Source organism: Streptomyces sp. NPDC048483 (assembly GCF_040651455.1).
Classification (GTDB): domain Bacteria; phylum Actinomycetota; class Actinomycetes; order Streptomycetales; family Streptomycetaceae; genus Streptomyces.
On sequence record NZ_JBEZJZ010000075.1, the window covers coordinates 1 to 40,902 of the forward strand.

A 40,902-nucleotide genomic window follows, 5' to 3' on the forward strand; every position below is an offset into this window, starting at 1 on the left:
GGAACAGGGTGCCGGAGCGCGCCGCGGCCAGGGGCCGGCGCCGGGGGGGTGCGCCGGCCGGAGCCTGGACGGCAGTACGGCCCAAGGGATGGCCGTCGCTGTCCACCGGTCCAGGCCGGTCAGGTGTCCGGTGCCCGCCGGGTCCTGTAACGGGGGTCACAGGACCCGGTGCGGGGCCGGATTACCGGGATCCGATGCGGAGCCGGGTTACAGGGCCAGGCCGGTCAGGACCAGCACGCGCTCGTAGGTGTAGTCGTCCATCGCGTAGCGCACGCCCTCGCGGCCCACACCGGACTGCTTGGCGCCGCCGTAGGGCATCTGGTCGGCGCGGTAGGACGGCACATCGCCGATGATCACGCCGCCGACCTCCAGGGCGCGGTGGGCGCGGAAGGCGGTGCGGGTGTCGTGCGTGAAGACGCCCGCCTGCAGGCCGTACTTGGAGTCGTTGACGGCGGCGAACGCCTCGTCCTCGCCGTCGACCTTCTTGATGGTCAGCACCGGGCCGAAGGCCTCTTCGCAGGCCAGCGTGGCGTCGGCGGGCACGTCCGCCAGGACGGTCGGGGCGTAGGAGGCGCCGTCGCGCTTGCCGCCCGCGAGCAGCTTCGCGCCGCGCTGCACGGCCTCGTCCACCCAGTCCTCGACGCGCTTGGCGGCGGCCTCGTTGACCAGCGGGCCGACCTCGGTGGCGTCGTCGGAGGGATCGCCGGTGACCTGCGCGTTCACGGCGGCGACGATCTTGGGCACCAGGCGGTCGTAGACGGTGGCGTCGGCGATGACCCGCTGCACCGAGATGCAGGACTGGCCGCCCTGGTAGTTGGAGAAGGTGGCGATCCGCTGCGCCGCCCAGTCCAGGTCCGCCTCGGAGGACCAGTCGGGCAGCACGACGGCCGCGCCGTTGCCGCCGAGCTCCAGGGTGCAGTGCTTGCGGGGCACCGAGTCGAGGATGTCGTAGCCGACCTTTTCGGAGCCGGTGAAGGAGATGACGGGCAGGCGCTCGTCCTTGACCAGGCCCGGCATCGCCTCGTTGCCCACCGGGAGGATCGACCAGGAGCCGGCCGGCAGGTCGGTGCCGTCGAGCAGCTCGCCGATGATCAGGCCGGAGAGCGGGGTGGCCGGGGCGGGCTTGAGGATGATCGGGACGCCGGCCGCGATGGCCGGGGCGATCTTGTGGGCGCACAGGTTCAGCGGGAAGTTGAACGGGGCGATGCCCAGGACCGTGCCGCGCGGGAAGCGGCGGGTCAGGGCCAGGCGGCCGGCGCCGCCCGCGTCGGTGTCCAGGCGCTGCGCCTCGCCGCCGTTGAAGCGGCGGGCCTCCTCGGCCGCGAAGCGGAAGACCGAGATCGCCCGGCCGACCTCGCCGCGCGCCCACTTCATGGGCTTGCCGTTCTCGGCGGAGATCAGCTGGGCGATCTCCTCCGTACGCTCCACCAGCCGGCGGCCGACCTGGTCGAGGGCGGCGGCCCGCACATGGGCGGGGGTCGCGGCGAGCTCTTCCTGGACGGCGACGGAGGCGGCGATGGCCTCCTCGACCTGGGCCTCGGTGGGGACGCTCACCGTGCCGACGTGACGTCCGTCCCAGGGGGAAGTGACATCGAAGGTGGCGTCGCCGGTGGTCTTGCGGCCGGCGAGCCAAAAGGCGGTGGGGGCTGCAGCAGTGTTCGGCACAGTGGATCCCGGCCCTTCCGAAGTGGTGGAGTGGTGCGTGTGGCTCCGGGAGCGACTCGGTGAGCGGCTCCGCTCCACCCACGGTAGGGGCGCGGCGCCCGCGTGGCGTTTGTCCGAACCGTAGCAATCGGTGGGCGTGTCTCTCCGCGGTGGAGGGGGCGCCGGGGGCCGGTCACTCCCCCGGAGGCGTCGCGGTCGCCTTGAGCGCCAGCCACAGCTCCATCCGGACGTCCGCGTCGTCCAGCGAGCGGCCCAGGATCTCCTCCACCCGCCGCATCCGGTAGCGCAGCGTATGGCGGTGTACGCCCAGGTCGGCGGCGGCGGCGTCCCACTGGCCGTGCCGGGCGAGCCAGGCGCGCAGCGAGGCCACGAGGTCCCCGCGCCCGGTCGCGTCGTGCTCGCGCAGCGCCCGCAGCAGCCCGTCCGCGAACGCGCGCACCGCATCATCGGCGAGCAGCGGCAGTACGGATCCCGCCGCCACGTCCTCGTGCTCGACCAGCGCGCGGCCCCGCCGGCGGGCGACGTACAGCGCCTGTTCGGCCTGACGGTAGGCGTTTGCGGCGGACATCGGGCCGGTCGGCGCGGACAGCCCGACGGCCAGCCCCGCGCCGCCGTCCGCCTCGCCGCGCGCCGCGCGGCCGCGCGGGCGGGACTGCGCCCCGGCGCGGGCCTCGGCCACGGCAGCGAACTCGGCGCAGGCCTCGGCGGCCGCCCCGCCGTCCGCAACCAGCACGATCAGCCGGTTGCCGTCCGGGACGGCGAGCACCGCCTCGCCGGTCCTGGCGGCGGCCGAGTCCATCGCGTCGGCGAGCGCCTCGAGGACGGCCGGTGCCGCGTTGGCCGCCGGCGGGGCGGACGGTGCATCGTCGACGGCCACCGGCTCGGCCACCACCATCCGGAACGGCGCGTCCAGCAGCCCGCCGTAGAGCCGCCCCGCCACCGCCCGCGCATGGTCCGGCTCCCCCGCGAGCAGCATCTTCAGCACCGCGGCGCCCAGGCGCTGCTCGGCGTCCTGCAGGGCGCGGGAGCGCTCGGTGGTGAGGGTGAGCAGGGCCACGGCGGAGTGCACGGCGTACCGCTCGGCGGTGCCCAGCGGCGCCCCGGTCCCCACGGCCAGCACCCCGCGCGCCCGCCGCCCCGTGCCCAGCGACTGCAGCTCCACCCGGTCGTCACCGTCCGTATCGCTGACCACGGAACTGGCGGGCGCGGGCCGCTCCCGCAGCCGCCCCACGTCGTCGGCCAGCCGCGCCGCCCGCCGGGCCGCCCAGTCCGGGGCGGCGGCCACCACGGACCCCGACGCGTCGTACAGTGCCGCCCATCCGTCCAGATGGGCGGCGAGCCGGGCCAGCAGTTCGGCCGGCCCCTCGGCGCTCAGCGCGGCCCGGGTCAGCTCCCGCTGCGCCTCGAAACCGGCCGTCACCGCGCGGTACTGGTCGGCGGCCACGGCGGCGGAGACGGCCTTGCTGATGGCGATGAAGGGCGTCCTGCGGGGCACCCCGAGCAGCGGCAGCCCCTCCTGCCGGGCGGCCTCCACCAGCGCCTCGGGCACGTCCTCGTAGTTGACGCCGACCGCGAAGCCCAGCCCGACCACGCCCGCCTGCGCCACCCTGTGCACATACCGGCGGCTGGCCTCCGCATCCTCCGCGTCCAGCTTCAGCGCGGTGATCAGCAGCAGCTCACCGCCCTCCATGTACGGCACCGGGTCGATCAGCTCACTGGCATGCGCCCAGCGCACCGGGACGTTCAGCCGGTCCTCACCCGCGAGCACGGTCAGCTTGAGCGCGGTGTGATTGACCAGGGAAGCGAGGGTGTGGGGCATAGGACCTTCGATGACGACGGGGAGCCGGTGGCCGCCCTGCGGACGTTTGCGCCGTCCCGTATGAACGGCCAGTCCCGATTCTGCCTCAACGGTGGAATACAGGGGACCTCTCGTGCGGACGAATCCGGGCAGATCTCGTCCGGGACCGCACCCCACCCGAAATTGGCTGGACGGGCCCGCACCGCCCACGGTCTGATCGGCGACGCCCTGCACCACACCCCGACCCAGGTGAGGACCCCCGCGATGGCCCGCCGTTCGACCACACCCGGCCTCTTCCCGCCGCCCGGCTACTCCCACACCGCCGTCGTCGAGGCGGGCGACCGCCTGGTGTTCACGGCCGGCGCGGTCCCCCTGGACGCCGACGGCAACCTCGTCGGCCCCGGCGACCTCGCCGCCCAGACCCGCCAGGTCCTCACCAATCTCACCGCCCAGCTGACCGCCGCCGGCAGCACCCTCGAGGACGTGATCGCCAGCACCGTCCACGTCGTCGCCGACACCCCCGAGGCCCTCGACCCCGCCTGGGACGAGATCCGCGCCTCGGGCCTGTCGGCCGGCCCGCACACCTCGACGCTGCTCGGCGTCACCGTGCTCGGGTATCCGGGGCAGCTGGTGGAGGTCACGGCGGTGGCGGTGATTCCGGCGGACCGCCAGGGGCCGTCCTAGCCCCGCAGATCCACCAGCACCGGCGGCGCATGCTCGCCCTTCACCGACGTCACCGACAGCACGGCATGCCCCGCCGGTACGGAGTTGGCCAGGTCCGAGGCGGACCAGCGCTCGCGCTCGACGGTGCGGACGGTGACGGCCTTGGCGGTGGCCGCCTTGCCGGTGACCAGGTGGCGGAAGAGGTGGAACGCCTTCATCCCGGCGCCCTCCGCGATGATCTGCCGGTCCGTCACATCGCGGGTCTCCACCCACTCCTTGCCCCACACCTCGGCGAACCGCGCCCCGTCCCACGTCGTCACGCCCGCGAACGCCATCCGGCAGCCGACCGCACCCAGCAGCGCACCGCGCAGCGCGTCGGGGACGTCGTCCAGCGAGCGCAGCGTGAGCACCACACCGGCGTTCGCCGAGCGCAGCCGCTGGAGGCCGCGCAGCGCCTCGGCGGTGATGGTGTGCGCGGCCTCGTCGAGCACCAGACAGGCGAAGAGCGAGCGGTCGCTGCGGGCCACCGCGCACTCGGTGAACTGCGCGAGGACCAGTCGGGCCAGGATCCGCGAGGCCTCGGCGTGACCGCGTTCGGGCAGCTCGACACGGACCCGCAGGGGGTGGTCGAGGGCGCGCAGGGAGACCTGGCGGGTACGTCCGGTGGGGTCGAAGAAGTCGGCGAAGGCGGGCCGGTCGAGCAGCGCGATGCGGTCGGCGAGCAGGAGCCCCACATCGCCGGCGCGCTCCGACTGCCGGGCGCGGGCGTCCAGTTCACGCAGCAGGGTCTGCTCGCGGGCCTCCTCCAGCGCCGTGCGCAGCGCCCCCATCGCCTCCGGCGCACCGTCCAGCAGCTCGCGCAGCTCGGGGACCGTGGGAAAGCGGTCATGGGCGGCCCGGAAAGGCCCGAGCAGCTGCGCGAGCGCGGTCGCGGCCCGCCGGCTGTCGCCACCGGGAAGCTGCTCGGCAAGGTCCCCGACCAGCGCCTCGGCGAGGATCCCGGCCGCCTCGTCGGGGTCGGTGGTGCCGCCGTAGAGGTCCAGGTCGCACTCCGGGTCGGGGCGGCCGATCTTGACCACCACGTCGAACGCGTCGTCCGGGCCGAGGTCGGCACCGGCCGGCCCGACGGCGATGACCGCGCACTGCCCGGCCAGCGCCTGCAGGCACATGGACTCCACGACCGGCGTGACGACCCGGGTGGTCTTGCCGCTGCCCGCCGGGCCGACGGCCAGGAGGGACGTGCCGAGCACGCCCGGTTCCAGGGCGTAGCCGACGCCGCGGCGCTGGTACGGGTTGCGCTCGTGGTCGGCGGCGGTGCCGATCCGTACCTGGTGGGCGAGCAGGTCGTGCTCGGCGGTCCGACGGGGCAGATCGCGCAGGCCGGAGGGGTGTGCACAGGCCGCCGCGCCCTGCCGCAGCACGGTGTCGGTGAAGGAGGCGAGGGCGTTGTTGCCGGACCGTACCGACCGCCAGGCGCGGTCGATGCGCGCCACGTCCACATCGTTCATCCGCCCGGCGCGGGCCTCCTCGGCGAGCTTGTCCGCGGCGTCTGGGGCGCCATGGGCGCGCAGTTCGGGCCATTGGGCGGGGTCGGCGACGGGCTTGGGAGCGGGGACCGGTGCGCGGTCGCGGAGGCGCCGGACGAGCGGCCGGACGAGCGGCATCAGGAAGCGGCGGCCGACTTCCGGCCAGCGGCCGAGGCGGCCGAAGGCGACGGCCATGAGGAGCAGGAACAGTCCGTAATAGATGTAGCTGGCCCAGACGAAGGCCATCGGGTTGCTGCCGTCCTGCCAGGAGTCGGGCGTGAGGAGCACCAGCGGCCACATCCAGTAGCTGCCGAGGTAGTTGTTCCACAGCAGCGACCACAGCAGCCAGCCGCACAGGAACGAGATCAGCGCACCGCTGAGCAGCTGCCGGGCGGGGATCCGGTCGGGTTCCTTCGCCGGCCGCGGCCGGTGCCCGTACGTCCATACCCCGGGCCCCGCCGCCGGCCGCGGCGTCCGCAGCCAGCCGAGCAGCGGCGGCTCCGGGGCTTCGCCCGCACCGTCGGGCGGTGTCGCCGGCACGACGGGCGGCGAGCCGGCCGGCGCGGGCGGTGCGCTCGGCCGGGGCGGTGCATCCGGCGGCGCGGCCGGCCGTGGGACCAGTTCGGAGCGGGTGCTTCCTGCGTCCTGCGTGCCCTCGGTGTCCATCCGCTGCCCTTGCCCCCCTCGAGCCATGACCTGCTGCCGCCGTTCAATCTACTGGCCCTCCGCCGTCGCTATGTCCGGTGCGGACAACGCAACACGCGCACTTCTCCCGAACGGAACATGCCAGGGCCGGTCCACCGGCCCTAACCTGCGAGAACAAGACCTCTGTACGTCCCCGTTCGACCCCAGGAGACTGCCATGACCGAACTGTCCGGTGGCCCGGCCCTCCCCCAGGAACGTCGCATTGTCACCGCGATCCCCGGCCCCAAGTCGCAGGAGCTGTGGGCGCGTAAGCAGGAGACCGTGGCCGGCGGTGTCGGTGCGGTGCTGCCCGTCTTCATCAAGCGCGCCGGCGGCGGTGTCCTCGAGGACGTGGACGGCAACTCCCTGATCGACTTCGGTTCCGGTATCGCCGTGACCTCGGTCGGCAACAGCGCCGAGGCCGTGGTGCGCAGGGCCACCGCGCAGCTGGCCGACTTCACCCACACCTGTGCGATGGTCACGCCGTACGAGCCGTACATCGAGGTGTGTGAGCAGCTCGCCGAGCTGACCCCGGGCGACCACGCGAAGAAGTCGGCGCTGTTCAACTCCGGCGCGGAGGCCGTGGAGAACGCCGTCAAGGTGGCCCGCGCCTACACCAAGCGTCAGGCGGTCGTCGTCTTCGACCACGGCTACCACGGCCGTACGAACCTGACGATGGCGCTGACCTCGAAGAACATGCCGTACAAGAACGGTTTCGGCCCGTTCGCGCCCGAGGTCTACCGCGTCCCGGTCGCCTACCCCTACCGCTGGCTGACCGGCCCGGAGAACTGCGCCCAGGAGGCCGCGGCCCAGGCCATCGAGCAGATCAACAAGCAGATCGGCGCGGACAACGTCGCGGCGATCATCATCGAGCCGGTGCTCGGTGAGGGCGGCTTCATCGAGCCGGCCAAGGGCTTCCTCCCGGCGATCGCGAACTTCGCGAAGGAAAACGGGATCGTCTTCGTCGCGGACGAGATCCAGTCCGGCTTCTGCCGTACGGGCCAGTGGTTCGCGTGTGACGACGAGGGCATCGTGCCCGACCTGATCACGACGGCGAAGGGTATTGCCGGCGGTCTGCCGCTGGCCGCCGTCACCGGCCGCGCCGAGATCATGGACGCCGCGCACGCGGGCGGCCTGGGCGGCACCTACGGCGGTAACCCGGTGGCCTGCGCCGCCGCGCTCGGCTCCATCGAGACGATGCGCGCGCAGGACCTCAACGGCAGGGCGAAGCACATCGAGGCGGTCATGAAGGCCCGCCTGAACGCCATGCAGGAGAAGTACGACATCGTCGGCGAGGTCCGCGGCCGTGGCGCGATGATCGCGATCGAGCTGGTCAAGTCCGGTTCCAAGGACCCGAACCCGGAGGCCACCGGCGCGCTCGCCAAGGCCTGCCACCAGGAGGGCCTGCTGGTCCTGACGACCGGCACGTACGGCAACGTGCTGCGCTTCCTGCCGCCGCTGGTGATCGGCGAGAACCTGCTCAACGAGGGGCTGGACATCCTCGAGGCGGCGTTCGCCAAGCTCTGAGCGGCGACGGCAGAATGATCCCGGCGTGGCCCGGGGCGCGGCATCGGCCGTGACCCCGGGCCACGCCCGTTTTTGCGGATGCGAGCGGTCCGTATTCGGGTATTCGGCGGTGCTTGCGCGGGGACCGCAGACAGGGCGTGAAGAAGATGTGCGGGGGCAATGGCGGCGGGGTGATGCGTCTGTCGGGTGCGCTTCCGTTGCCGTACGGTTTTCGGCAGATGAGAGAAACACCCCGCCCGCAGGGGACTGCGGGCGACGCCCGGTCGGCGCTTCCCCGGCTCCGATCAGGCCGTGCCCTCGCGCACACCACCGGAACCTCCGCTCTGCGGGGCTCCGGGAATCCTCACCGATCGGATGCCCGCCCGCCCCATACCCCCCGGGGCGCGCGGGACACCGGTCATCGCGGCCGCCCCGGAACCACCCCCCCTGTTCCGAGGCGGCCGCCCCTTTTCTCCCTCCGTACGGCCGCTGCCCTGCTGCTCTTTGCCGTGATCAGTTGGCAGGTGGCCGGTCATGGGCCGCTGCGTACGGTGGACGAGCGGGTGGGGCGGGCCGTTGTCGGCGGTGCGATTCCCGCGGGGCTTGCGGAGTTCTTCGCCGATCTCGGCAATACGGTCGTCGCGCTGCCGGTGCTGATGGCCGTGGTGGGGTGGGCCCTGTGGGTCGTGTGGGCCGCCCGGCGCGGGCGGTGCGGGCGGCGGGATCCGGAATTCACCGGTCCGGCGCGCTGGTGGCTGCCGCCGCTCGCCGCCGCGCTCACCCTGGCCGCGGTGCCCGCACTGGTCGTCCCGCTCAAGCTGTGGTTCGCGCGGCCGGGGCCGCCGCAGATGGCGGGCGGTGCGCACGACGGCTTCTATCCGTCGGGGCACGGAGCCACGGCGGCGGTCGCGTACGGCGTGGCCGCGCTGCTGCTGATCCGGGTACGGAGGCGGACGGGCCGCCGGACCGCCGTCGTCCTGGTGGCCGGCGTCGCGCTGCTCAATGCCGGCGTCGGCATCGGGCTGGTGCGCCGGGGGTACCACTGGCCGCTGGATGTGATCGGCGGCTGGTGTCTGGCCGGGGTGCTGCTGGGGGTGTGGTGGGCCGTGTGCAGCCGGTGGGCGGATGGCGGTGTGCGCCGGGAGGATCGGTAACGCCGTACACCCCCTCACACGGAGGGGACGTACGGCCGGGGGCAGTTGACGATCACTGCGTCCCGCGTCCCAGGGGCGGTCGGCTGCGCGTTCGCAGCGCAAGGGGGGTGCGCAACTTCTTGTCGCCCGCCCCCCGTTGCACGTCAGCTGTCGAAGCCGAGGCCCACCTTGTCCATGGCCTTCAGCCACAGATTGCGCCGCCCGCCGTGCGTATCGGCGCGGGTCATCGACCACTGGGTGAGGCCGATACCGGCCCAGCGCAGCGGCTCCGGCGGGAAGGGCAGGGGCTTGCTGCGGACCATCTCCAGTTCGGTGCGCTCGGTGCGCTCGCCCGCGAGCAGGTCGAGCATCACCTCGGCGCCGAAGCGGGTGGCGCCCACGCCCAGGCCGGTGTAGCCCGCGGCGTAGGCGACCCGGCCCGCGTGCGCGGTGCCGAAGAAGGCCGAGAAACGGGAGCAGGTGTCGATGGCACCGCCCCAGGTGTGCGTGAAGCGCAGGCCCTCCAGCTGCGGGAAGCAGCGGAAGAAGTGCCGGGCGAGCTTCTCGTAGGTGGCCGGGTGGTGGTCGAACTCGGCCCGTACGCCGCCTCCGTAGCGGTAGACGATGTCGTAGCCGCCCCACAGGATGCGGTTGTCGGCGGTGATGCGGAAGTAGTGGAAGTGGTTGTTGGAGTCGGAGAGGCCCTGGCGGTTCTTCCAGCCGATGGCGGCGAGCTGCTCGTCGGAGAGCGGCTCGGTCATCAGCGCGTGGTCGTAGACCGGGACGATGTACGGGCGGACGCGCTTGACCAGCGACGGGAAGGCGTTGGTGCCGAGCGCGACATGGCGGGCGAAGATCCGGCCGTAGGGGGTACGGACGGCCATGCCCATGCCTTCGGAGGCCAGGCCGGTGGCGCGGGTGCGCTCGTAGATGCGGACGCCGAAGCCGAGGCAGGCCTGCTTCAGGCCCCAGGCGAGCTTGGCCGGGTTGAGCATGGCGACGCCGTCGCGGTCCCACAGGCCGGCCCGGAAGGTCGGCGAGTCGACCTCGGCGCGCAGTGCGTCCTGGTCGAGGAAGCGGTGGCGGGTAAGGCCCAGCTCGGCTGCGTCCTCGGCGGCCTCCTTGAGCTCGGCGACCTGGTACGGCTCGGTGGCGATGTCGATCTCGCCGGTCCGTTCGAAGTCGCAGTCGATGTTGTAGCGGGCGACGGCGTGCTCGATGGCGTCGAGGTTCTGGATGCCGAGCTCCTCGAGCTTGGCGAGCTCGCCGGGCCAGCGGGCCAGGCCGTTGCCGAGGCCGTGGGTGAGGGAGGCCGCGCAGAAGCCGCCGTTGCGCCCGGAGGCGGCCCAGCCGATCTCGGCGCCCTCGATCAGGACGACATCGCGCTGGGGGTCGCGCTCTTTGGCGATCAGCGCGGTCCACAGGCCCGAGTAGCCGCCGCCGACGACCAGCAGATCGCAGGTCTCGTCGCCGACGAGGGCGGGCTCGGCCGCCGGGCGGGCGGGGTCGGCCAGCCAGAACGGGGTGGGCTCGGCGTCGGCGAGCGCATGGACGGGGGACGGGGTCATGGCAGCTCGTGCCATGGTTCTCAGCTCCTCTTACTGCGTTTACGGCGGTTCCCGGCCAGCTGGCCGACCAGGACGCACAGCACGGCGACCAGGAACATCGCCGTACCGATGACATTGATCTGAACGGGCGTGCCCCGCTGCGCCGATCCCCAGACGAACATGGGAAAGGTCACGGTGGAGCCGGCATTGAAGTTGGTGATGATGAAGTCGTCGAAGGAGAGGGCGAAGGAGAGCAGGGCGCCGGCGGCGATACCGGGGGCGGCGATCGGGAGCGTGACGCGCAGGAACGTCTGCAGCGGTGAGGCGTAGAGGTCCTGGGCGGCCTGTTCCAGGCGCGGGTCCATGCTCATCACACGGGCCTTGACGGCGGTGACCACGAAACTCAGGCAGAACATGATGTGCGCGATCAGGATCGTCCAGAAGCCGAAGTCGATGCCCATGTTGAGGAACAGGGTGGCCAGCGAGGCGGCCATGACGACCTCGGGCATGGCCATCGGCAGGAAGATCAGGGTGTTGACGCCGGCGCGGGCCCGGAAGCGGTAGCGCGCCAGCGCGAACGAGATCATCGTGCCCAGGACGGTCGCGCCGACGGTGGCCCAGATCGCTATCTGCAGGCTCAGCCCGAGCGAGCCGCACAGGTCGGCGACGCCGCACGGATCGGTCCAGCCATCCGTGGAGAAGCGCTGCCACTGGTAGTTGAAGCGGCCGTTGGGCTTGTTGAAGGAGAAGACCATCACCACGATGTTGGGCAGGATCAGGTAGGCCAGCGTGCCCAGGCCCACGATCGTGATGATGTTGCGGCGCAGCCAGCGCAGGCCCTTGCGGGGGGTGCGGGCGGCGGTGCTTTCCGGTACGGCCATCAGACCAGGTCCTCCGTCCCCGACTTGCGGATGTAGATGGTGACCATGGCGAGGATGGCCGCCATGAGGATGAAGGAGAGGGCGGCGGCGGTCGGATAGTCCAGGACCCGCAGGAACTGCGACTGGATGACGTTGCCGATCATCTTCTGGTCGGTGGAGCCCAGCAGTTCGGCGTTGATGTAGTCACCGGCGGCCGGGATGAAGGTGAGCAGGGTGCCCGCGACGACGCCGGGCATCGACAGCGGGAAGGTCACCCGGCGGAAGGTGGTGGCCGGGCGGGCGTAGAGGTCGCCGGCCGCCTCGTGGAGCCGGGGGTCGATGCGCTCCAGCGAGGTGTAGAGCGGCAGGATCATGAACGGCAGGAAGTTGTACGTCAGACCGCAGACCACCGCGAGCGGGGTGGCCAGCACCCGGTGTCCTTCGGTGATGCCCAGGGCGCTGGTGAGGTCCAGGAGGTGCAGCGAGTTGAGGGCGCCGACGACCGGTCCGCCGTCCGCCAGGATCGTCTTCCAGGCCAGGGTGCGGATCAGGAAGCTGGTGAAGAACGGCGCGATGACCAGGATCATCACGAGATTGCGCCAGCGTCCGGCCTTGAAGGCGATGAGGTAGGCGAGCGGGTAGCCGAGCACCAGGCAGAGCAGGGTGGCGACGGCGGCGAAGCCCACGGAGCGGACGAACTGCGGCCAGTACTCGCCGAGCGCGTCCCAGTAGGTGGCGAAGTGCCAGGTGACCTTGAAGCCCTCTTCGAGGGAGCCGGTCTGGATTGACGTCGACGCCTGGTAGACGAGCGGCGCGGCGAAGAAGACGATCAGCCACAGCATGCCGGGCAGCAGCAGCCAGTAGGGGACCAGCCGCTTGCGGGTGGGCGTCTTGCGGAGCCGCAGCGGCTCGGTGGCGCTCTCTTCGGGGGGCGCGGCGGGGGCCTCGGTCGTGCTCATGCCGACACCTCGCTTCGCTCGGCCTCGCACGCGCTCGGCGCGCACCTTTTCATGATTCGCTCACTGCGCTCGCTCATGCGGCCTCCTCGTCGAGGTCCGCTCCGGCGGCGATGTCCTGGGTGGCGTCCAGCCCGAAGGTGTGCGCCGGGTTCCAGTGCACGACGACCTCGGCGCCCGGTACGAGGCGGCCGTCGCGCGCGATGTTCTGCTCGTAGACGGCGAGTTCGCCCAGGCCGGGCGCCTCGATGACGTACTGGGTGGAGACGCCGATGAAGCCGGCGTCCTTGATGCGGCCGGACAGGCGGTTGTGGCCGTCGGCGACGGACCCGGCGTCGTCGGCGTGCGCCAGGGCCATCTTCTCGGGCCGTACGCCGGCCAGCACCTTCTCGCCCGTACCGGCCGAGGCGCTGCACCGGGCGGCGGGCAGCCGCAGCTTGGCGTCGGCGGCCTTGAGGAGGAGGTCCTCCCCGCCGGCCTCGACGACCTCGGCCTCGATGAGGTTGGAGGTGCCCAGGAAGTTGGCGACGAAGGTGGTGGCAGGGTTCTCGTAGAGGTCGGCGGGGTCACCGAGCTGTTCGACCCGGCCGCCGTTCATCACGGCCACGGTGTCGGCCATCGTCATGGCCTCCTCCTGGTCGTGGGTGACGTGCACGAAGGTGATGCCGACCTCGGTCTGGATGCGCTTGAGCTCCAGCTGCATCTGGCGGCGCAGCTTGAGGTCGAGGGCGCCCAGCGGCTCGTCGAGGAGCAGTACCTGGGGGTGGTTGATCAGCGCGCGGGCGAGGGCGACGCGCTGCTGCTGGCCGCCGGAGAGCTGCTGCGGCTTGCGGCGCGCCATCGGGCCGAGCTGGACGAGGTCGAGCATCTCCTCGACCTGCTTCTTGACGGACTTGATGCCGCGGCGGCGCAGCCCGAAGGCGACGTTCTCGTAGATGTCCAGGTGCGGGAAGAGCGCGTAATTCTGGAAGACGGTGTTGACCTGCCGCTTGTAGGGCGGCAGGACGGTGACGTCCTGGCCGGAGAGCTCGACCGTCCCGGTGGTGGGGTCCTCCAGCCCGGCGATCATCCGCAGCGTGGTGGTCTTGCCGCAGCCCGAGGCGCCGAGCAGCGCGAAGAAGGAGCCGGCGGGGACGGTCAGGTCGAGCGGATGGACGGCGGTGAAGGAGCCGTAGGTTTTGCTGATGCCGGTGAGGCGGACGTCACCGCCGCTGCTCTGGGGGGTCTCGGTCTTGGTCATGTGGGTCGTCCCGTGGGTCGGAGGGCGAAACGGCTCGTGAGGAGGGTGGCTGCGGCCCGGTCAGGCGCCGGTGAGCTGGGAGAACTTCTCGCTGAACGCCTTGTTCTCCTTGGCGTTCAGGGCGCGGAAGGAGTGGGACCTCTCGGCCATCTCCTCGTCCGGAATGATCAGCGGGTTGCGCGCCGCGTCCTTGTCGATCTTGGCGAGTTCCTCGCGTACGCCCTCCACGGGGCAGACGTAGTTGATGTACGCCGCGAGCTTCGCCGCCACTTTCGGCTCGTAGAAGTAGTCGATGAGCCGTTCGGCATTGGCCTTGTGACGTGCCTTGTTCGGCACCATCAGGTTGTCCGTGGACGTCATGCAGCCGGCCTTGGGGACGGCGAACTCGATGTCCGGGTTGTCGCTCTGCAGCTGGACGACGTCGCCCGCCCAGGCCACACACGCCGCGAGGTCGCCCTTGTCCAGGTCGGTGGTGTAGTCGTTGCCGGTGAAGCGGCGGATCTGCTTGCTGTCGACGCCCTTCTGGAGCCGGGCGATGGCCGCGTCGAAGTCGTCCGCGGTGACGTCCTCGGGCTTCTTGCCCATGTCCAGCAGGGTCAGCCCGACGCTGTCCCGCATCTCGGTGAGGAAGCCGACCCGGCCCTTGAGCTTGGGGTCCTCCAGCAGCTGGCCGATCGAGTCGACCTTGCGTCCGCCGGTGGCCTTCTTGTTGTACGCGATGAGCGCGGGGATGCCCTGCCAGGTGTAGGAGTGCGCGCGGCCCGGGTCCCAGGCGGGGTTGCGGAACTGGGGCGAGAGGTTGGCGTAGGCGTGCGGCAGGTTGGCGGGGTCCAGCTTCTCGATCCAGCCGAGGGAGATCATCCGCGCGCACATCCAGTCGGTGAGCACGATCAGATCCCGGCCGGTGTCCTGCCCGTTGGCCAGCTGCGCCTGGACCTTGCCGAAGAACTCGTCGTTGTCGTTGATGTCCTCGGTGTACTTGACGGCTATGCCGGTGCGCTTGGTGAAGGCGTCCAGCGTCGGCCGGTGCTTGCCGTCGTCGGTGACGTCGATGTACTCGGTCCAGTTGGAGAAGGTGAGGCGCTTCTCCTTCGCCGAGTGGTCCGTGCTCGAGCCGGCGTCCGTACGGCTCGCGGGCGGGATGCCGCAGCCGGCCAGCGCCCCCAGACCCCCCGTCGCGGCCGCCATGGCGCCGGTCGCGCGCAGCAGCGAGCGGCGGGTCATGGCGAGACGGCCGTTGGTCATACTGCGGCGCACGGCGGCCAGTTCGACCGCGGAGAAGGGTTCGGGCTGCTCGTGATGCTCCATGCGCGGTGCCCTTTCAGGGTTGTGCCCGGCGCTCGGCCGGTGGTGACGGTGTCGCGGGGGGGCGATGCTCATGGGGCCTGTTGGGGGCAGACCCGGTGGGTGTCCCGTACGGGGCCGGCGGGGCGTCCGTACGGGGCGCGGCGGGGGCATCCGTTACGGGCGGTCCCCGAAGACCGTGCGGTGCCAGTCCTTCCTGGCGACCGCGGTGTTGTCGTACATGACGTGCTTGACCTGGGTGTACTCCTCGAAGGAGTAGGCCGACATGTCCTTGCCGAAGCCGGACGCCTTGGCGCCGCCGTGCGGCATCTCGCTGATGATCGGGATGTGGTCGTTGACCCAGACACAGCCGGCGTTGATCTCGCGGGTGGCGCGGCCGGTGCGGTAGACGTCCCGGCTCCAGGCGGACGCCGCCAGCCCGTAGGGGGTGTCGTTGGCCAGCGCGATGCCCTCGTCGTCGCTGTCGAAGGGCAGTACGACCAGCACCGGGCCGAAGATCTCGGACTGCACGATCTCGCTGTCCTGCGTGGCACCGACGATCAGGGTGGGCCGGTAGTACGCGCCCCTGGCCAGCTCACCGCCGGGGACCTCGCCGCCGGTGACCACGGTGGCGTAACCGCGCGCCCGGTCGACGAAGCCGGCCACCCGGTCGCGCTGGGTGTGCGAGATCAGCGGGCCGAGGTCGGTGGACGGGTCGAAGGGGTCGCCCAGCCGTACGGTCGCCATCAGGTCGGCGACGCCGCTGACGAACGCGTCGTAGAGGGGACGCTGGACGTAGGCGCGGGTGGCGGCGGTGCAGTCCTGGCCGGTGTTGATCAGCGATCCGGCCACGGCCCCGTGGACGGCGGCCTCCAGATCCGCGTCGTCGAAGACCACGAACGGGGCCTTGCCGCCCAGCTCGAGGTGGAGGCGCTTGACCGTCCCGGTGGCGATCTCGGCGACGCGCTTGCCGACGCCGGTCGAGCCGGTGAAGGAGGTCATGGCGACGGCCGGGTGGCCCACCAGGTGCTCGCCGGCGTCCCGGCCCGCGCCGGAGACGATGTTGATCACGCCGTCGGGCAGCCCCGCCCGCTGCGCGGCCTGCGCGAACAGCAGCGAGGTGAGCGGGGTGATCTCGGCGGGCTTCAGGACGATCGTGTTGCCCGCGGCGACGGCCGGCAGCACCTTCCAGGCGGCCATCTGGAGCGGATAGTTCCAGGGTGCGATGGAACCGACGACCCCGATGGGTTCCCGGCGGATGACGGAGGTGTGGTCGGCGCTGTATTCACCGGCCGCCTTGCCCTCCAGATGGCGTGCGGCACCGGCGAAGAACGCGGCGTTGTCGATCGAACCGGGCACGTCGAACTCATTGCTGAGCTTGATCGGCTTTCCGCAGTTCAGGGATTCTGCGAAGGCGAGATCGGCGGCGTCCTCGGCGAGCGCGGCGGCGAAGCCGTGCAGGGCGTCGGAACGCTCACCCGGGGTGGCGCCGCCCCACTCGGGGAAGGCCCGCGCGGCGGCCTCGACGGCGGCGTCGACATCCGCCGTACCTGCGAGTTCGTAGGAGTACACCTGCTCGCCGGTCGCCGGGTCCACCACCGCCTGGGTGCGGCCCGATGTGCCGCTGCGGAGACTCCCCGCGATGAATTGTGCGCCCTCGGCGAATCGCTCGGTGACATCGAAACGGTGATCCATGGTGCTCTCCTCCGCCGTACGCCAAGGCCGCTCAGCGGCCTCGCTCGGCGTAGCCATTTCCGGAATCGATGGCCGATCTTGACAGAATGAATGACCCTCAACAAGGGATTCCGTTGTTGCCTTTTGGTTACGCAACGAATTCTGCGATTTTCACGGCTGAGTCCCCGACACGTTGTCGGTGCCCGCTGACAGAATCCCGGCATGATGCACAACAACGCGGGGACCGACACACAGAGCACGGCCCGGCGCGCGGCGGACGGGCCGCGCTCGGTCGAGGAACTCACCGCGGTGACCGCCCGGGGGAAGCGTGTCAAATACGTCTATTTCTGGGGGCACCGGCCACAGCGCGACGGCAGCATCGGCGCGAGCTGCTTCAGTCAGTGGTGGCCCTCCCCCTTCACGGTCGACGGCGTCACCTACGCCACCGCGGAGCACTGGATGATGGCCGGCAAGGCCCGCCTGTTCGCCGACGCGGAGGCGGAGCGGCACGCGATATCCGCGAGCCACCCCAAGCAGGCCAAGGACGCCGGCCGCAAGGTCCGCGGCTTCGACGAAGCGGTCTGGCAGCGGCACCGCTTCGACCTGGTGGTCGAGGGCAACCTGCACAAATTCGGCCAGGACGCCGCGCTGCGCGCGTTTCTGCTCGGTACGCATGCGCGGGTACTGGTCGAGGCCAGCCCGATGGACCGGGTCTGGGGCATCGGGCTGGCCTCGGACGACGAGCGGGCCGCGGATCCGGCGCGGTGGCGGGGGCTGAATCTCCTGGGGTTCGCGCTGATGGAGGCGCGGCAGCGGTTGGGGGAGGAGGGCTAGCAGGGCGGCGGGCCCGGCACGGGGTGGCCGGCTGCGCTGCCGGGCGGGGGCGGCAGCCGGTGGCCGTGGTGCCGGGTGTCCGGTGGCCGGGTGTGTCCGGTACCCGGGTCTCCTCTGTCCGTGCTCTCCCGTGTCAGCGTCCGATCGCCACGAGGGCGACCATCAGGGCGCTGATCGTCAGCGCCACTCCGCCCAGCACCATCCCGGCCAGCGCCGTCCCGCCGTTGCTCGCCCGGCCCCTGGCCCGGCGGGACCGCCCGACGGCTCCGAAGACGATCGCCAGGACGCCGAGGAGGATGCCGGGGACGATGCCGACCGCGAGCAGCACACCCACGATGCCGACGACGAGGGCCGCGGTGCCGAAGCCGTTGCCGGGGCGTGCGGGAACCCAGACGGGGTGGGCCAGCGGGGACCTGGGAGCGGGGCGGGGCGGGTGGCCGGGCTGTGCCCCGTGGCCGGGGTGCCCGGGGTGGGGAGCGTAGGCGGGGTGGGTGAGGTAGTGGGGGCGGTTGGCGGAATTGGGGGCGGGTGGGGGCACGGGGACGTCGTACGGGCCCCGTGCCGCACACGGCCCCCGCCCGGCGTCACCACTGCCCGGCCGCCGCCCGTCACTCATCGCGCTCCCCTGACCTGTGTCTGTCGGCCATGTTAGGACCCGCACCCGGCCGCCTCTTGGGCCGCGCCTACGATGAACAGGCCGTGACCGGGCCGTGACCGGGCCGTCCCGCACCCCCGCCCCACCACACGACCAGGAGGATCCGTTGTCCGATCTCGATGCCTTCATCGCGGGCCTGCCCAAGGCGGAGCTGCACGTCCACCACGTCGGCTCGGCCTCGCCGCGGATCGTCTCCGCACTGGCCGCCCGGCACCCGGACTCCGCCGTCCCCACCGACCCCGAGGCGCTCGCCGACTACTTCACCTTCCGCGATTTCGCGCACTTCATCGAGGTCTACCTCTCCGTCGTGGACCTGATCCGCGACGGAGAGGACGTCCGGCTGCTGACGTACGAGGTCGCCCGCGACATGGCGCGCCAGAACATCCGCTACGCCGAGCTGACCGTCACCCCCTTCAGCTCGACCAGCCGGGGCATCCCCGACGCCGCCTTCGTCGAGGCCATCGAGGACGCCCGCAAGTCCGCGGAGTCCGAGCTGGGCGTGGTCCTGCGCTGGTGCTTCGACATTCCCGGCGAGGCCGGTCTGGAGGCCGCGGAGGAGACCGCCCGGATCGCCTGCGATCTGCAGCCCGAGGGCCTGGTCTCGTTCGGGCTCGGCGGCCCCGAAATCGGCGTCCCGCGCCCGCAGTTCAAGCCGTACTTCGACCGCGCGATCGCGGCCGGCCTGCACTCCGTACCGCACGCCGGCGAGACGACGGGCCCCGGCACCATCTGGGACGCGCTCAACGACCTCCGCGCCGAGCGCATCGGCCACGGCACCAGCGCCACCCAGGACCCCGCGCTGCTGGCCCATCTCGCCGAGCACCGCATCCCGTTGGAGGTCTGCCCGACCTCCAACATCGCCACCCGCGCGGTGCGCACCCTGGAGGAGCACCCGATCAAGGAGATGGTCGACGCGGGCGTCCTGGTCACCGTCAACAGCGACGACCCGCCGATGTTCGGCACCGACCTGAACACCGAATACGGCGTCGCCGCCCGCCTGTTGGAGCTGGACGCCCCCGGTCTCGCGGCCCTCGCCAAGAACGCCGTCACGGCCTCCTTCATGGACGCCCCCGCCAAGGCGAGGCTGGCGGCGGAGATCGACGCGTACACGCAGTCCTGGCGCGGCTAGCGGCTCGGACGGGGAGGGCGGGGAGGACGGGCGGGCGGTTTACGGGTTCCCGGCGGGCCGTACCGGCCACCGCCGTGCCCGTACGCCCGCCACGAGGGCGCGCGGCCGGAACATGGCGCTCGGCCGGAGCATGGCGTGAACTGCGCACGCCGACCGCCGGTTTCCGCCCCTCACGCCACCCGCCAGGGCGCCCCCAGCCCACCGGGAAGGCCCGCGACGAACTCCCGTACCGCCCACCGCGCGGCCACGCCGTCGACCAGCTCCTCCGCGGGGAAGTACGCGCCCTGGCCGCCGCACACCAGCCAGATCGGCTCCTCCAGCGGGCCGTTGAGGTCACCGTCCAGGCACCGCGCGCCCAGCTCCTTCGGGCGCAGCTCCTCCGGACGCACCCGCCGCCCCTGCCCGTCACCGGCGGCGGCCTCCCGCGCCCGGCACAGCTGGAACAGCGTGCCGTCGTCGCGTTCACCGGTCACCAGAAAGACCCCGGGCCCGCCGCTGACCGTCAGAGCGCCACCGCCCTCCTCCCACCGCTCGACCGAAAGCTCTGTGCAGACCTCACCGTCCAGTTCGGCCAGCGCCGCCTCCAGCCGCGCACCGTCGGGTTCCTCAAGCACCCGCGACCGACAGATCCCCGCCTCCCAGCGGCTGACCGCGGCCCTCATCCGGGACCTGCCATGCGACTCATACGCGGAGCATACGATCGCCGCAGCCGGCCCCCTGACCAGGGCATGGCACGAGGACGGCTGCGTCCGCCGCCGACCGCGCCCGGAGCGGCACTCAGCCCCGGGCGCCGTGCAGCCCGCTCCGCCGCCCGCGGCCGGTCACCTTGCGCGCCACCGCGTGCGAGACCACCGTGGCCGCCCCCGCCACGGCCACACCGCCCACCACTCCCCGTACGGACATCGGCTCGAGCAGCCCGGCCCGCCGCAGGCGCCCGCGCGCCCACAGGGTGAACGGGATGACGACGACGGGCGAGGTGGCGGAGCCCGGCGTGTAGCCGTGGGCGGCCGCCGCCTGGGCGAGATGCATGACACCGTGCAGCCCGAAGCCGTTCAGGGCGCCCTGGAAGAACGCGGACCGGCCGCCCGTACGGTGTCCACGCACCGATGCGGCGGCCACGATGACTGCCATCGCCCCCACCGCGGCCCGGAACTCCCGCTCGTCGACGCTCTCCATGAACCGCCAGACCGGCTCCGGCACCTGCGGGAACCGCTTGCGCAGAACCGGCACGTTCTCCCGGATCCACCGCGGCCCGAACGCCACCTCCTCCGCGTCGTGCAGCGCCCAGGCGGCGAACAGGCCGAGGGTGACGGCGGGCGATATCCCGTTCGCAGGGGACACGGAGGCAGCCGCGGACGCCGGGGAGACCGAAGAGGCCGAGGACGCCGAGGACGCCGAGGACGCCGAGGACTTGGAGGGCAGGAACCTCTTGAATGTCATGAATGCCATGAACGGCAAGTCTGGCACGGCAGTTGACGCATGATCACGCAGAGATGTGCACCCGGCGACACCCCCGACGGCGCCCCTCCCCGGCCCTACAGCCCCACGATCGCGTTCCACTCCTTGGCGAATTCCGTCCGCTCCTTGGGGGTGATGTCGCGGGCGATGGCCAGCCGCTTGCGCATCCCGTCGTCGGGGAAGATCAGCGGGTCCTCGGCGAGCGCGGCGCGTTCCTTGTCCTTGGAGGAGGCGAGGATGTCGCGCGCGGCCGGGACGGGGCACACATAGTTGACCCAGGCGGCGAGGTCGGCGGCGACCTCCGGCCGGTAGTAGTAGTCGATCAGCCGCTCGGCGTTGCGCTTGTGGTCCGCGAGATTGGGGATCATCAGGCTCTCCGCCCACAGCTCGGCGCCCTCCTGCGGGACGACGAACTCGATGTCCGGGTTGTCCGCCTGGAGCTGGATCACATCGCCGGAGTAGGCCTGCGCGGCGAGCACATCGCCGGAGTCGAGGTCCTTGATGTAGTCGTTGCCGGTGAAGCGCCGGATGTGGCCCTTGCCGACGAGGCCGCGTATCCGGTCGATCATGCGGTGGAAGTCGTCGGCGGTCCAGCGGGTGATGTCGACCCCGTCCCCCTGCATCAGCAGGGCGAACGCCTCGTCGAGCCCGGACAGCAGGGTGACCCGGCCGCGCAGATCGTCCTTCCACAGGTCGGAGGTGTGCTGGATCTCCCGGCCGAGCTTCTTGCGGTTGTAGGCGATGCCGGTGATCCCGGACTGCCAGGGCACGGAGTGCTTGCGGCCCGGGTCGAAGTGCGGGGTGCGCAGCAGCGGATCGAGGTGCCGGGCGACCTGCGGCTGGGCGGCGCGGTCCATCTCCTGGACCCAGCCCAGCCGGACGAACCGGGCGCACATCCAGTCGCTGATGACGATCAGGTCGCGGCCGGTGCTCTGGTGGTTCATCAGCGCGGGGCTGATCTTCCCGAAGAACTCGTCGTTGTCGTTGATCTCCTCGGTGTACGTGACGGAGATCCCGGTGCGGCGCCGGAAGGCGTCCAGCGTGGGCCGGCGCTGTTTGTCGTGATCATCGACGTCGATGTACAGCGGCCAGTTGGCGAAGACCACGCTGCGGTCCTGTGCGGAGCGGTCGGGGCTCGCACGGTCCGCCGCCTTGACGTACGCGGGCGGCACCCCGCATCCGGTCATGGCGGCCAGCGCCCCCGTCACACCGATTCCGCCCACACCCCGGAGCAGCACACGCCGCGAAAGATCAGCCATGGCGAGCACTCTCACGTGCCGCGGGCGGAGGCGGCAAGAGACAGAGCGTCCATTGCCGGGCCTCCGCCCGCGACGGTGTGTCGAGCGTTCCGTGCCGCTCGACGGTGGGGGTCCCCCGGGCCGGGCCGGTCAGGCCCCGGTCGGCGGGCCGGCCGGGCGGCTCAGCCGTCCAGCGAGGTCATCACGTGCTTGATGCGGGTGTAGTCGTCGAAGCCGTAGGCCGAAAGGTCCTTGCCGTACCCGGACTTCTTGAATCCGCCGTGCGGCATCTCGGCGACCAGCGGGATGTGGGTGTTGATCCACACACAGCCGAAGTCGAGGCTCTTGGACATCCGCATGGCGCGGGCATGGTCCTTGGTCCACACCGAGGACGCGAGCGCGTACTCGACGTCGTTGGCCCACTGCAGCGCCTGCTTCTCGTCGGTGAAGGACTGGACGGTGATGACCGGGCCGAAGACCTCCTGCTGGACGATCTCGTCGTCCTGCTTGAGGCCGGAGACGACGGTCGGGGCGAAGAAGTAGCCCTTCTCGCCGACCTGCTCGCCGCCCGCCTCGATCTTGGCGTGCGCGGGCAGCCGCTCGATGAAGCCCTTGACCTGCTTGAGCTGGTTGGCGTTGTTCAGCGGGCCGAAGAGCACGTCCTCGTCGTCGACGGCGCCGGTCTTGGTCTCCGACGCGGCCTTGGCCAGCGCGGCGACGAACTCGTCGTGGATGGACTCCTGGACGAGCACCCGGGTCGCGGCCGTACAGTCCTGGCCGGCGTTGAAGTATCCGGCGACGGAGATGTCCTCGACGGCCTTGGCGATGTCGGTGTCCTCGAAGACGACGACCGGCGCCTTGCCGCCCAGCTCCAGGTGGACCCGCTTGAGGTCCTTGGAGGCGGACTCGGCGACCTGCATGCCGGCGCGCACCGAACCGGTGATGGAGGCCATCGCCGGGACGTGGTGCTCGACCATCAGACGGCCGGTCTCACGGTCGCCGCAGATGACGTTGAAGACGCCGCGGGAGTGGCCCATCTCGTCCAGCACGCTGCCGATGATGTCGGCGATCAGCACCGTCGAGGCGGGGGTGGTGTCGGACGGCTTGATGACGACGGTGTTGCCCGCGGCAAGCGCCGGGGCGAACTTCCAGACGGCCATCATCATCGGGTAGTTCCACGGCGCGACCTGGGCGCAGACGCCGACCGGCTCGCGGCGGATGATGGAGGTGAAGCCGTCCATGTACTCGCCGGCCGAGCGGCCCTCGAGCATCCGGGCGGCGCCCGCGAAGAAGCGGATCTGGTCCACCATCGGCGGGATTTCCTCGGAGCGTACGAGGGCGACCGGCTTGCCGCAGTTCTCGGACTCGGCGGCGATCAGCTCCTCCGCCCGCTCCTCGAAACGGTCGGCGACCTTGAGCAGTACCTTCTGGCGCTCGGCCGGGATCAGGTCACGCCAGGCGGGGAAGGCTGCCTCGGCGGCGGCCATGGCCGCGTCCACGTCGGTGGCTCCCGAGAGAGGGGCGGTGGCGTACGCCTCACCCGTCGCCGGGTTGACCACCTCCGTGGTCCGGCCGTCGGCTGCGTCCCGGAACTCCCCGTCGATGTAGTTGCGCAGACGACGCAGTGCGGTGCTCACTGTGGCGCCCCCTTCAGTCAGATGTCCGGTGGTTTGACACCACCCTAGCCATGGAACCGACGTTTTCAACACACCCGCCACCCCCTAACAACGAAATCAGTGAAATTTAGATCACTCCACAACTGATTTCATCGGTTTGGGGTTGCGCGACTGACGAGGCTGGTGCACAGTGAAGGACGTGGCCACTCGTGACAGAAACGGCACTCCGTCGATCGACTCCGTCTCCCTGGCGATCATCGAGCAGCTCCAGGAGGACGGGCGCCGTCCGTACGCCGCGATCGGCAAGGCCGTAGGCCTGTCCGAGGCGGCCGTGCGCCAGCGCGTACAGAAACTGCTCGACCAAGGCGTGATGCAGATCGTCGCGGTCACCGACCCCCTCACGGTCGGTTTCCGTCGACAGGCAATGGTCGGCATCAACGTCGAGGGTGACCTCGATCCCGTGGCCGACGCCCTGACGACCATGGAAGAAGTCGAGTACGTCGTCATGACTGCAGGCTCCTTCGATCTCCTCATCGAGATCGTCTGCGAGGACGACGATCACCTGCTGGAAATGATCAACAAGCGGATCCGCACGCTTCCCGGCGTCCGGACCACCGAGAGCTTCGTGTACCTCAAGCTCCGGAAGCAGACCTACACCTGGGGAACGAGATAGCAATGAGCCGCGACCTCTCCAAGACGGCATACGACCACCTGTGGATGCACTTCACCCGCATGTCGTCGTACGAGAATGCCCCCGTGCCCACGATCGTGCGCGGTGAAGGCACCAACATCTACGACGACAAGGGCAAGCGCTACATCGACGGCCTCGCCGGCCTCTTTGTGGTCAACGCCGGCCACGGCCGGGTCGAGCTCGCCGAGACCGCCTACAAGCAGGCGCAGGAACTGGCCTTCTTCCCCATCTGGTCCTACGCCCACCCCAAGGCCGTCGAGCTCGCCGAGCGCCTGGCCAACGAGGCCCCCGGCGACCTCAACAAGGTCTTCTTCACCACCGGTGGCGGCGAGGCCGTCGAGACCGCCTGGAAGCTGGCCAAGCAGTACTTCAAGCTCACCGGCAAGCCGATGAAGCACAAGGTGATATCCCGCGCGGTGGCCTACCACGGCACCCCGCAGGGCGCCCTGTCCATCACCGGTCTGCCGGCCCTGAAGGCCCCCTTCGAGCCGCTGGTCCCCGGCGCGCACAAGGTGCCGAACACCAACATCTACCGCGCCCCGATCCACGGCGACGACCCCGAGGCCTTCGGCCGCTGGGCCGCCGACCAGATCGAGCAGCAGATCCTCTTCGAGGGCCCCGAGACCGTCGCCGCGGTCTTCCTCGAGCCCGTCCAGAACGCCGGTGGCTGCTTCCCGCCGCCGCCCGGCTACTTCCAGCGGGTCCGCGAGATCTGTGACCAGTACGACGTGCTGCTCGTCTCCGACGAGACCATCTGCGCCTTCGGCCGCCTGGGCACGACGTTCGCCTGTGACAAGTTCGGCTACATCCCGGACATGATCACCTGCGCCAAGGGCATGACCTCGGGTTACTCCCCGATCGGCGCCTGCATCGTCTCCGACCGCCTGGCCGAGCCGTTCTACAAGGGCGACAACACCTTCCTGCACGGCTACACCTTCGGTGGCCACCCGGTCTCCGCGGCCGTCGGTGTCGCCAACCTCGACATCTTCGAGCGCGAGGGCCTCAACAAGCACGTCCTCGACAACGAAGGCGCCTTCAAGAGCACCCTGGAGAAGCTGCACGACCTGCCGATCGTCGGCGACGTCCGCGGCAACGGCTTCTTCTACGGCATCGAGCTCGTCAAGGACAAGGTCACCAAGGAGTCCTTCTCCGACGAGGAGACCGAGCGCGTCCTGTACGGCTTCCTCTCCAAGGCGCTGTACGACGCCGGCCTCTACTGCCGCGCCGACGACCGTGGCGACCCGGTCATCCAGCTCGCCCCGCCGCTGATCGCCGACCAGGCGGTCTTCGACGAGATCGAGCAGATCCTGCGCGGCGTCCTCACCGAGGCCTGGACCAAGCTCTGATCACCCCGCTCGATCATCGCGTCACCTCCTGATGCGTTGATATGAGTAGCGCACAACTGAAAATCCAACGGCTCAGATTCACTCATTTTCAGCTATACGAGTGAATCTGGGCCGTTGTCCGTGCCCAGCGCCGAATACCGGGGGCCACCAGTACTTACCGTGCCAGTGACCGATATCCTCCAAGGTCGTTCACCCGGTTGGGGGAACGAACGGACGCGAACAAGCAAGAGGTGCGCAGATGGTGGCCCCACCTGACAACGACGTGCTCTGGGCCCGCGGCCTGCACCACACGCACGGCAGCACCCCGGCTCTCACCGGCGTCTCCCTCGGCGTCCGCGAGGGCGAGATCCTCGCCGTCACCGGCCCGCGCGGCAGCGGCAAGACCACGCTCCTCAAATGCCTCTCGGGTCATCTCGCCCCGGCCGAGGGCGAGGTCTGGTTCAACAGCGCCCCCGTACACACCCTCTCCTCCCCCAGCCGCGAACGGCTGCGCCTGGACCGGTTCGGCTGGATCGACACCGAACCCCAGCTCGTCCCCGAACTGACCGCCTGGGAGAACGCCGCCCTCCCGCTCCTGCTGCGCGGCACCGGCAACCGCTCCGCCAGGCACACCGCCATGGAGTGGCTCGACCGCCTCGACGTCGGCATGTGCGCCCGCCGCCGCCCCGCCCGGCTCGACCAGTCCCAGCGGCAGCGCATCGCCATCGCCCGCGCCCTCGCCGCCGAACCCCAGGTCCTGTTCGCCGACGAGCCGACCGCCCCGCTGCACCAGGCCGACGGCACCCAGGTGCTGCGCACCCTCACCGCCGCTGCCCGCTCGCACCAGATCACCGTGGTCCTGGCGACCCACGACCCCGATGTCGCCGTGCTCGCCGACCGGACCATCGCCCTCCTCGACGGCCGCCGCACGGGCACCTCGGCCTCGGCCAATGGTTCCCCCGACGCGGAAAGCAGGGCAGCGTGCTCGCTCTCCGTCTAGCCCGCGGCTCTCACCCCCTCGTTCTGCTGCGCCGCCTCTTCGTCGCCGCCGCAGCGTCCTGCACCGGCTTCCTGCTGCTCTCCACCGTCGGCCACGCCGCCGGGCACCCCGCCACGGCCGACGAATCACTGGTACGCCTGCTGTGGTGTGCGGCCCCGCTCGCCGCCACCGCTCAGCTCGCAGCCTCGGTGGCCCGTACGGACCCGGCCGCCCGACTCCACCGGGGCATGGCTGCCGCCGGCCTCGGCCCCCTCCGGCTGGCCCTGCTCGCCACGGCCTCCACCGCGCTCTCGTGTCTCCTCGGCGTCCTCCTCTCCCTGCTCGTCTTCCTCCGCCTGCGCGGCGACCTCGTCGGCGCCCCGGCCACCGTCGACGCCCTCGGCATCGACGCCGACCTACTGGGCACAGGCCACCCCGTTCCGCTTGCCGGCGCCCTGATGCTGCTGTCGGTCGTGCCGCTGACCGCCGCCGCCGCGACCGCCGTGTCCTTGCGCCCGCGCAGCGCCGACATCTCCCCGGACCCCGAGGCCCCCACCAAGGCGGCCAACCCCTCCGGCCTCCCCTGGGGCATGGCCCTTACGGCAGCGGGCCTGGCGATCGAGGCCTACGCCAGCCGCGGTACCGCCGCCTCCGCCGGGCAGCTGCCGCTCCCCGGCCGACTGGTCGGCAGCCCCCCGGGCGTACTGGGCGGCTGGGCACTGTCCACCGTCGGCCTCATCCTGGCCGGCCCCGGTCTGGTCCACCTGTGCGGCCGCGTCCTGTGCGCGGGACGCCCCGGCGCGCTGCGGCTGCTCTCCGGGCGCGTACTCGAAGGGGAGTCACGCCGCCTCGGACGCTCGCTCGGCGTACTGTGCGCGGTCGCCTCCGCCACCTACGCGGCGGTCAAGGTGTACGAAGCCACTCCCTCCCGTCCCTTCGGGCCGCTCACCGCCATCGGTGCGGCCGTCGTCCTCGCCTGCGTCACCGCCAGCGCGCTCACCGCCGCACTGGAATCCCGCTCGGCCCGCGCCCGCACCACGGCCGCCCTGCGCCGCCTCGGCGCGCCCGCCTCCGCTCTCCGCCACGCCGCCGCTCTGCGCGCCACGTCCCTGGTGATCGTGATCGGCCCGCTGACCTTCGCCGTTGCGGAAATGGCCACGCTTCCTCTGCTGCGCTGAGGAGCGGGGTGACTCCCGCCGCGCCCCACAGGGCGGGCGGCGGCACGAGCCGGGGCGCACCCTCTCAGCGGGCCAGGGCGGTGGCTTCCACCTCTATTCGCCAGTCCGGCCGGGCCAGCGACGACACCTCCAGCAACGTGTCGGCCGGATAGGGCTCGGACAGGAACTCGCCCCGCAAGGTGATGACGTGTTCCAGGTCGGCGGCCATGTCCGTGACGAAGATGCCCACCTTCACCACATCGGCGAGCGAGGCACCCGCCTCGGCAAGAACCCGTGCGACGTTCGCGAACGCCTGTCGCCCCTGTATGAGGAAGTCGTCCGCGACGGTACGCCCGTACTCATCGATTCCCGCCTGCCCCGAGACGTGGATCAGGCCACCCGCCTTGATCGCCTGCGAGATCCGGTACGGCTCGTACCAGTCCGGCGTGGTGGCGATCCGCTCGATCTCCCGCGCGCCATGGGCCTCTGCAACACCACTCATCGACACAACACTCCCCCGCCGTTCCATGTACACACATCTCTTGCATGCGCATACATAAGTTTCAGGTGCATGTACGCTGATGTCAAGAGCCCAGCGGAAAAGGCGGAGGAAAGCAGAAGACGATGGACGCGGAGCACTGGGACCGGTTCGGCGCACTGCACACGCGCGTGGAGCAGGAGCTGGCCAAGGCACTCCAGCAACACCACAGCATCGGACTCTCGGAGTACCGCGCGCTGGCCCGGCTCGCCGAGGCAGAGGACGGCGAGCTGCGCATGCAGGAGCTCGCCGACCTCATCGGCCTCAATCAGAGTTCCGTGAGCCGGCTGGCCTCCCGCCTCGAATCGTCCGGGCTCACCCGCCGGGACCTGTGCCCGAAAGACCGGCGCGGTGTCTACAGCGTGATCACGGACGAGGGGCGCGACATTCAGAAGAAGGCTCGCCCGACATACGACGGCGCCCTGCGTACCGCACTCGATGCGGCGGCCGAGGACGGCCACCTCGGGCCGCTGGTGGAAGTACTGCGGACCTAACATGGCGGGCGTGCAGCCGAATTCAGAGCCCCCAGCATCCCGCCGCGCCCACGACAGCGACCACGAGATCGAGTCCCTCGCGGAATTCGACCGCGCCGTCGCCTCGGGCCGTCTCGCCGGGCACCGCATCCAGTCGGTCGACCTGACGGACCGTACGTTTGCGCTGCTCAGCACCGACACCACCGAGTCCGTGTTCCTCGGCTGCGCCATGGAGCCCGACGCCGCTGCCAAGGTGCGGGCCGGCGGCGCCCTGGTCTTCCCGCCCATACCGGACCTGCCGTTCGATCCCTACCGCGGCAGCCTGTACGGACCGGACGAGCTCTTCGAGGGGCTGGCCGACGCCGGATACGAAGCCACCCCCGACGCCCGCACCTACCACTGGTACCAGGAGACCAGGACGGACGGCGACATCTTCGCCTCGATGCTGCGCAGCATCCACGACGACGCCGTCTCCGACGCCCTGGACGAACATCTCGCCGGCGCGCGGGTGGTGGGCGTCATGGGCGGCCACGCCATGGAGCGCGGATCCGCGGCCTATGCGGGCGCCGCCCGGCTCGCCCGCCGGCTGGCCCGCGACGGCATGACCGTCGCAACCGGCGGCGGCCCCGGCGCGATGGAGGCGGCGAACCTCGGGGCGTACGCCGCACCCTTCGAGGACACCATGCTCGACTCGGCGCTGGAGATCCTGGCCAAGGCACCGCACTTCACCCCCTCCGTCACGGACTGGGCGCGGGTCGCGTTCGAGGTCCGCCGGAGCCGGCCCGGCGGCAATTCCTCTGTCGGCATGCCCACCTGGTTCTACGGTCACGAGCCGCCCAACGCCTTCGCCTCCCATGTCGCGAAGTACTTCGTCAACGCGGTACGCGAGGACGGCCTGCTGGCGCGCTCCAACGCGGGCGTGGTGTTCCTTCCGGGCGCCGCCGGGACGGTGCAGGAAATCTTCGACAACGCGACCCCCAACTACTACGAATCGCGCGGCGAGCCGACCCCGATGGTGCTGGTGAACCGCGAGCACTGGACCCAGAAGCTCCCTGCCTGGCCACTGCTCCAGGCTCTCGCGGCGGACCGTGTCATGGCGGCCAGGATCGCGCTGGTCGATTCGGTGGACGAGGTCCCCGACGCGCTGGCCCGTCTCGCGGCCGAGGCGGATTCCTGACCGGCGGGGCTCCGACCGGGCCGGTCAGTGCCCCGTCGTCCTGGTCCCCTGCCGGTCCCGAAATCTGTTTGCCCATCGGAGGCAACTGCCGCACGGAAATGCGCGTCTGCCAAGCCAGGTAATGAACAGGTAATGCAGGCAGTGCGCGAACGGAGCTCTTGGTGATCATCGGCCTTCTGACGGCCGTAGCGGCATCGGCCTGCTACGGCACGGGTTCGGTCCTGCAGGCGGTGGGTTCGCGCAAATCCGCCCGCCGGGAGGCGGCAGCCGCCTCCACCACCGGTGTCACCCAGCACGGCGGCCCCAGCCTGTCCTCCACTGCCAAAGCCGCCGTGACCTGGGAATTCATGGTCGGCACGGTGCTGGACTTCATAGGGTTCGGGCTCGGCGCGCTGGCCGCCCGGCTGCTGCCGCTGTTCCTTTCCCAGACGGTGATCAGCGCCAACCTCGTGATCACCGCCGTGCTGAGCATCAAGCTCCTCGGTATCCGGCTCACCCGGCCGGAATGGATCTCCATCGCCGTGGTCTGTTCGGCGCTGGTGCTGCTCGCCACGGCCGCCGGGCCGGAAGGCGGCGGCCACACACCGATCGCCGGCCACTGGTGGCTGCTGGCCACGTCCGTCGCGATCATCGGCGGCGGCACCCTGATCGTGCGCCTGCTGGGCGGGCGGGCCGCGATCCTCGCCGGCCTGCTCTCCGGCCTGGGCTTCGGCGCGCTCGGCGTCGGTGTACGTGTCCTGAACGGTGTCGATCCCTTCCATCTGCCGTCCCTCCTCGGTGACCCCGCTCTGTACGCGATCCTCGTCGCGGGCATCGGCGGGATGTATCTGCACACCGTCGCCCTGCAGATCGGCTCGGTGAACGGCGCCACGGCTGCTCTGGTCGTGGGCGAAACCGTGGTGCCGGGCATCCTCGGGGTGATGTGGCTGGGGGACTCCTCCCGCCCGGGCTTCGCCTGGGTCGCGGTCCTTGGCTTTATGGTGGCCGTGGCCGGGGCCGTCGCGGTGGCCTGGTGCGGAGAGCCGGAACCGGAGGCCATGCCCGCGACGGCCGACAGCACGAACGCGCCGGCCGGGACGCCGGGCGACCACGGCTCCGCGTCGGGCGACGGCCTGCCACCGTCGTCGCCCGGAGGCGGCGACGGGCCCGCCGAGCAGTCCACTCACCCCCTGGCCGACAACCGCGCCGGCTCCTGATACGAACGGTACGAACGGTCCCGGTCCCGGTCCCGCTCCTCACCGACCCGGGCCTGCCCCTTCTCCCCTCGCATGCGCGACATCCGGGCCGCTGAGCACGGCTATCGGCCGCTCGGCCACCGCACGCGGATGCGTCCCCGGCAAGGGGTTGCCCCGCCGCGCGGCCGCCCCATCAGCGCCCGTCCCGGCGCCAGTTACCGCCGACGGCGTTTCAGCCCTCGGGGTGGAAGACGAACAGCGTGCAGCCCGTCGTCGTCTGCGGGATGTGCGACGAGCCGGCGGGGGCATGGAGGAACGCGCCCGCGGGATGGTCGCGTTCGCCGTCGTTGAAGACGCCGGAGACCACGAAGACCTCTTCCGGCCCCGGTTCGTGGACGTCGATGCCCTCCCAGCACGTGTGCGGATCCAACTCCAGCACCTGCGCCTTCGCGCCGCTCTCACCGCTCCACAGCGGCCGCGGGCGGATGCCGGGGAAGAGTTCGCGCGTGGGCGCGTCGCGTACGGCGGACCACACGTAGCCGGGCAGCTGCCCGTTCGTCTGCGCTGTCGTGTCTGCTCCCTGTGGTGCCGGTGGCGCCTGTGGTGTCTCTCTCGTCATGGGGCACGCCTCGTCGGCGGCCGGCGCCCCGCCCAGTGTCTGGATCGACGTTCCACGGTACTTTCCTGCCATGCACCGTGTGGCGACTCTCGTCCACGCGCACAGAGGCCCAAATCCCGCGGCCTGGCCGAGTACGTGGAGGACGCGCTGCCTGCCGGGGCCGGCAGCGATGTCTCACGTGGTCATCCCGTCGCGGCGTCCAGGACCACGACGTCCTGCGCGGCGAAGGCGATGCCCACTCCTTCTCCGGTCTCCGGAGCGTTCTGCAGCGCGCAGGCCGCCTCCACCTGTGGCCCGGCGGCCGGCTGGAGCAGCAGCGCGACATGGGTTCCGCGGAACGTACGCGCGGCGACTGTGCAGGGCAAGCCCTCCTGGGCAGATGTCAGCCGCACTCCCGCGGGGCGCACGAGCAGACGGCACGGCCCGTCCGCGGTGCCTTCAGGGACCGGCACCTTGCCCCACGGGGTGACGGCGACCTCGCCCTGCACCGTCGCCTCGACCACATTGTCGAAACCAAGGAAGCGGGCGACGAACTCGGTGGCGGGCCGCTGCCAGACCTCCAGAGGGGTGCCCGTCTGGGCGATCCGTCCGTCCTGCATCACCACGACCCGGTCGGCCAGCGCGAAGGCCTCGCCCTGGTCGTGCGTGACGGCAAGCACCGTTGTGCCCAACTCCCGGAAGAGCCGACGGAGTTCGACGACCAGGCGCTCGCGCAGCCCGCGGTCGAGCTGGCCGAGCGGCTCGTCCAGCATCAGCAGCCGGGGCCGCGGGGCGAGCGCGCGGGCCAGGGCGACGCGCTGCTGCTCGCCGCCGGACAGCGAAGCGATGGCACGCCGCTGCGCACCCGGCAGCCCGACGAGGTCCAGCAGTTCGGTGACCGTACGCTCCTGGTCGGCGCGCGAGGCGCGTCGCATCCGCAGCCCAAAGGCGACATTGCCCGCCACATCGCGCTGCGGGAAGAGCTGATGGTCCTGGAACATCAGCCCGACGCCGCGCCGGTGCGTCGGCACCCCCGTCTGGTTGCGGCCCTCCAGCAACACCCGTCCCGCATCGGCCTGTTGGAGCCCGGCCACCACTCGCAGGAGCGTGGATTTGCCGCTGCCGCTCGGGCCCAGCACACACACGATTTCCTGCGCGGCGACCTCCAGATCCACCGCGTCGAGCGCGGGCCGCCCGCCGGGCGTGCCGAAGCGGACGGTCACCCCGCCCAGCCGCAGCAACTGCCGCGCCGTGCTCCCGGCCTGTGCCGTCATCTAGAACTCCCCGGACTGGTCGGTACGGATGCGCTCCAGGGCCAGCAGGGCGCCGGCGCACACCACCATCAAGACGGTCGACAGGGCCATCGCCTGCCCGTAGTTGAGCTCCCCGGCGCGTCCCAGCAGCCGCGCCACGGCCACCGGCAGAGTCGGATGGTCCGGCCGCGCGATGAAGACCGTCGCACCGAATTCACCGAGGGATACGGCGAAGGCGAACCCGGCCGCGATCAGCAGGGCCCGCCGCACCATCGGCAGATCCACCTCGCGCCACACCCGCCATGGCGAGGCGCCCAGCATGGCGGCCGCCTCCCGCAGCCTTCCGTCGACGGCCCGCAGGACGGGCAGCATCGTCCGGACCACGAACGGCACACCCACCAGCGCCTGGGCGAGGGGCACCAGCCACCACGAGGAGCGCAGATCCAGCGGTGGCCTGTCGAGAGTGATCAGGAAGCCGAAGCCGACGGTCACCGCGGAGACCCCGAGCGGCAGCATCAAGAGGGCGTCGAAGCCGCGGACGAGCCGCCCGGCCCGGGGGCTCGTGCCGCCCGGGCGAGGCCGGGCGGGGGCGAAGGTCAGGGCGGTTGCCGCCAGCCCGCCCACCACCAGCGCGATCACCGTCGCCGCGGCGCCGTAGGAGAGGGAGTTCCACAAGGCGTCGAGGGGCGCGACGGCGAAGGTGCTGTCGGCGGACGCTGCGGAGCCGAGCGAGGTGTAGAAGATCCCTCCGTAGCCGTCCGGACCGGCGAAGGACCTCTCCACCAGCACCAGAAGAGGTACGACGAGCAGAACGGCGATGACGGCCAGCGTGCCCCACAGCAGTGCCCACTGGCCGCGGCCGTGCGGCCGACGGGCGGTCGCGGAGGAGTCCACGAGCCGCAGGGTGGATTCCCGCCGGCGCACGGTCCAGGCGTGCAGCGCCAGGATTCCCAGCACCGCCACGAATTGGAGCAGGGTGAGGACGGCGGCCGTCGGCAGGTCGAGGTAGTCCGCGGTCTGCCGGTAGATCTCGACCTCCAGGGTCGAGAAGGTCGGCCCGCCCAGAATCTGCACGATTCCGAAGGAGGTGAAGGTGAACAGGAAGACCATCAGCGCGGCGGCGGCGACGGCCGGACCGAGCGCGGGCAGCGTCACCCTGCGCCAGGCGGCGAACCGTCCGGCGCCCAGCACCCGCGCCGCCTCTTCCTGCCGCGGATCGAGCTGTCCCCAGAGGCCGCCGACGGTCCGTACGACCACGGCGTAGTTGAAGAAGACGTGGGCCAGCAAAATCGCCCACACCGACGTGTCCAGACGGACACCCCACAGGTCGTCCAGCAGCCCGCCCCGCCCGACCAGCGCCAGGAATGCCGAGCCGACCACGACGGTCGGCAGCACGAACGGCACCATCACGACCGCCCGCAGCAGCTGTTTGCCGGGGAAGTCGAAACGCGCAAAGACATACGCGCCGGGCAGGGCGATCAGCAGCGTCAGTGCGGTCGAGGCCGCCGCCTGCCAGACGGTGAACCACAGCACATGCAGGACGTCGGGATCGCCCAGCACCGCACCGATCCGGCCGGGCTGCCAGCGCCCGCCGTCCTTCAGGCCCCGCCCCACGATCGCCACGACCGGATACGCGAAGAACAGCGCGAAGAAGGCGAGCGGCAGGGCCATCAGGCCGAGCCGCACCGCCGTCCGCCGCGAAGGCCTGGTGCGCAGGGCGCGGGTTACTTCAGAACGAGCGAGGACCACTGCTTGATCCACTGTTCGCGGTTCTTGGTGATCGTCTCCGGGGCCAGCGTCCCCGGCTTGTCGATCGTCGCGCCGTACTTGGTGAACAGCGCCGGCACCTTGGCGTCCTTGAGAGCCGGGTTGACGTACATCTGCAGCGGCATGTCCTCCTGGAACTTCTTGCTCAGCAGGAAGTCCAGCAGCGCCTTGCCGCCCTTCTCGTTCTTCGCGCCCTTGAGCAGACCGCCGAATTCGATCTGGCGGAAGCAGGTGCCGGTCGCGACGCCGGTCGGCGCCTGGCGGGGCTCCGGCTTCTTGACCTCGGCGATCGGACTGGAGGCGTAGGAGACCACCAGCGGCTTGTCGCCCTTGCGCTTGCCGGCCGCGGAGCCCGAGAACCGCTCGTTGTAGGCCTGGTTCCAGCCGTCGACGACCTCGACGCCGTTGGCCTTGAGCTTCTTCCAGTAGCCCTGCCAGCCGGTCTCGCCGTACTTGGCGATGGTGCCGAGCTGGAAGGCGAGTCCGGGAGAGGAGGTCGCGGAATTCTCCGTGACGAGCAGCCCCTTGTATGCGGGCTTGATCAGGTCGTCGAAGGTCTTCGGCGGGGCGATCTTGTGCTGGGCGAAGTAGGCGCGGTCGTAATTGACGCAGATGTCGCCGTAGTCGAGCGGGGTGACACGGTGCCTGCCCTTGTCGAGCTGCAGACCGGCAGGCACTCCGTCCAGCCCCTTGGCCTTGTACGGGCTGAAGAGGTCTGCCTTCAGGCCGCGCGAGAGCAGGGTGTTGTCGATGCCGAAGAACACATCGCCCTGCGGGTTGCCCTTGGACAGAATCGCCTGGTTGACGGCCTTTCCGGCATCCCCGCCCGGGAGCACCTTGATCTTGTAACCGCTCTCCTTCTCGAAGGCGGCAAGTACTGACTTGGAGGCGAAGAACGAATCATGACTGACCAGCGTGACGGTCTTGGCGTCGGCGCTGTCGCCCCCGCCCGAGCTGCCGCAAGCAGCGAGAGCGGTCATGCCGACCGCGGCGGCGAGCGCTGTCGCGGTGATCCTGCTGGTGATGCTCACTGATTTCCTCCTGGCTGGCCAGGAAGAGACGCGGCCCCGCCCGGTGTCCGCGGTCTTCGACGTCGGTGACGTGCGGCGAGCGGACCCGGGCAGGGCGCAACAGCATGAGTGATGACCGAACTTCCTACCCGGAATGACCCGGGCGAGGTTCAAGGGTCTGCGGGCACCGTAGCTCTACGACGCTTCCGCACTCTCAGCGCTGTGGCGCTCCCCTGTCGGAATGTGCATTTGTTCGATCACACAGTACCAGCGAGCGGTCAGCGTTCCGAGGCCGCGAGCTGCCCGCAGGCGCCGTCGATCTCCTGGCCGCGGGTGTCCCGGACGGTCACCGGCACGCCGTGCGCCTCGATGGCCCGCACGAACGCCCGCTCGTCCTCGGGCCGCGAGGCGGTCCACTTCGACCCGGGCGTCGGATTCAGCGGGATGAGGTTCACATGGACCCGCTTGCCCTTCAGCAGCCGTCCCAGCAGGTCACCACGCCACGCCTGGTCGTTGATGTCACGGATCAGCGCGTACTCGATGGAGATGCGGCGGCCGGACCTCTCGGCGTACTCCCACGCCGCGTCCAGCACCTCGCGCACCTTCCAGCGCGTGTTGACGGGGACGAGGGTGTCGCGCAGCTCGTCGTCCGGCGCATGCAGCGACACCGCGAGCCGGCATTTGAAGCCCTCGTCCGCGAACCGCACCATCGCCGGGACGAGGCCGACCGTGGAGACGGTGATGCCGCGCTGGGACAGCCCCAGGCCGTCCGGCTCCGGGTCGGTCAGCCGCCGGATGGCGCCGACCACGCGCTTGTAGTTGGCGAGCGGCTCGCCCATCCCCATGAAGACGATGTTGGACAGCCTTGCCGGGCCGCCGGGAACCTCGCCGTCCCGCAGTGCCCGCATCCCGTCGACGATCTGGTGCACGATCTCGGCGGTGGAGAGATTACGGTCCAGCCCGGCCTGGCCGGTGGCGCAGAACGGGCAGTTCATCCCGCAGCCGGCCTGCGAGGAGATGCACATGGTGACCCGGTCCGGATAGCGCATCAGGACGGACTCGACGAGCGTGCCGTCGTGCAGCTTCCACAGGGTCTTGCGGGTGGTGTCGTCGTCGCACGAGATGTGCCGGACGACGTTCATCAGGTCCGGCAGCAGCTCCGTCGCCAGCTTCTCGCGCGCCGCCGCCGGGATGTCGGTCCACTGCGCCGGGTCGTGCGCGTAGCGGGCGAAGTAGTGCTGCGAAAGCTGCTTGGCGCGAAAGGGCTTCTCGCCGATCGCGGCCACCGCTTCACGGCGCTCGACAGGGCTGAGATCGGCAAGGTGGCGCGGGGGCTTCTTGGCTCCGCGCGGCGCGACGAAAGTGAGTTCTCCGGGTGCAGGCATGGTTCCTCCAGTGTCGCAGACGCGCGAAGAGGGGTCTGCCACGCACTGCGGCAGACCCCTCAGAGCCCTGGAACCCCCGCGTACGCAGGGACAACGCGACGAAACCGGACGGGGATCACGCGAGCGGAGTCCGTATCGCCCCGCGCGCGGGAAACGCCCGGAGCGGCCCGGCGGACCGATACCGGTTCAGCCTGCTCCCACGAAGACCACGAACAGCAGCCACACCACCGGGGCGGTCGGCAGCAGGGAGTCGAGGCGGTCCATGATGCCGCCGTGGCCGGGCAGCAGGGTGCCCATGTCCTTGATGCCGAGATCGCGCTTGATCATGGATTCGCCCAGGTCGCCGAGGGTGGCACTGGCCGCGACCGCGAGGCCGAGCAGCAGGCCCTGCCACCAGGCACCGTTCCTGATCAGGAACTCCATGCACAGCGCGCCGGCGACCATCGAGAACAGCAGCGCGCCGAGCAGGCCCTCGCGGGTCTTTCCCGGGCTGATGCGCGGCGCCAGCTTGCGCTTGCCGAAGCGCCAGCCGACCGCGTACGCCCCGGTGTCGCTGACGACCGTCAGCAGCAAGAAGGTCAGCACCCGCTGCGGCCCGTCGGCCTCGGCGGCGAGCATCAGGGCCACGAAGGTCGCCAGGAACGGCACGTAGAACGCCGCGAAGACACCGGCCGTGACGTCCCGCAGATAGTTCTCGGGCGCCTCGGTCATCCGCCAGACCAGTACGGCCAGTGCGGTGAGCGCCATCGCCACCCACGCGCCTTCGGCGCCCCGTACGTACCCGGCGACCACCATGGCGGTGCCGCCGACCGCGAGCGGCACCAGCGGCACCCGGATGTCCTTGCGCTCCGACAGCCGCGAGGTCAGTTCCCACAGGCCCACGACGACGGCGATCGCAATGACGCCGACGAAAACGGGCTTGTAGACGAAGAGCGACGCGAGGATGATCGCGCCGAGGCCGACGCCGACTCCTATCGCGGCACGCAGATTGCGCCCCGCGCTCTTCTTCTTCGACCTCTCTGGACCCCGCGAGCCGCCGGGCTCGGGGGAACCGGGGAAAGCAGTGGGCATGGGCTCCTGCGGCTCTTCGTCGCGGAACAGGGGGCCGCTCAGCCGAGCAGCCCCCCGGTCGTCCCGGTGATCCCAGTGGTCGTCCTGGTGTCCGCCTGGCTCGGGCACGATGGGCATGGGCCGAGTCTGCGCCGGGTTGCCCCCGTCGTGCACGGGACCCGCCGGGGCGGGGGGCGCCGCCCCACGGAGCGTGGGGGCCGTTCCCTGGTCGGGCGGCCACCGGTGAGCGGCGCCGGGCGGGGTCCCCCAGGATGACTCGTTCATCAGACCTCGAGGAGCTCGGATTCCTTGTGCTTGAGCAGCTCGTCCACCTGCGCGACGTACTTCGCGGTGGTGTCGTCGAGCTCCTTCTCGGCGCGGCGCACCTCGTCCTCGCCGGACTCCTTGTCCTTGACGAGCTTGTCGAGGGTCTCCTTGGCCTTGCGGCGCACGCTGCGGATCGAGATCTTCGCGTCCTCGCCCTTGGCCTTGGCGACCTTGATGTACTCCTTGCGGCGCTCCTCGGTCAGCTCCGGGAACGTCACTCGGATGATGTTGCCGTCGTTGCTCGGGTTGACGCCGAGGTCGGAGTCGCGGATCGCCTGCTCGATGTTGCGCAGCGCGCTCTTGTCGAACGGGGTCACCACGGCCATCCGCGGCTCGGGAACCGAGAACGACGCCAGCTGGTTGATGGGGGTCATGGCGCCGTAGTAGTCCGCCACGATCTTGTTGAACATCGCCGGGTGCGCACGACCGGTGCGGATCGCGGCGAAGTCCTCCTTGGCGACCACGACGGCCTTCTCCATCTTCTCCTCGGCCTCGAGGAGGATCTCTTCGATCACCACTTGCTCCTGGTCTTTTCGGTAAGAAGCAGAGCCTCGCCCCTGCCGCGCGTCTTCTCCTGCACGGTGTCCGACCGGCAGGCTGTTGTCCATCCCCGTACCGAGGTCTTCCCACGGCCGGGAGTTGCCGCCCCTACGGGTGAAGCCCGTACGGAGTCTCGGCAGTTGGGGCCGTCAGGCCCGGGTGCCCTGATCGCTGACGAGCGTGCCGATCTTCTCACCCTTCACCGCGCGCGCGATATTGCCCTCGGCGAGCAGCTCGAAGACGAGGATCGGGAGCTTGTTGTCGCGGCACAGGGTGATGGCGGTGGCATCGGCGACCTTCAGCTCGCGGGTGATGACCTCGCCGTATTCGAGCGCATCGAACTTGACCGCGTCGGGGTTCTTCTTGGGGTCGGAGTCGTAGACGCCGTCCACGCCGTTCTTGCCCATCAGCATGGCCTCGGCGTCGATCTCCAGGGCCCGCTGGGCGGCGGTGGTGTCGGTGGAGAAGTACGGCATGCCCATACCGGCGCCGAAGATGACGACGCGGCCCTTCTCCAGATGGCGCACCGCGCGCAGTGGAATGTACGGCTCCGCGACCTGGCCCATGGTGATGGCGGTCTGGACGCGGGAGTCGATGCCCTCCTTCTCCAGGAAGTCCTGGAGGGCCAGACAGTTCATGACCGTGCCGAGCATGCCCATGTAGTCGGAGCGGGCCCGGTCCATACCGCGCTGCTGGAGTTCGGCGCCGCGGAAGAAGTTGCCGCCGCCGATCACGATGGCGATCTCATAGCCGTCGCGCACCACGGCGGCGATCTCGCGGGCCATGGCGTGCACCACATCGGGGTCGACACCCAGTCCGCCGCCGCCTGCGAATGCCTCGCCGGACAGCTTCAGCAAAAACCGTCGCCTGCCGCCGTGGTCGGCCTTGTCTGTGTCCGCGCCGTCGGCACCGTGATTCATTGAGCTCTCCTCGTGCACATACGAAGAAGGCCATTGCCGTGGGTCTGGTCCAGATCCCTGTGCGGCAATGGCCTCCTCGTCACATCTGCGGCCGGCCGTTGAGCGGCCGACTGCGTACGACCCTAGCGGGGTCGCAGGTCATTCGCTGCCTTCGTGGCAGGCTCAGATGCCGACCTTGATGCGCGAGAAGCGCTTCAGGGTGACACCGGCCTCCTGGAGGACCTTCTCGACGGACTTCTTGTTGTCGAGCGCGTACGGCTGACCGAGCAGCGTCGCGTCCTTGAAGAAGCCGTTGATGCGCCCCTCGACGATCTTCGGCAGGGCGGCCTCGGGCTTGCCCTCGGCGCGGGTGGTCTCCTCGGCGACGCGGCGCTCGGCCTCGACGACCTCGGCCGGGACGTCGTCCTTGGAGAGGTACTTCGGGGCGAACGCGGCGATGTGCTGCGCGACACCCTTGGCGACCTCGGCGTTCTCCTTGTCGAGCTCGACAAGGACACCGATCTGCGGGGGCAGGTCGGGCATGGTGCGGTGCATGTACGCCGACACATAGCCGTCGGAGAACTGCGCGAAGCGGTCCAGGACGATCTTCTCGCCCAGGGTGGCGTTGGCCTCGTCGACGAACGCCTGGACGGTCTTGCCGGCCTCGATCTCGGAGGCGAGCAGGGCCTCGAGGTCGGCCGGGGAGGTCTTGGCGACGTGCTCGGCGATCGTGTTGGCGACGTCCTGGAACTTCTCACCCTTGGCGACGAAGTCCGTCTCGCACTTCAGCTCGACGATGACGCCGGAGGCGTTGTCGCCGGCGATCAGGGAGACCACGGCGCCGTTCTCGGCGGAGCGGCCCTCGCGCTTGGCGACGCCCTTCTGGCCCTTGATACGCAGCGCCTCGACGGCCTTGTCGACGTTGCCCTCGGCCTCGTCCAGGGCCTTCTTGCAGTCCATCATGCCGGCGCCGGTGAGCTCGCGGAGCTTCTTGACGTCAGCGGCGGTGTAGTTCGCCATGGTCTGTGAATCTCTTCTCGAAATCTCGAAGTCGAAAGATCTACGGGTGGACGGCGGGGGCGGCGCTTGTGG

At 70.7% G+C, this 40,902-nt stretch carries 36 protein-coding genes and 1 riboswitch; of the genes, 12 read left to right on the forward strand and 24 right to left on the reverse strand.

Translation table 11 applies throughout. The features are described from left to right. Positions 1-207: 207 nt before the first annotated feature. Together AB0D04_RS29580 and AB0D04_RS29585 are read right to left on the reverse strand one after the other, a co-directional pair. Positions 208-1,665 (reverse strand): aldehyde dehydrogenase family protein, encoded by a 1,458-nt coding sequence (locus tag AB0D04_RS29580; RefSeq protein ID WP_362709363.1) that lies wholly within the window; start codon positions 1,663-1,665, stop codon positions 208-210. Between the two features lie 172 nt (positions 1,666-1,837). Then, on the reverse strand, positions 1,838-3,484 hold the full coding sequence (locus AB0D04_RS29585; RefSeq protein ID WP_362709365.1) for a PucR family transcriptional regulator: 1,647 nt from the start codon (positions 3,482-3,484) through the stop codon (positions 1,838-1,840). Here AB0D04_RS29585 and AB0D04_RS29590 point away from each other — a divergent pair. Then, positions 3,476-4,147 (forward strand): RidA family protein, encoded by a 672-nt coding sequence (locus AB0D04_RS29590; protein WP_362709367.1) that lies wholly within the window; start codon positions 3,476-3,478, stop codon positions 4,145-4,147. The two genes, AB0D04_RS29585 and AB0D04_RS29590, sit on opposite strands and share 9 nt — an antisense overlap. On the opposite strand, the gene AB0D04_RS29595 is transcribed toward AB0D04_RS29590, so the two are convergent. Continuing rightward, positions 4,144-6,318 (reverse strand): ATP-binding protein, encoded by a 2,175-nt coding sequence (locus AB0D04_RS29595; protein WP_362709369.1) that lies wholly within the window; start codon positions 6,316-6,318, stop codon positions 4,144-4,146. The two genes, AB0D04_RS29590 and AB0D04_RS29595, sit on opposite strands and share 4 nt — an antisense overlap. Positions 6,319-6,513: 195 nt before the next feature. Between AB0D04_RS29595 and gabT the strand changes: the two genes are divergently transcribed. Further along, a complete protein-coding gene (gene gabT, locus AB0D04_RS29600; RefSeq protein WP_362709371.1) occupies positions 6,514-7,863 on the forward strand; it encodes a 4-aminobutyrate--2-oxoglutarate transaminase in 1,350 nt (449 codons plus the stop codon). A 488-nt stretch (positions 7,864-8,351) separates the two neighbouring features. After that, positions 8,352-8,996 carry a phosphatase PAP2 family protein gene (locus AB0D04_RS29605; RefSeq protein WP_362709374.1) on the forward strand — a complete coding sequence of 215 codons (645 nt, stop codon included), beginning with the start codon at positions 8,352-8,354 and terminating at the stop codon, positions 8,994-8,996. A 143-nt stretch (positions 8,997-9,139) separates the two neighbouring features. On the opposite strand, the gene AB0D04_RS29610 is transcribed toward AB0D04_RS29605, so the two are convergent. The 6 genes from AB0D04_RS29610 to AB0D04_RS29635 form a co-directional block, all read right to left on the reverse strand. After that, positions 9,140-10,543 (reverse strand): FAD-dependent oxidoreductase, encoded by a 1,404-nt coding sequence (locus AB0D04_RS29610; protein ID WP_362709441.1) that lies wholly within the window; start codon positions 10,541-10,543, stop codon positions 9,140-9,142. 20 nt (positions 10,544-10,563) lie between these two features. Continuing rightward, entirely contained in the window at positions 10,564-11,403 is an 840-nt protein-coding gene (locus AB0D04_RS29615; RefSeq protein ID WP_362709376.1) for an ABC transporter permease, read from the reverse strand. Continuing rightward, positions 11,403-12,341 (reverse strand): ABC transporter permease, encoded by a 939-nt coding sequence (locus AB0D04_RS29620; RefSeq protein WP_362709379.1) that lies wholly within the window; start codon positions 12,339-12,341, stop codon positions 11,403-11,405. Before AB0D04_RS29620 ends, AB0D04_RS29615 begins: the two co-directional genes overlap by 1 nt. A 73-nt stretch (positions 12,342-12,414) precedes the next feature. Further along, positions 12,415-13,578 carry an ABC transporter ATP-binding protein gene (locus AB0D04_RS29625; RefSeq protein ID WP_362709380.1) on the reverse strand — a complete coding sequence of 388 codons (1,164 nt, stop codon included), beginning with the start codon at positions 13,576-13,578 and terminating at the stop codon, positions 12,415-12,417. A 60-nt stretch (positions 13,579-13,638) separates the two neighbouring features. Beyond that, positions 13,639-14,886, reverse strand: coding sequence for a spermidine/putrescine ABC transporter substrate-binding protein (locus tag AB0D04_RS29630; protein WP_362709383.1), 1,248 nt, complete (start codon positions 14,884-14,886; stop codon positions 13,639-13,641). A 153-nt stretch (positions 14,887-15,039) separates the two neighbouring features. Continuing rightward, a complete protein-coding gene (locus tag AB0D04_RS29635) occupies positions 15,040-16,557 on the reverse strand; it encodes a gamma-aminobutyraldehyde dehydrogenase (protein WP_362709385.1) in 1,518 nt (505 codons plus the stop codon). A gap of 201 nt (positions 16,558-16,758) precedes the next feature. On the opposite strand from AB0D04_RS29635, the gene AB0D04_RS29640 reads away from it, so the two are divergent. Beyond that, positions 16,759-17,370 (forward strand): NADAR family protein, encoded by a 612-nt coding sequence (locus AB0D04_RS29640; protein ID WP_362709387.1) that lies wholly within the window; start codon positions 16,759-16,761, stop codon positions 17,368-17,370. 133 nt (positions 17,371-17,503) lie between these two features. Here AB0D04_RS29640 and AB0D04_RS29645 read toward each other — a convergent pair whose 3' ends face one another. Then, positions 17,504-17,908, reverse strand: coding sequence for a DUF4190 domain-containing protein (locus AB0D04_RS29645; protein WP_362709390.1), 405 nt, complete (start codon positions 17,906-17,908; stop codon positions 17,504-17,506). A 223-nt stretch (positions 17,909-18,131) separates the two neighbouring features. Here AB0D04_RS29645 and AB0D04_RS29650 point away from each other — a divergent pair, with 223 nt between their 5' ends. Then, a complete protein-coding gene (locus tag AB0D04_RS29650) occupies positions 18,132-19,154 on the forward strand; it encodes an adenosine deaminase (RefSeq protein ID WP_362709393.1) in 1,023 nt (340 codons plus the stop codon). Positions 19,155-19,324: 170 nt separating this feature from the next. Here AB0D04_RS29650 and AB0D04_RS29655 read toward each other — a convergent pair whose 3' ends face one another. The 4 genes from AB0D04_RS29655 to AB0D04_RS29670 form a co-directional block, all read right to left on the reverse strand. Beyond that, positions 19,325-19,768: a hypothetical protein gene (locus AB0D04_RS29655; RefSeq protein ID WP_362709395.1), complete on the reverse strand. Its 444-nt coding sequence runs from the start codon at positions 19,766-19,768 to the stop codon at positions 19,325-19,327. Between the two features lie 163 nt (positions 19,769-19,931). Beyond that, positions 19,932-20,603, reverse strand: coding sequence for an HXXEE domain-containing protein (locus AB0D04_RS29660; RefSeq protein WP_362709396.1), 672 nt, complete (start codon positions 20,601-20,603; stop codon positions 19,932-19,934). Positions 20,604-20,689: 86 nt separating this feature from the next. After that, entirely contained in the window at positions 20,690-21,871 is a 1,182-nt protein-coding gene (locus AB0D04_RS29665; protein WP_362709398.1) for a spermidine/putrescine ABC transporter substrate-binding protein, read from the reverse strand. Positions 21,872-22,032: 161 nt separating this feature from the next. Continuing rightward, entirely contained in the window at positions 22,033-23,487 is a 1,455-nt protein-coding gene (locus AB0D04_RS29670) for a gamma-aminobutyraldehyde dehydrogenase (RefSeq protein WP_362709401.1), read from the reverse strand. A gap of 178 nt (positions 23,488-23,665) precedes the next feature. Between AB0D04_RS29670 and AB0D04_RS29675 the strand changes: the two genes are divergently transcribed. From AB0D04_RS29675 to AB0D04_RS29690, 4 genes are all read left to right on the forward strand, one after another. Then, positions 23,666-24,139 (forward strand): Lrp/AsnC family transcriptional regulator, encoded by a 474-nt coding sequence (locus AB0D04_RS29675; protein ID WP_052860613.1) that lies wholly within the window; start codon positions 23,666-23,668, stop codon positions 24,137-24,139. 2 nt (positions 24,140-24,141) lie between these two features. Further along, positions 24,142-25,503: an aspartate aminotransferase family protein gene (locus AB0D04_RS29680; RefSeq protein WP_362709404.1), complete on the forward strand. Its 1,362-nt coding sequence runs from the start codon at positions 24,142-24,144 to the stop codon at positions 25,501-25,503. A gap of 238 nt (positions 25,504-25,741) precedes the next feature. Then, the gene (locus AB0D04_RS29685; RefSeq protein WP_362709406.1) at positions 25,742-26,482 is read left to right on the forward strand and encodes an ATP-binding cassette domain-containing protein; all 741 of its coding nucleotides are present in this window, start codon (positions 25,742-25,744) and stop codon (positions 26,480-26,482) included. Then, positions 26,464-27,639, forward strand: coding sequence for a hypothetical protein (locus AB0D04_RS29690; RefSeq protein WP_362709409.1), 1,176 nt, complete (start codon positions 26,464-26,466; stop codon positions 27,637-27,639). The genes AB0D04_RS29685 and AB0D04_RS29690 overlap by 19 nt, the downstream gene beginning before the upstream one ends. A 64-nt stretch (positions 27,640-27,703) precedes the next feature. On the opposite strand, the gene AB0D04_RS29695 is transcribed toward AB0D04_RS29690, so the two are convergent. Then, complete coding sequence (locus AB0D04_RS29695; protein ID WP_362709412.1) at positions 27,704-28,120, reverse strand: RidA family protein; 417 nt, start codon at positions 28,118-28,120, stop codon at positions 27,704-27,706. A gap of 122 nt (positions 28,121-28,242) precedes the next feature. Between AB0D04_RS29695 and AB0D04_RS29700 the strand changes: the two genes are divergently transcribed. From AB0D04_RS29700 to AB0D04_RS29710, 3 genes are all read left to right on the forward strand, one after another. Further along, positions 28,243-28,650, forward strand: a complete 408-nt coding sequence (locus AB0D04_RS29700; protein ID WP_362709415.1) for a MarR family transcriptional regulator — start codon at positions 28,243-28,245, stop codon at positions 28,648-28,650. Between the two features lies 1 nt (position 28,651). Further along, positions 28,652-29,806 carry an LOG family protein gene (locus AB0D04_RS29705; protein ID WP_362709417.1) on the forward strand — a complete coding sequence of 385 codons (1,155 nt, stop codon included), beginning with the start codon at positions 28,652-28,654 and terminating at the stop codon, positions 29,804-29,806. A gap of 161 nt (positions 29,807-29,967) precedes the next feature. Beyond that, on the forward strand, positions 29,968-31,002 hold the full coding sequence (locus tag AB0D04_RS29710; protein WP_362709419.1) for a hypothetical protein: 1,035 nt from the start codon (positions 29,968-29,970) through the stop codon (positions 31,000-31,002). Between the two features lie 211 nt (positions 31,003-31,213). On the opposite strand, the gene AB0D04_RS29715 is transcribed toward AB0D04_RS29710, so the two are convergent. The 9 genes from AB0D04_RS29715 to tsf all read right to left on the reverse strand — a co-directional run bounded on the left by AB0D04_RS29715 (position 31,214) and on the right by tsf (position 40,830). Further along, entirely contained in the window at positions 31,214-31,600 is a 387-nt protein-coding gene (locus tag AB0D04_RS29715; protein WP_362709421.1) for a cupin domain-containing protein, read from the reverse strand. A 182-nt stretch (positions 31,601-31,782) separates the two neighbouring features. Beyond that, on the reverse strand, positions 31,783-32,853 hold the full coding sequence (locus AB0D04_RS29720) for an ABC transporter ATP-binding protein (RefSeq protein ID WP_362709424.1): 1,071 nt from the start codon (positions 32,851-32,853) through the stop codon (positions 31,783-31,785). Further along, complete coding sequence (locus AB0D04_RS29725; RefSeq protein ID WP_362709443.1) at positions 32,854-34,503, reverse strand: iron ABC transporter permease; 1,650 nt, start codon at positions 34,501-34,503, stop codon at positions 32,854-32,856. A gap of 53 nt (positions 34,504-34,556) precedes the next feature. Further along, positions 34,557-35,630, reverse strand: a complete 1,074-nt coding sequence (locus AB0D04_RS29730) for a thiamine ABC transporter substrate-binding protein (protein WP_362709427.1) — start codon at positions 35,628-35,630, stop codon at positions 34,557-34,559. 103 nt (positions 35,631-35,733) lie between these two features. Beyond that, a riboswitch (TPP riboswitch) is annotated at positions 35,734-35,854 on the reverse strand. A 33-nt stretch (positions 35,855-35,887) separates the two neighbouring features. After that, entirely contained in the window at positions 35,888-36,994 is a 1,107-nt protein-coding gene (gene rlmN, locus AB0D04_RS29735) for a 23S rRNA (adenine(2503)-C(2))-methyltransferase RlmN (protein WP_362709430.1), read from the reverse strand. 186 nt (positions 36,995-37,180) lie between these two features. Continuing rightward, on the reverse strand, positions 37,181-38,329 hold the full coding sequence (locus AB0D04_RS29740; protein ID WP_362709433.1) for a phosphatidate cytidylyltransferase: 1,149 nt from the start codon (positions 38,327-38,329) through the stop codon (positions 37,181-37,183). Further along, entirely contained in the window at positions 38,329-38,886 is a 558-nt protein-coding gene (frr, locus tag AB0D04_RS29745; protein WP_362709436.1) for a ribosome recycling factor, read from the reverse strand. Before frr ends, AB0D04_RS29740 begins: the two co-directional genes overlap by 1 nt. 174 nt (positions 38,887-39,060) lie before the next feature. Further along, positions 39,061-39,831: a UMP kinase gene (gene pyrH / locus AB0D04_RS29750; RefSeq protein WP_362709438.1), complete on the reverse strand. Its 771-nt coding sequence runs from the start codon at positions 39,829-39,831 to the stop codon at positions 39,061-39,063. 162 nt (positions 39,832-39,993) lie between these two features. Further along, positions 39,994-40,830 (reverse strand): translation elongation factor Ts, encoded by an 837-nt coding sequence (gene tsf, locus AB0D04_RS29755; RefSeq protein ID WP_362709446.1) that lies wholly within the window; start codon positions 40,828-40,830, stop codon positions 39,994-39,996. Positions 40,831-40,902 lie beyond the last annotated feature (72 nt).

What these genes read in the sequence shown, in the direction of transcription:
- AB0D04_RS29610 (WP_362709441.1), bottom strand. Translation starts at nt 10,543, where the DNA reads ATGACCCCGTCCCCCGTCCATGCGCTCGCCGACGCCGAGCCCACCCCG.
- AB0D04_RS29615 (WP_362709376.1), bottom strand. Translation starts at nt 11,403, where the DNA reads ATGGCCGTACCGGAAAGCACCGCCGCCCGCACCCCCCGCAAGGGCCTG.
- AB0D04_RS29740 (WP_362709433.1), bottom strand. Translation starts at nt 38,329, where the DNA reads ATGAACGAGTCATCCTGGGGGACCCCGCCCGGCGCCGCTCACCGGTGG.
- gabT (WP_362709371.1), top strand. Translation starts at nt 6,514, where the DNA reads ATGACCGAACTGTCCGGTGGCCCGGCCCTCCCCCAGGAACGTCGCATT.
- AB0D04_RS29695 (WP_362709412.1), bottom strand. Translation starts at nt 28,120, where the DNA reads ATGAGTGGTGTTGCAGAGGCCCATGGCGCGCGGGAGATCGAGCGGATC.
- tsf (WP_362709446.1), bottom strand. Translation starts at nt 40,830, where the DNA reads ATGGCGAACTACACCGCCGCTGACGTCAAGAAGCTCCGCGAGCTCACC.
- AB0D04_RS29640 (WP_362709387.1), top strand. Translation starts at nt 16,759, where the DNA reads ATGATGCACAACAACGCGGGGACCGACACACAGAGCACGGCCCGGCGC.
- AB0D04_RS29680 (WP_362709404.1), top strand. Translation starts at nt 24,142, where the DNA reads ATGAGCCGCGACCTCTCCAAGACGGCATACGACCACCTGTGGATGCAC.
- AB0D04_RS29635 (WP_362709385.1), bottom strand. Translation starts at nt 16,557, where the DNA reads ATGGATCACCGTTTCGATGTCACCGAGCGATTCGCCGAGGGCGCACAA.
- AB0D04_RS29705 (WP_362709417.1), top strand. Translation starts at nt 28,652, where the DNA reads ATGGCGGGCGTGCAGCCGAATTCAGAGCCCCCAGCATCCCGCCGCGCC.
- AB0D04_RS29700 (WP_362709415.1), top strand. Translation starts at nt 28,243, where the DNA reads ATGGACGCGGAGCACTGGGACCGGTTCGGCGCACTGCACACGCGCGTG.
- AB0D04_RS29665 (WP_362709398.1), bottom strand. Translation starts at nt 21,871, where the DNA reads ATGGCTGATCTTTCGCGGCGTGTGCTGCTCCGGGGTGTGGGCGGAATC.
- AB0D04_RS29685 (WP_362709406.1), top strand. Translation starts at nt 25,742, where the DNA reads ATGGTGGCCCCACCTGACAACGACGTGCTCTGGGCCCGCGGCCTGCAC.
- AB0D04_RS29585 (WP_362709365.1), bottom strand. Translation starts at nt 3,484, where the DNA reads ATGCCCCACACCCTCGCTTCCCTGGTCAATCACACCGCGCTCAAGCTG.
- AB0D04_RS29595 (WP_362709369.1), bottom strand. Translation starts at nt 6,318, where the DNA reads ATGGACACCGAGGGCACGCAGGACGCAGGAAGCACCCGCTCCGAACTG.
- AB0D04_RS29725 (WP_362709443.1), bottom strand. Translation starts at nt 34,503, where the DNA reads ATGGCCCTGCCGCTCGCCTTCTTCGCGCTGTTCTTCGCGTATCCGGTC.
- AB0D04_RS29630 (WP_362709383.1), bottom strand. Translation starts at nt 14,886, where the DNA reads ATGGAGCATCACGAGCAGCCCGAACCCTTCTCCGCGGTCGAACTGGCC.
- AB0D04_RS29660 (WP_362709396.1), bottom strand. Translation starts at nt 20,603, where the DNA reads ATGGCATTCATGACATTCAAGAGGTTCCTGCCCTCCAAGTCCTCGGCG.
- AB0D04_RS29715 (WP_362709421.1), bottom strand. Translation starts at nt 31,600, where the DNA reads ATGACGAGAGAGACACCACAGGCGCCACCGGCACCACAGGGAGCAGAC.
- AB0D04_RS29720 (WP_362709424.1), bottom strand. Translation starts at nt 32,853, where the DNA reads ATGACGGCACAGGCCGGGAGCACGGCGCGGCAGTTGCTGCGGCTGGGC.
- pyrH (WP_362709438.1), bottom strand. Translation starts at nt 39,831, where the DNA reads ATGAATCACGGTGCCGACGGCGCGGACACAGACAAGGCCGACCACGGC.
- AB0D04_RS29625 (WP_362709380.1), bottom strand. Translation starts at nt 13,578, where the DNA reads ATGACCAAGACCGAGACCCCCCAGAGCAGCGGCGGTGACGTCCGCCTC.
- rlmN (WP_362709430.1), bottom strand. Translation starts at nt 36,994, where the DNA reads ATGCCTGCACCCGGAGAACTCACTTTCGTCGCGCCGCGCGGAGCCAAG.
- AB0D04_RS29620 (WP_362709379.1), bottom strand. Translation starts at nt 12,341, where the DNA reads ATGAGCACGACCGAGGCCCCCGCCGCGCCCCCCGAAGAGAGCGCCACC.